The sequence below is a fragment of the Candidatus Zymogenus saltonus genome, assembly GCA_016929395.1.
Classification (GTDB): Bacteria; Desulfobacterota; Zymogenia; order Zymogenales; family Zymogenaceae; genus Zymogenus; species Zymogenus saltonus.
The window spans coordinates 1-57671 of sequence record JAFGIX010000022.1 but is presented as its reverse complement, the minus strand read 5'-3'; the positions used below and the strand labels follow the sequence as shown (position 1 = coordinate 57671).

At 48.8% G+C, this 57671-nt stretch carries 49 protein-coding genes (1 of these 49 running past the window's edge); 13 read left to right on the top strand and 36 right to left on the bottom strand.

The genetic code is table 11. The features are described from left to right. From JW984_04445 to JW984_04430, 4 genes are all read right to left on the bottom strand, one after another. Positions 1 to 2120, bottom strand: partial view of a WG repeat-containing protein gene (locus JW984_04445; protein MBN1572428.1) — the 5' portion only. It extends 2014 nt beyond the left edge of the window; only the first 2120 of its 4134 coding nucleotides appear in the window; it begins with the start codon at positions 2118 to 2120; the stop codon falls past the left edge of the window. A 126-nt stretch (positions 2121 to 2246) separates the two neighbouring features. After that, positions 2247 to 3245 (bottom strand): GTPase domain-containing protein, encoded by a 999-nt coding sequence (locus JW984_04440; protein ID MBN1572427.1) that lies wholly within the window; start codon positions 3243 to 3245, stop codon positions 2247 to 2249. A gap of 120 nt (positions 3246 to 3365) precedes the next feature. Continuing rightward, positions 3366 to 4247, bottom strand: coding sequence for a GTPase domain-containing protein (locus tag JW984_04435; protein ID MBN1572426.1), 882 nt, complete (start codon positions 4245 to 4247; stop codon positions 3366 to 3368). Between the two features lie 583 nt (positions 4248 to 4830). Beyond that, positions 4831 to 6009, bottom strand: a complete 1179-nt coding sequence (locus JW984_04430; GenBank protein MBN1572425.1) for a hypothetical protein — start codon at positions 6007 to 6009, stop codon at positions 4831 to 4833. A gap of 285 nt (positions 6010 to 6294) precedes the next feature. On the opposite strand from JW984_04430, the gene JW984_04425 reads away from it, so the two are divergent. Continuing rightward, entirely contained in the window at positions 6295 to 7734 is a 1440-nt protein-coding gene (locus JW984_04425) for a hypothetical protein (protein ID MBN1572424.1), read from the top strand. Positions 7735 to 7963: 229 nt separating this feature from the next. Here the strand turns inward: JW984_04425 and JW984_04420 are convergent, their stop codons facing one another. From JW984_04420 to JW984_04405, 4 genes are all read right to left on the bottom strand, one after another. Continuing rightward, positions 7964 to 8221 (bottom strand): sulfurtransferase TusA family protein, encoded by a 258-nt coding sequence (locus JW984_04420; protein MBN1572423.1) that lies wholly within the window; start codon positions 8219 to 8221, stop codon positions 7964 to 7966. Continuing rightward, the gene (locus JW984_04415; GenBank protein ID MBN1572422.1) at positions 8221 to 8703 is read right to left on the bottom strand and encodes a DsrE/DsrF/DrsH-like family protein; all 483 of its coding nucleotides are present in this window, start codon (positions 8701 to 8703) and stop codon (positions 8221 to 8223) included. The genes JW984_04420 and JW984_04415 overlap by 1 nt, the downstream gene beginning before the upstream one ends. 72 nt (positions 8704 to 8775) lie before the next feature. Then, positions 8776 to 9276: a Fe-S cluster assembly scaffold protein NifU gene (gene nifU, locus JW984_04410; protein MBN1572421.1), complete on the bottom strand. Its 501-nt coding sequence runs from the start codon at positions 9274 to 9276 to the stop codon at positions 8776 to 8778. Positions 9277 to 9299: 23 nt separating this feature from the next. Continuing rightward, complete coding sequence (locus tag JW984_04405) at positions 9300 to 10481, bottom strand: cysteine desulfurase (protein ID MBN1572420.1); 1182 nt, start codon at positions 10479 to 10481, stop codon at positions 9300 to 9302. Positions 10482 to 10662: 181 nt separating this feature from the next. Here JW984_04405 and JW984_04400 point away from each other — a divergent pair, with 181 nt between their 5' ends. The 5 genes from JW984_04400 (at position 10663) to JW984_04380 (ending at position 14866) form a co-directional block, all read left to right on the top strand. Beyond that, on the top strand, positions 10663 to 11799 hold the full coding sequence (locus JW984_04400) for a hypothetical protein (GenBank protein MBN1572419.1): 1137 nt from the start codon (positions 10663 to 10665) through the stop codon (positions 11797 to 11799). Between the two features lie 27 nt (positions 11800 to 11826). Further along, positions 11827 to 12654 (top strand): DUF169 domain-containing protein, encoded by an 828-nt coding sequence (locus JW984_04395; GenBank protein ID MBN1572418.1) that lies wholly within the window; start codon positions 11827 to 11829, stop codon positions 12652 to 12654. 175 nt (positions 12655 to 12829) lie between these two features. After that, positions 12830 to 13345, top strand: a complete 516-nt coding sequence (locus JW984_04390) for a hypothetical protein (GenBank protein ID MBN1572417.1) — start codon at positions 12830 to 12832, stop codon at positions 13343 to 13345. A gap of 10 nt (positions 13346 to 13355) precedes the next feature. After that, positions 13356 to 13910, top strand: coding sequence for a hypothetical protein (locus tag JW984_04385; protein MBN1572416.1), 555 nt, complete (start codon positions 13356 to 13358; stop codon positions 13908 to 13910). 218 nt (positions 13911 to 14128) lie between these two features. Continuing rightward, positions 14129 to 14866 carry a hypothetical protein gene (locus JW984_04380; GenBank protein MBN1572415.1) on the top strand — a complete coding sequence of 246 codons (738 nt, stop codon included), beginning with the start codon at positions 14129 to 14131 and terminating at the stop codon, positions 14864 to 14866. Between the two features lie 84 nt (positions 14867 to 14950). On the opposite strand, the gene JW984_04375 is transcribed toward JW984_04380, so the two are convergent. After that, positions 14951 to 15301 carry a GNAT family N-acetyltransferase gene (locus JW984_04375; protein MBN1572414.1) on the bottom strand — a complete coding sequence of 117 codons (351 nt, stop codon included), beginning with the start codon at positions 15299 to 15301 and terminating at the stop codon, positions 14951 to 14953. Positions 15302 to 15397: 96 nt separating this feature from the next. Next, positions 15398 to 16837 carry an aminotransferase class V-fold PLP-dependent enzyme gene (locus JW984_04370; protein MBN1572413.1) on the bottom strand — a complete coding sequence of 480 codons (1440 nt, stop codon included), beginning with the start codon at positions 16835 to 16837 and terminating at the stop codon, positions 15398 to 15400. Between the two features lie 224 nt (positions 16838 to 17061). On the opposite strand from JW984_04370, the gene JW984_04365 reads away from it, so the two are divergent. From JW984_04365 to JW984_04335, 7 genes are all read left to right on the top strand, one after another. Next, positions 17062 to 17712, top strand: coding sequence for an HAD-IA family hydrolase (locus JW984_04365; protein MBN1572412.1), 651 nt, complete (start codon positions 17062 to 17064; stop codon positions 17710 to 17712). 77 nt (positions 17713 to 17789) lie between these two features. Next, on the top strand, positions 17790 to 19172 hold the full coding sequence (locus tag JW984_04360; protein ID MBN1572411.1) for a hypothetical protein: 1383 nt from the start codon (positions 17790 to 17792) through the stop codon (positions 19170 to 19172). 153 nt (positions 19173 to 19325) lie between these two features. Continuing rightward, positions 19326 to 19463, top strand: a complete 138-nt coding sequence (locus JW984_04355; protein ID MBN1572410.1) for a hypothetical protein — start codon at positions 19326 to 19328, stop codon at positions 19461 to 19463. Between the two features lie 78 nt (positions 19464 to 19541). After that, complete coding sequence (locus JW984_04350) at positions 19542 to 20273, top strand: hypothetical protein (GenBank protein MBN1572409.1); 732 nt, start codon at positions 19542 to 19544, stop codon at positions 20271 to 20273. Positions 20274 to 20744: 471 nt separating this feature from the next. Next, a complete protein-coding gene (locus tag JW984_04345; GenBank protein ID MBN1572408.1) occupies positions 20745 to 21329 on the top strand; it encodes a molybdenum cofactor guanylyltransferase in 585 nt (194 codons plus the stop codon). Further along, the gene (gene mobB / locus JW984_04340) at positions 21308 to 21814 is read left to right on the top strand and encodes a molybdopterin-guanine dinucleotide biosynthesis protein B (protein ID MBN1572407.1); all 507 of its coding nucleotides are present in this window, start codon (positions 21308 to 21310) and stop codon (positions 21812 to 21814) included. Before JW984_04345 ends, mobB begins: the two co-directional genes overlap by 22 nt. 139 nt (positions 21815 to 21953) lie before the next feature. Beyond that, complete coding sequence (locus JW984_04335) at positions 21954 to 22772, top strand: amidohydrolase (GenBank protein MBN1572406.1); 819 nt, start codon at positions 21954 to 21956, stop codon at positions 22770 to 22772. A gap of 453 nt (positions 22773 to 23225) precedes the next feature. Here JW984_04335 and JW984_04330 read toward each other — a convergent pair whose 3' ends face one another. From JW984_04330 to JW984_04205, 26 genes are all read right to left on the bottom strand, one after another. Next, positions 23226 to 24608, bottom strand: coding sequence for a sigma-54-dependent Fis family transcriptional regulator (locus tag JW984_04330; GenBank protein ID MBN1572405.1), 1383 nt, complete (start codon positions 24606 to 24608; stop codon positions 23226 to 23228). 366 nt (positions 24609 to 24974) lie between these two features. Next, positions 24975 to 25631, bottom strand: coding sequence for a hypothetical protein (locus JW984_04325; protein MBN1572404.1), 657 nt, complete (start codon positions 25629 to 25631; stop codon positions 24975 to 24977). Between the two features lie 179 nt (positions 25632 to 25810). Then, entirely contained in the window at positions 25811 to 27196 is a 1386-nt protein-coding gene (locus JW984_04320) for an MFS transporter (GenBank protein MBN1572403.1), read from the bottom strand. Between the two features lie 177 nt (positions 27197 to 27373). Continuing rightward, a complete protein-coding gene (locus JW984_04315; GenBank protein MBN1572402.1) occupies positions 27374 to 28795 on the bottom strand; it encodes an MFS transporter in 1422 nt (473 codons plus the stop codon). A 74-nt stretch (positions 28796 to 28869) separates the two neighbouring features. After that, positions 28870 to 30276 (bottom strand): MFS transporter, encoded by a 1407-nt coding sequence (locus JW984_04310; protein MBN1572401.1) that lies wholly within the window; start codon positions 30274 to 30276, stop codon positions 28870 to 28872. Between the two features lie 107 nt (positions 30277 to 30383). Next, positions 30384 to 31037 (bottom strand): TetR/AcrR family transcriptional regulator, encoded by a 654-nt coding sequence (locus JW984_04305; GenBank protein MBN1572400.1) that lies wholly within the window; start codon positions 31035 to 31037, stop codon positions 30384 to 30386. 435 nt (positions 31038 to 31472) lie between these two features. Beyond that, on the bottom strand, positions 31473 to 32243 hold the full coding sequence (locus JW984_04300) for a ParA family protein (protein ID MBN1572399.1): 771 nt from the start codon (positions 32241 to 32243) through the stop codon (positions 31473 to 31475). Between the two features lie 49 nt (positions 32244 to 32292). Next, positions 32293 to 33408: a chemotaxis response regulator protein-glutamate methylesterase gene (locus JW984_04295; protein ID MBN1572398.1), complete on the bottom strand. Its 1116-nt coding sequence runs from the start codon at positions 33406 to 33408 to the stop codon at positions 32293 to 32295. A gap of 28 nt (positions 33409 to 33436) precedes the next feature. After that, positions 33437 to 37231: a chemotaxis protein CheW gene (locus JW984_04290; GenBank protein ID MBN1572397.1), complete on the bottom strand. Its 3795-nt coding sequence runs from the start codon at positions 37229 to 37231 to the stop codon at positions 33437 to 33439. Between the two features lie 170 nt (positions 37232 to 37401). Continuing rightward, on the bottom strand, positions 37402 to 38163 hold the full coding sequence (locus tag JW984_04285; protein ID MBN1572396.1) for a sulfite exporter TauE/SafE family protein: 762 nt from the start codon (positions 38161 to 38163) through the stop codon (positions 37402 to 37404). Between the two features lie 8 nt (positions 38164 to 38171). Then, on the bottom strand, positions 38172 to 38792 hold the full coding sequence (locus JW984_04280; GenBank protein MBN1572395.1) for a hypothetical protein: 621 nt from the start codon (positions 38790 to 38792) through the stop codon (positions 38172 to 38174). A 22-nt stretch (positions 38793 to 38814) separates the two neighbouring features. Further along, entirely contained in the window at positions 38815 to 39624 is an 810-nt protein-coding gene (locus tag JW984_04275; protein ID MBN1572394.1) for a sulfite exporter TauE/SafE family protein, read from the bottom strand. 40 nt (positions 39625 to 39664) lie between these two features. Continuing rightward, complete coding sequence (locus JW984_04270) at positions 39665 to 40480, bottom strand: HAMP domain-containing protein (protein ID MBN1572393.1); 816 nt, start codon at positions 40478 to 40480, stop codon at positions 39665 to 39667. A 101-nt stretch (positions 40481 to 40581) separates the two neighbouring features. After that, positions 40582 to 40956 (bottom strand): response regulator, encoded by a 375-nt coding sequence (locus tag JW984_04265; GenBank protein MBN1572392.1) that lies wholly within the window; start codon positions 40954 to 40956, stop codon positions 40582 to 40584. A gap of 455 nt (positions 40957 to 41411) precedes the next feature. Beyond that, positions 41412 to 43583 (bottom strand): HAMP domain-containing protein, encoded by a 2172-nt coding sequence (locus JW984_04260; GenBank protein ID MBN1572391.1) that lies wholly within the window; start codon positions 43581 to 43583, stop codon positions 41412 to 41414. A 306-nt stretch (positions 43584 to 43889) separates the two neighbouring features. Beyond that, positions 43890 to 44393 carry a chemotaxis protein CheW gene (locus tag JW984_04255; protein ID MBN1572390.1) on the bottom strand — a complete coding sequence of 168 codons (504 nt, stop codon included), beginning with the start codon at positions 44391 to 44393 and terminating at the stop codon, positions 43890 to 43892. Positions 44394 to 44445: 52 nt separating this feature from the next. Further along, the gene (locus tag JW984_04250) at positions 44446 to 45279 is read right to left on the bottom strand and encodes a protein-glutamate O-methyltransferase CheR (protein ID MBN1572389.1); all 834 of its coding nucleotides are present in this window, start codon (positions 45277 to 45279) and stop codon (positions 44446 to 44448) included. Beyond that, positions 45269 to 45652: a response regulator gene (locus JW984_04245; protein ID MBN1572388.1), complete on the bottom strand. Its 384-nt coding sequence runs from the start codon at positions 45650 to 45652 to the stop codon at positions 45269 to 45271. Before JW984_04245 ends, JW984_04250 begins: the two co-directional genes overlap by 11 nt. Before the next feature lie 19 nt (positions 45653 to 45671). Further along, positions 45672 to 47480: a chemotaxis-specific protein-glutamate methyltransferase CheB gene (gene cheB, locus JW984_04240; GenBank protein ID MBN1572387.1), complete on the bottom strand. Its 1809-nt coding sequence runs from the start codon at positions 47478 to 47480 to the stop codon at positions 45672 to 45674. Then, the gene (locus JW984_04235) at positions 47480 to 48532 is read right to left on the bottom strand and encodes a response regulator (protein MBN1572386.1); all 1053 of its coding nucleotides are present in this window, start codon (positions 48530 to 48532) and stop codon (positions 47480 to 47482) included. The genes cheB and JW984_04235 overlap by 1 nt, the downstream gene beginning before the upstream one ends. 13 nt (positions 48533 to 48545) lie before the next feature. Beyond that, positions 48546 to 48941 carry a response regulator gene (locus JW984_04230; GenBank protein MBN1572385.1) on the bottom strand — a complete coding sequence of 132 codons (396 nt, stop codon included), beginning with the start codon at positions 48939 to 48941 and terminating at the stop codon, positions 48546 to 48548. Positions 48942 to 49468: 527 nt separating this feature from the next. Next, on the bottom strand, positions 49469 to 50842 hold the full coding sequence (locus tag JW984_04225) for a sigma-54-dependent Fis family transcriptional regulator (protein MBN1572384.1): 1374 nt from the start codon (positions 50840 to 50842) through the stop codon (positions 49469 to 49471). 315 nt (positions 50843 to 51157) lie between these two features. Further along, positions 51158 to 52243, bottom strand: coding sequence for a hypothetical protein (locus JW984_04220; protein ID MBN1572383.1), 1086 nt, complete (start codon positions 52241 to 52243; stop codon positions 51158 to 51160). Between the two features lie 300 nt (positions 52244 to 52543). Continuing rightward, positions 52544 to 53923, bottom strand: coding sequence for an amino acid permease (locus JW984_04215; GenBank protein MBN1572382.1), 1380 nt, complete (start codon positions 53921 to 53923; stop codon positions 52544 to 52546). 215 nt (positions 53924 to 54138) lie between these two features. Beyond that, on the bottom strand, positions 54139 to 56034 hold the full coding sequence (gene aroF, locus JW984_04210; protein ID MBN1572381.1) for a 3-deoxy-7-phosphoheptulonate synthase: 1896 nt from the start codon (positions 56032 to 56034) through the stop codon (positions 54139 to 54141). 159 nt (positions 56035 to 56193) lie between these two features. Beyond that, a complete protein-coding gene (locus JW984_04205) occupies positions 56194 to 57489 on the bottom strand; it encodes an ATP-binding protein (protein MBN1572380.1) in 1296 nt (431 codons plus the stop codon). Between the last annotated feature and the right edge of the window lie 182 nt (positions 57490 to 57671).

The window sequence follows — 57671 nt, the reverse complement described above, 5'->3', positions numbered from 1 at the left end:
CCTTTATATTTCTTTAGATTCGATTCGTCAACAAATGCCTCGTCAATCATAAGCCCTATTTGCGAATCGGAAAGGGTCAATTCGCAATGACTCGGCATAATCTCTTCTAAAAATTCCAACTCTGAAACGTTCTTGACCACAAAATTTTTAATCTCTATCTTCGACTCAAAAGATTCGAGAACCTTCCTTACAAATCCGGTATCAATCTCCTCGCCGAGATAACCTTTGATATCGACCTTTTCGCCGTTCAGAATATCCGACAACAATATTAATGACTCATCCTTCATCCATCTGATGTCTGCCTTTTTTGCATTACAAAGCCAGAATTTGAATATATCGAACAACTCCCTTGAAATGACATTAGCAAAAGAGCCTTTACTATATCTTCTTTTTATTGTCATAAAAAGCCGTTGAGATACCTCGGGATCAATACTAATCTTTTCCCTTATTGCCGAAATTCCTACCTCTGAAAATACTCTTCTATGATCACCTCCCCTCAAATCTTCACGTTCAAAACCGGTAATAATGTAAGTATACGGCTGTCCGATCAGGGATTCTATCTTGTGTGAAATCTCATCTTTCTCCCTTTGGTCTATCTCCTCCCATCCAAGGAGCAAGATGCGACACATAGTTTTTGTGGGCAATTTGTTCAACTTGACCAATTGAGCCGCCAAACGCTTACTCTCTTTGATCAGATCGAGACTTGAAGCGGTATCAGAATATTTCCGATTTATTAATATTTCCAACTTGGTATGCAGTCCCCTTCTCCGGGACTCTTCAGCCATCAAGTAGCTGTCAAAAATGTTTGCTTTTCCAATCAGCAGATTTAGATTGTCTAAATTGTCTTTTGTGGCACAACGAATAAATTTTATCAGCTCATTATCGTCGGACTTTTCTCCCGATAACAATCTCTTTACAATTTTTTGATATTTCCCTTCGGGAAGCGAATTAAAAAATCTTTGAGTTTTTTTATCTACTATCTCTAAAAGGGAAAACCAGATAAGCTCGAGTTCCGCATCCTTTAGCCACTCCCTTAACCAGTTGGCCTTTCCGCCGGTCGAGATCAAATCGTACCAGGGGTTGTATTCTCTAACGGTGGCAAACAAGTCATCCAATACATTTACAATCCCGGTCACCCGTTCTTCCGGCACATTGATATCAGAAGATTTCCGAAATTCCTTAATTCTTTCCAACTTGGATACAACTCCGGATATCTGTTTGGAAACTTCCTTCCAGGACAAGCCAATGGGGATTGAGTCATAGCTTTCAAACTTGGGCAGCTTCTCCGCCACCGTGTCCACCAACTCACGATAGGTCGAACAACCAGAGCAGTTTTCCTCAATCCATCCGTAGTAGTACTCACCATCGGAAAAATCATGCTCTTCGGTGTCTTTTCGCTCTCCCTTAATAATCCTGGCCCCCTTTAATGCCCACATCCCCATCCCGATCGCAACGGATCCGTCCATATTGGTCAGTCCCGCCCCGAAAGGAATACGCCACACAAGGGTCAAGGGAAGCGCGCAGAGAACCAAGTTGACTGTCGAGAGGAAATTATCCACTTCCATTGCCCAATCCTGCACACTCAAAGATTGTCCGGACATCACGATCTTAAGTGGTTCGGATATCTCTTCAATCCATTCATCCGGAAGTCTTTTGTCCAAATGTTTATATGATGTCGTGACAGGCTTCAGGGCCATCTCCTTTTCAACCATCGGCTCCATCCAGGGGATATCGGTAGACATTACAACAGGGGGGTAGAGAACTCTCTTTGCATCTGTAATGATATAGTGCCTGTGATGATAGAGCCTGAAAGGTGGTTTGGCCGGGCCTCCATCTTCCGACCTCATTTGCATACGGCCGACGATAACATAAGCCTTATCGTCAATAATGTGGGGGCGACATACAATCCCTCCGCCCCTGTTCAGCCATGGATATTCGTGCCACTCGAAGACGTCACCGGAACCGAGTCCGACTCTGTCGTAACGACAATATCTTTCCAGCTCCTCAGGAAATCCCTCAGATTTTCCGATACAATCATGGTCCGGACCAAGGATTGGACCGTCCGGATATTTTACGAGCTTTCCAAAAACATATTGGTGCCACGATAATGATTCTGACATCAAAACACCTATGAAAACAGAAACGCCACCTTAGAAGCTACCTTTAGCTGTCAAAATTCTTATAGAATTTCAATAGTCTATAGACTATAGACTATATCGGTAGACTTGAGCGAGGTATTAAAATTTTTAACCCTTCGCCTTAACGGCCTTTAATCTAAATAGAAAACGATAAAAGACGCTGAACTTTCCCATAATCCATTCTTTGAATTGCTGAGAGTTTACACTATACTTTTTTACCCCTTTTACACCGCCCAATACCATGAATAAAAATGGCTCGACTACATGATAGGGCATCCAATTATTAATTACATCCTGGTCATTGTACTCTTTGCCCCATAGAAGCAGACGGTCATTATTTGAGTTATAATTGGCATAGCCCTTTGTTTTTAGAAATCCATAAACCGAGGACCAGCAAATCCCCAATTTAACTCCTTTGCAGTACATATCAAGACAATTCAATCCCGATTTCGGGATAAAATCCTTTCCATATTTCAGAGGACTTTCGTTCAATAAGGAGCCGTATGCCTTCTCTTCTCTATCGGCAAACAACTTATCCGACTTGTTCAGGCAGACAACGACCTTTTTAGGTTTGTTTTCGATCTTCCCCAGAATCCTTGGGAGATTGGCCCAAAAATCAAAGGCAGCGTCGTTGTCATTCGCATCGAGACAGGCGATAAATCCATCCGCATTATCTAAAGAATCCACCAGCTCTTTTGAAAAGCCTGAGGCCTTCGACCAATCATGATCATTCTTTGCTGTAGAGGGGAAAGACAATGTCCCGGGGAAATACAGGACACGAAAGCGGACCATCTTTTTACCCAAAAACCATTTAAGACGAGAGCCCCTTAATTCAAGATCAAAAATGTACTCGGTGATTTTATCTATATTTAATTTCGGAAGTTCTCCCTTTTTTATTGTTATTTTGTATTGATAACAGAGATTTTCCATATTACTATTCTGCGGGAAAAAACCTATATTTACTCCGGATTCATATTTATTCCAATTTAAGAAAGCTTGTTCTATAGACCCAAGGATTGCCATCTTGCCGGAATGGAGCGGTCCGATGATTCTAATCTCCTTGACTATTGGAACAATAGACTTCTTTTCAAAAACCTTATTATTCATAATAACTCCTTCTTATATCGTTATTTCTGAAAAAACTCCCACAAAAAACCATCTTCTCTTTTTATCAATTTCGGAATAGTATATCCACTATTTGCTTTTTTCTGCAATATAAAATTGATCTTAAAGGAATTTAATCCCTCTGCTTATTCCGGTGGCAACAAATAAAAAGGGCTCAACTATCTGATAGGGTGTCCAATTATCCATAACTTCTTGTTCCGTAAAACCCTCCCCCCAATATCGTAACTTGTCTTCCTTTTTGTTATAATTTGCGTTTCCATCGCTCTCGATAAAGCCGTAAGCAGAGGTCCAGCATATGCCTACCTTTGTTTCCTTACAATGCATATCTATAAACTTTAATCCTGTTTTACCCAAAAGCTCCGTACCCCTCTTTATGGGATCCTCACTTTCTATTTCTTCTAATGGATTGATATATCTTTCAGCAAAATATCTGTCTGCTTTTGTAAGGCAGATTACAAATCTATCAAACTTTTTCTTCCTTTTTCTTAAAATAGTAGGGAGTATGGCCCAGAAATCAAAGGCGCTTTTTTCATCAGTAGAATCTATGCATACTATAAAGCTGCTCGCTTTTTCCAAACGATTTATAAGATCATTTCTACGTTTCTCTATCTCATGTTTATCAAAATCAGATTTTTTTTCTAATGAAGGAATGAGATCTCCTCCAGGACCATCAGTAAAATTGAAACGTATCCCCTTCTTACCTAATAACCATCCTATACCGGTTCTTCTAAACTCTAAGTCAAAGAGATAATTTGAGAATCCTGCAGATCCAGTTCTGGGCAGATAACCATTTTCTATTACTTGCATCTCATACAATTCCAATAGTTCTTCCATCTCTGTATTGACGGGGAAAATACTTAAATTAGTACCGGTTTTCTTTTCATTCCAGTTTAGTATCGCCCGCTGAATAGACGCTATCATTGCGGTCTTGCCTGACTGTGAAGGTCCAATAATCAGTATCTCTTTCTTTTCTTTTTCTTCCATGTGTATATTCCTCTTTCTTTGAAAAAACCACTCTGAAATTTCAACGAAGATACATATTTATAATACAAAATTTAAAATTTTTCAAACAAAAAACATATCTCATTTTTTAATAGGCTATTTTTTAATGCTATAGTCTGCTTATAACCACTCCTTCATCTACAGCGATTATGACAATCTCTTGTATGGCGAGAATCCAAACGCAATCGGCGGACACGGCATCAATCGGCTCAGAGGTCCTGTCAATTAATTCCAACAAATCAACTGCAAACCGTTTCACGCTTGATTATCTAAGATATTTTGCAAAGCAAGTAATGCTTTCTTCGATCATTTTTAGCAAACAAGTTATTCGCCCGGCAAGTTCCCCCGTTTGCCTCTATAAAAAGCCCTCCCGAGGATATTCACTTTCGGTGCCGTCTTTTAAAACTACTAATAAACTTCACAATAGTGAAAGCAATAGAAAAAACTTTTTGAGGACATATCGACTCGGGTACCCACACTATATTATTTTTAATGAGAAAGTGTAACAAACTTCCCTGATACTTACAATAAAATTTTCATATCTACTCGTATAAACTATTTAAGTCTAAAAAAAATAGACTAAAAAACGACTAATAATATTCTCTAGGAAATATCCAAAAGCAGCACCGACCAACGTGCTAAAAATAATTGTTAATACCATAACCCATAAATCTATCATTTTTCTATAACCAACCAACTCTCTCAGGCCCATTGAAACAAAATGCATATAGGACTCAATTGGAATATCTTCTATATTCAGATAATTAGTTGAATCTCTCAAGAAATAACCTTGAAGCTCGTTCAAGCGATTCTTAAATTCCTGGACTTTTAGGTTATGCCCCCTTGCTGAAATGAGCCAGGATATAAGCAGTATAAAAAAGTTTTGAATTTCATCTGTAATCTTGGCAATTAATTTAGCCCTGTGCATCAATTTACTTTTTAAGGTTTTTATTAAATCAGTTCTAATGTTTAATATGTCTTTGCATTTTTCATTCAAAAAGTCTATACTCTTTCTACTAATCATAATTTTATTATTCGACAAAGAGTAGAACTCCCTTAAAACATCTTTTGTCTTTTTAAATATACCTTCAAAAAATATTTCCGGATTAGTTCTGCCTGAAACATATACAATGTCGCTATCTTTATTCATATTCTTTATTCTAATATTGGCATCTTTCTTTTTACTCGTTAATAATTCCGCAAGAAATAAATCATTTAACGGAGCGGGACTTACTTCCAAAACATCATAATCATCTTCGCCTTTAAACCCGCTATCAATACATTCCTTAAGTAGACTATGCGCCGTTTTCATTCCATACTCATTATCGTGCTTGTTTTCATCATTAACTTCCATGTAATACAAAACAAAATTGCCGTTATAGAGTAGTTTAAATTGCTTTCCGTTGCCTACAAAAAAACAACCAATTTTAATAGGATCACCTAAATTAAGAACTTGATACTCACTATTAAAACCAAATTTTACTATCTCATCGATTCCTGTATCTAAAGGATCATCAATTTTTGTAGTTAAATCTACATCGTCAATTTTTGTAATTTTGCCATTATAATCTACGTCTTTTACAAAATTTTTGCATTGCTTGAGAGATTTCTCTAATCTCTTTCCAGTTATTGTAGCTAATTCTATATTTTTTTCTATTTTTTCCGCTTTATCTTCGAGTATATATATTTTTTCACTCAGGTCAATTGGAACGGCGCCAAATGAAAATAGATACTTCTTTCCCATTTTTTTCTCCCGTTTTTTTGATTCTTTAATACTTTTTTTCAACGCTTTTTAACGTTTAAACAGCATGAAGAAAGTTCACTAATAAATCATATAATATTTAAATAACAAAATAAATCAAGAAAATAATAGTCGTTTTAAAAATAAATGCGCAATCAGTCATTTTTATATTGACATATTAAAAACAAAAAAATAGTATTAAGCAAAAACGAATTAATCATACAAAAAATGAAATTAATACAAAGTACTTTAGAATATTTTTTTTAACTGCTACCATGGTTATTTAGAATGAAAGTAAATATAAAAAATAAACTTAGTAACTTACGATTATGTTTGCTTAAATTAAAAGATAGAATAAAAAACAAACTTAGCAATCTACTATCATTGCTACTGGAAAATAAAAAAGTTATTATTTTTTTTGTTGCAATATGTTTTATAATTTCTATATATGTTCATTTTTTATTCTTTATATACGAACACTACAAAGATCCCATTTCTCTTATAAAGAAAATCACATCATTTACCTCAACAAAGACTATTTTTTTCCTGGAGCATATCAGCACATTAAGTATTATTTTTTTAATTACCGTTTTAATTATAATTTCGTGTTTTTTTTATGTACTATATATAATTAAATTAGATATTGAAAAAAGGACAAGAACCAGTAAAGGGAAAAAGATAAAGTGCATAATTTGTGGCGCCGAGTTAAGCAACAATAAAGCAGAATTTTGTGCTAATTGCAGAAAGAAATCATTTATTGAACAAATAGATTCAAGACTCAAAAAGGTACCAGAAAAAACTAAAAAAGTATATATTGTTTTTTTTGTATTAATACTTATACTAGTACTTTTTTTTACTAAAAGCAATCTCGATTATTTTGAAAGACAGAAAATTCGTTCTGAAATAAAAGAGTTTTTACAAGATATCTATTATAAAGAACATGAGTATTGTCGAAATAAAAATGAATTCTGTTCAAAAGCCAAGGAGATGGGCATTTTATCTATTCCGGAAAATACCAAATTCGCCATTACTCATGCAGACAAAAATAGTTTCGTAGCCCGAGCTTTTGTAAATATCGATAAAGAAAGAGATGAGTATGAAGATATATGGCAGATAACTGAAAAAACTGACGAGCCCGAACTCATAGCGGACGACATTAAAAATAGATGCGTCCGGGCTGAAAAAAAATCGGAAAGCAGTTCAAATTCAATTAAAAAAGAAAAATGTCCAGATTCGGACGGCATTGAGCATATCTTCAAATACGGAGTCGACTCCTTTGCCGACAGGGTCATTCATTATAGGATGGGATCTCCACAACCTGTATACCCCAACAGCAAAATACCGACCAATGCGATCGGATTGCCGAACTACAGGATCATGCTCTCAAACGATGAAGTCACCCTTGGATGCAGGGGCTCGATCACCCTCGAATTTTCAAGGGTGAGACTGATCGACGGAGACGGTTGCGACATATGTGTATTTGAAGTAGGGGACGACGTCGAAGCGACTTACCTTGAGATAAGCGAAGACGGCGAGCATTGGATTAATATCGGCAGGATACACGGAGGCATATTCTGCGTCGATATCGGTCAAGAAGAAAGAGTAAAATTCTATAATAGATTTCGTTATGTAAGATTGACGGATTTGGGAGATCAATGCAAATACGGAAATTATCCCGGCGCCGAAATTGACGCCGTGGGAATTATTAACGGCATCCTTGTGAAATAGACAACCCCATTGTTTCCAACCTGCAAGTTACATCGGCCACTTGGAGTCGTCCGAGAGAGCCAAGCCCCGAAGCTAATGTGACCGATTTCCCTATTATGGGATCAGGTCAGCCCGGCCTTTATTCACATTAAGCCGACTTCTTAATGTCAACCCTCCTTCTTTTAGTCGACCTGCCTTCCCCTTAAAATCAATCAGGTTCTTTTCATGTCGGCCCGCCCCTTCTTTTACGTCAGTCCGCCCTCTTCTTCACGAAGACCTTGAAGACGTCGTCCTCCTCCTTGAGGCCCAGATACTCGTTTCCGGTGGCGCTGCACCAGGCGACGATATCCTCCTTTATCCCCTCGTCGGTGGAGAGGGTCTCCAGTACCTCCCCCTCCTTCATTCCCTTAATCTTCTCCGATATCTTGATTATCGGAAGCGGGCAGAGCATCCCGTAACAGTCCAGTGTCTGGTCTTTCTTGAAATCCATATTAAAACCCCATCTCATCAAATAAAGAGGTTGATCTTGCTCTCCCTGGCCATTGCCAGGTAGGTGGCGACCCCCGCAAAGCGAGTTACTTCATCAATAATGTCTTCCTTGTCCACCCCCATAAACTCCATCGATGTGGTGCAGGCGATCATCGTAACACCAAGGGAGTGGGCGATCCCTATCATCTCCTTTACGCTTAACATCATCGACTTTTTCATCAGGATCTTCATCATCCACGTCCCGATCCCCCCCATGTGAAACTTCGAGAGCTTGAGCCTGCTTGCTCCGCCGCGGTTTACAATCCCGAAGGTCTTCTTTAAAAACTCCCTGGGGCTCTTAGCCGATCTCTCCTTTCTCACAACGTTGAGTCCCCAGAAGGTGAAGAAAATGGATACATCCATCCCCATGGCCGCCGCCCCGGTGGCGATGTTGAAGGCCGCCAGGACCTTGTCTATATCATCGCTGAAGACGATGATCGTCGCCTTGTCTTTGCCGCTCATCTTTCCCTCCAAAAACAAAATTCAGACAAAAACAGTGTCCACACTCCCGGCCCAAACTGTGTCGGAAATTATCTATTCGGAGGCTGGCCTGTTCTGACACATCTCCACGTGACTGTCCTTGCAGTCGAACTCCTCGCCGCAGTAGGGACAATGACAGTGGGCGGCGGAATCCGCCGGCTTTTCCGGCCTCTTCGCCTTAGGCTCAACCTTGACGTCCTTCCTGTAGTTCTCGATAGCCCTGTGGAGGGCGTCCGCGCCGAGATTCGAGCAATGGAGCTTGTTCTTGGGAAGACCACCCAGCTCCTCCGCAACGTCCTTGTTGGTTATCTTCATCGCCTCGTCCAGGGTCTTGCCCATGGCCATCTCGCTTATCATGCTCGACACGGCAATGGCGCTGCCGCAGCCGAAAGTCTGGAATTTTATATCCTCGAGCCTGTCGTCCTTGACCTTGATGTAAAACGTCATCATGTCTCCGCAGACCGGATTTCCCTCCTCGCCGATTCCGTCGGCATTATCCAAGACCCCCACGTTTCGGGGATTTCTGAAGTGATCCATAACCTTTTCTGAGTACATGGCTTATATACCTCCTTTTCCTGTTATTTTTTTCCTTCTTTCAAATATTTCGTATATAACGGGGACATCTTCCTCAGCCTCTCAATGATGGGAGGAAAAACCTCCAGGACGTAGTCCACATCCTCCATCGTGTTCATCATCCCGAAGCTGAAGACGATCGATCCCTGGGCCAGGGCGGTCTCCACCTTCATCGCCTCGAGGACGTGGGAGGCCTTCAAGGCCTTCGAGGTGCAGGCGGAGCCGCTGGCGACGCACACCCCCTCCATGCTGAGGCTCAAGAGCATCGCCTCCCCCTCGATGAACTCGACAACGAAACTCGCGTGTCCCGGAAGCCTCTTTTCAGGGTGTCCAGTGAGATAAATATGATCGATTTTAGAGGTGAGTCCCGATATAAGGGCATCCCTGAGCACGGTCAGGTGTTTTGCTCGATCCGCCATCTCATCCTTGGCAAGCCGGGCGGCAAGGCCCAGCCCCACGATCCCCGGGACGTTCTCCGTCCCAGGACGCCTGCCGTCCTCCTGTATCCCCCCGTCGATAAAGGGCACTATCCTCGTCCCCTTTTTCAGGTACAGGGCCGCCGCGCCCTTCGGCCCGTAGAACTGGCTGCCGGAGAGGGAGAGGGAGTCGACCCCGAGCTTATTCACATCCACGGGGATATTCCCCACGGCGGAGACGGCGTCTGTATGAAAAATTGCGCCCCGCTCTTTTGCCACTTTCGCGATCTCACCTATCGGCTCTATCGTCCCCACCTCGCTGTTCGCGTGCATAATGGACACCAATATCGTCTCATCAACCATCGCCTTTTTTACATCTTCGAGGCTCACGACGCCGTGCTTGTCCACCGGGACGTGGGTCACCGAGAAACCCTCTTTTACAAGGCTCTTTACAGAGTGGAGGACCGACTGGTGCTCGATCGCCGAGACCACGATGTGGCTCCCCTTCTTCTTCGCCGCGTGGGCGATACCCTTTATCGCGATGTTGTTCGACTCGGTGCCGTTAGCGGTGAAGTATATCTCGCCAGGATCGGCGGAGATGAGGTCTGCCATCACTTCCCTCGCCGCCTCGATGGCGCCCTTGGCCTCCTCGCCGTATACGTGGATGCTTTGGGGATTTCCGAAGTATCCCTTCAGATAGGGTATCATCCCATCGACGACTTTGTCGTCAACCGGGGTTCCTGCCGCATGATCAAGATATATTGTTTTCATCTTTTTTCTTCCATAATTCTTACTATTACATTAAATATATAATAACCAAGTGGTTTTGTCAAGTATTTTGTTGGGATTTTTTTCGCCCTTTCAAAGAAATTGAAAACCAACCAAAGGGCTGAATTTTCCTTGTTTGATTTCAAAGATAATGATATTGTGAAAAAAAAAGGGAGGAAAAGCTATGAAAAAGATATTAAAATGGTCTTTTAATATTGTCTGCCTTCTTATTATTGCGTTAATAGTCCTTATAACCCATTTCTCATTTCGGCCCAACCGCTCCGAAGTATCGGAACTCCTGGAGATAGAGACGTGGCCCGCCGTACACGACGGGCTCCACAACTCCAACACCGACATGATCTACCACGACGGCTCGTTTTACATGATCCACGCCGCCGCGCCCTACCACTTCGCCAGCGAGACGACGAGGCTCGTGCTAATGAAATCGAAGGACGCCAGGGAGTGGGAGAAAACCGCCGAGTTTCAGAATCCGGGCGAAGACATCAGAGACCCGAAGCTCGCAGCCATAGGAGAAAAACTCTTCATGTACGCCCTGAAGAACGTCGATTTTGCGGCGGAGCCCTACGGCACCGTGGTGACGACGAGCGCGGACGGCGTCGACTGGGAGCCTTTTCGCGATATCGAACCGAAGGGGTGGCTCTTCTGGCGGCCGAAGAGCAACGACGGCGGGAAGAGTTGGTACATCCCCGCCTACTGGAACGAGCACGGCAAATCGATCCTGTTGAGATCGACCGACGGCCTAAGATGGACCGAGGTCTCCCAGATATACGAGGGGGACTTTAACGACGAGACCGCCATCGAGTTTCTTAAGGACGGGAGGATGCTCGCCACGGCGAGGCTCGAGGTGGCCGGCTACTACTTCGGCGACAACCGGGGAAACACCCTAATCGCCGTCTCCGAGCCGCCGTACAAGGAGTGGACGGAGGAGCACAGCTTCGTGACCCGGCTCGACGGCCCGTACCTCTTCACCGTAAACGATCACGTCTACGCCGTCGGCCGTCTCCACACCGGCTGGAACATGCCTCTTACCGAGACGGGGAGCATCCTCGGCAAAAAGCGAACCTCCATCTTCCTTGTTACCGAGAAGGGGCTGATGTACCTCTCCGACCTCCCCAGCGCCGGGGACACATCGTATCCGGGGGTGGTCGTAAAGGACGGTTACGTCTACATCTGCTACTACACCAGCAACATCAAGCGGGACTATCCCTGGGTTATAGGGATGTTTACCCCCTCCGACATAATGATGGCAAAGATCAGCGTCAAAAGCCTCGAGGAGCTGGCGGATTCGAAGCTGAAGTAGATATTCAGCCAGAACGAAGGATACAAAATGAAAAACGATGACAGGCTCGCAGAATTTCTGTCTGCCCTGGGTCTCGACGAGGAGCCGATGGGGGTGATATGGACCGACGAGGAGCCGGAGGACTGCGTCTCCCCCAAACCGCAGACGCCTATAAGCCGCGAGGCGGAGGAGAAGGGGGAAATCGACTGGCAGTCGGTAATGGAAAATTTCGCCTGCGTCCTGGGGATCATCTGGCGGGCGAGGAAGAAAAACGCCGCCGCCTGCTTCGACGCCGAGCGGTTCGGGTGCCTTGGCGGGGCCTTCTACCTCGGGTTCATGAACCCCTACCTCCACATGCACCCCCCCTTCATCTCCACAGGGATCCCCGGCATCATTGAGGGGGAGCGCTACGCCGCCTCCCCGGAGGCGGCAAAGGCCTTCTTCGACGCCATGGACCCGCCAAAAGCCGCCGCCAGGTACTGCGTCGTAAAACGGATCGGCCAATTCAAGGAGGGGGAGGTTCCGGTCACCGTTGTCTTCTTCGCGCGCCCCGAGGCGATGAGCGGCCTTGCGGTCCTCACCGCCTTCATAACGGCCGACATCGATGCTGTGAGGTCGCCCTTCGGCCCCGGCTGCAGCGACGTGGTGACATGGCCGGCTAAATACCTGAAGGACAATAAAGAATTCGCCGTCCTCGGCGGCTTCGACCCGTCATGCAGGAAGTTCCTCAAGACCGACGAGATGACGTTCGCCGTCCCCTACTCCCTATACGAGAAGATGCTTAACAGGTGGGAGGAGTCGTTTCTCACCACCGAGACGTGGAAGAACCAGAAGAAGAAGATAGAGAGGAGTAAAAAGGCCTGGGGGGAGGAATAAAAAAGCTATTGAACAACTTGTCCTGACTGTGGTACTAATATCTTCAATATTAACAATTTTTTGTGTTATATTTTCCACTTGAATAGACTTGTCACTTTGTGTATACTTTCTTTATTAACTATACGACTCAATTAAAAGCCTTGATGATAAAAGTATAGAAAACAGGAAAGATAAAATGGGATGCTTTCTTGAATTATTGGGTGTTGTATTAATAGTTGTTTCTCCTTTTCTTTTATTTGTTGGTGGTATTGGTATTCTAACATTTATTTTAGGTGTAGCTTCCGTTGTAGGTGGACACTTTTACATTAAGAATGAACAGAAAAAAAAGAAACAAGTTAAGAGGCAATTTCAGGAATTTGAAAAAGCCGCAGAAGAAGAAAGACTTTCAAAAAAGCAATGTCCACAGTGTGGAGAAAGCATACCAAAAGAAGCTAAAATGTGCCGCTTTTGCAATTTCAGATACAGCACTATTTATCAACTTACTGTCTATAAGCCAGAAGATACAAAAAAAGCCCATTTTTTAATAAAAAAACTTTCTGAAATGAAAGGCATTCCATATTCAAGAATAAATTCTGACCTACAGGAGGGAATGACTGTTGAATATCCAGATAAAGAAAAAGCTGTTAAGAACAAAAGCTTGTTTGAACTTCATGGTTGTCGCGTTGAAATTGGAGAAGTATTGAAACCTTAATAAAAATTTCATGAAGGTAGGACTAGATGTGGATTTAGAAAATTTAAATTCGATAGCTAGTGTTACAAACGCTTTTCTTACAGCATTAGCCGCCTTATTTGCCACAATATCTACTTTTTTATGGAATTGGCACAAATTTAAAATACAGAAGAAACAATTGGAATTACATAAGAGACAATTAAATTTACAGGAATCTCAAATCGAATATTTAATAAAGGCAAGGGATAAAGATTTTAAAATGTCTTTTTCAATAAATACAGTAAAAATACAATATCATTCAACATTCCATAACGTATTTATAGAACTTATAAATTGTAACAACACTAAACCACTTGGAGTAAAAAAAATAGATTTATTTTTTAAAGATACTCCAACACCCAGAGAAATAGAACATAAAAAAGTATATATAGACCCTATGGATTTTGAGAAAGTTGAGCTTAGGTTGCATGATAAAGATACCAATCAATTTAAGCACAAAAATGTAATGTTGAGGATTACAGATACTGATGATGTAAGTATAGAAGCGAATTTTGTTTTCAATGAGGGTGTAGTATTCAAATCATAATAATGCAATTTTTCCCCTTTTTAAGGCATAAAGAGAATTTTTGTAAAAAGGTCATTAAAAGGTTTGACACGTAATAAATTACCTGATAGGTTATATTACCTAAATAATAAGGTATTTTTAACATCTTAAACACCATCCTAAAAAAAACCACATCTTAAGTTCAAATACAAAAAAAGTGTTGACCATCTTGAATATATAGAAAATAATTGGAGACACATATGAAAAAGCTTACTATTTTAACACTGTTTTTTTCGCTGCTCGTTTTCGCCGCAACGGCCGGATTCGGCGAAGAGGTGATGAAGACCGCCAACGCCGATCTGAACGGGGACGGGATCCCCGATAAAATCTCCTTTACACTAAATCGCGCAATGGGGGGATTCGCGCTCTTCGTAAACGAAACATCCGTAATCGGAAAATTTAAGGACGCCGATATCAACGGCTTTTTTGTCGTGGACGTTAAAAGGTATGACCCGTACAAAGAGATAGCGGTGATCTCCTACGGGGAGGGCTACGACTACGAATACCTCCTCTTCCGGTACGACGGCTCTACAATAAAGGAGATGGGCGGCTTCTCCGGCCTGCCTTCGTATTCCGGAAACGGGATCGTTATGGTGAATATCTGGATGGGCTTCTGGTCTATGAAGGAGAAATATCTTCTCGACGACTCTTCTGGCAGGCTGAACCACGTTTCCCAGGAACTCTACTACGTGGGTATTGAAGCGACCGTCAAGGAGAGCTTCCCGGTATACAAGACCCGCGGTGAAAAAAACGTCGTGGCCGAAACGCTCCCCACAAGCAAAATCCTGATCATTGCCTGCGACCCGTCGCCTAAATGCGAAGACGGCGGCGATTTCTTCTGCGACTGGTATCTGGTAAAAACAAACACCGGCCTCATCGGATGGGTCAGGCTCAAGACGCTTTCGGATAAGCTGGAATCCCTCCCCTGGGCGGGTTAGGTGGATTGATGCCTTAAACAATCAGGTTCAGGGAAGATGATGATCATCGGTTTTACGAAACCGGCATAACTGGATAACCGCTCACTAAATCGCCCTCTTCATCAAGACTGCCGTCTCCGGGCAGAGCAGGGAAAACTCCGTGCTTCCCCTGATTTCCCCGGGCGCCTCAGCCCTCGCAATTCGCTCGAAGCCTATCTTCTCGAAGAAACCTGGGGCTGTGGTCTTCAGGAGGTAAAGCTCCGATATTCCCCTCCCAACCGCCTCCTCGATAAGGAGATCGCAGAGGCCGGAGCCGTATCCCCTCCCCCTTGACTCCTCGACAACGACAACCGAGCGCAAGAGCCCGCATCCTCCGAAGGCCTCAATCCCGCCAATGCCGATAAACTCTTCGCCAGCATAGCCGAGGTACAGCACCCCCCAGCTTCTCGGGGACATCCTCGATGGGAAGGCCGTTTCCCCCAAGCAACGTCTTTATAGTATTGAGAGCCGACCCGTCGGCGAGCACGAGTCTGAGTCCCTCAATGTATTTCATCATTTCTCCTCCACGATCTCCACCCCGAACCTCTCGAGCCTCGCTATCGTCTCCTCGATGTCCTCAAAGGTCGTCCTCGGATTTATCGTGCACATCCTGAGGAACACCCTTCCCCTCAGTTTCGTTGAGCTTACCATCGCGAACCGGTCGTCTACCATCATGTCGACAATCTTATTGTTCACTTCGTCTACCTCCTCTTCGGACAAATCCTTCTGAACAAACCTGAAGGCCACGATGGCGAGACTCGCGGGCGCCGCCACCTGCCACCTGCCGGACTTTTTAAGAACCTCCTCTGCGTGCTCGGCAAGGGTAAACCCCCAGGAGATCGCCTCCCTGAACGCATCGAGGCCGAAGAGCTTGAGCGACATCCAGAGCTTCAGCGCCTTGAAGTTCCGGCTCATATGAATCCCTAGCTCGTAGAAGTTGACCTCGCCATGAAGCACCTCAGCGTCCTGCATATACTCCGGCCGAATCTGGAAGGTCTCCCTCAAGAGGTTCGCGTCCCTGACAAGGACGCACCCGATCCCGAACGGCTGGAAGAGCCACTTATGCGGATCGATGGAGAGGGAGTCCACTCGCTCAATCCCGCTAAGGATGGAGGCCCCCTTCTCCGTTATTACGGCAGACGCCCCGAATGCCCCGTCCGCGTGGAGCCACAATCCCTCCTCTTTGCAGAGCTCAGAAAGTTCGACCAAGGGATCTACCGCCCCGGTGTTCGTCGTCCCGGCGTTAGCGATTACCAGAAAGGGGAGCTTCCCCTCCTTCCTGTCCTCGGCTATGGCGTCCTTGAGGGCGTCGATTTTTATTTGAAACAGGTCGTCCGTTGCGATCTTTTTTATCCGATCGCGGCCAAACCCCAGAACCATCAACCCCTTCTCCACGGAGGAGTGGGTCTGGTCGGAAAAGTAAATGGCGCCCTTACCTATGTCGTTTCCAAGCTTTACCCGCCTCGCCACGGCGAGGCCCGTCAGGTTCGCCTCGGAGCCGCCGCTGACGAACATGCCCCCCGCCCCAGCGGGAAGCCTCAGGAGCTCGGCAAGCCACCGTATCGCCGCGAGCTCCACCGCCGCCGCCCCGGAGCTCTCGAACCACGTGCAGGTGATTATATTGAACCCGCTTGCCAGGGCGTCCGCCATGGTACCCACGAAGTTTCCCGGTCCCGGAATAAAGCCGAAAAACCTCGGGTGGTTCTCGAACATGTTATTTCCCATGATGTCTTTGACAACCGTATCGAGGACGACCTCGAAGTCTGAGCCCTCTTCGGGAACCGACTCCGAGATGATGTATTCCATGTCCGCCCTCTTGGCCGTACTTGACGCCGGCTTTTCGCCAAGGTCCGCCAATTGATCCACAAGGAGGTCTATCACCCTGTAGCCGATCCTTCGCATATCTTCCCTGGAAAAGGAGAGCGTCCTGTTTATATTTACCTCATCACTCATTTTATTATTTCCTTTATAAAATACCAGAGAATTCTATCACAAAGCTTTAGATTTATAAAGACAAAACTGTTTGAAGGCTTAAAAAGCGGAACCAAGACATAAACGGGTCGAGCGAAAAACCAAAATTTTAACTTTTTAATTTGTCTTTTTAAAGGCTTTACTATATTATTACACTCTGCGGTCAATACTGGTTTTTAACTAAAGGCAATAAAAAGAAAAAAGAAATGGAAAAGATCATTAGGGAAATCGACCTCTTTATATTCGACCTTGACGGAACGCTCGCGGACTCGAAGGACGACCTCAAGGCGACCATCAACCACACCCTGAAGTCATTCGGTATGAAGGCCCTTACCGATGCGGAGACAAGGGAGCTTGTGGGAAACGGGATAACAAATGTATTTAAGAACATGACCGGCAAAAGCGAGGAGGAGAAATACGAGACGATAAGGACCTACATCGAGTACCTCGAGAGTCACCTCCTGGACACTACCGTCCCCTTCCCCGGCGTCATCGAGACGCTCGCCGGCATCGAAAAGAGGAAGGCGGTGGTCACAAACAAGCTCGTCAGGATGGCCGAGAGGGTGGTAACCGCCTTGGGTATGGCCGACCATATAGACCTCATAGTCGGGTCAGACTCGACCCCCAAGATGAAGCCGGACCCCGCCCCCCTTTACCTGACCATCGAGAGCTTCAACGTCGCCCCGGAAAAGACCGTGATGGTCGGCGACACCGTGGACGACGTCCTCTCGGCAAAGGCGGCGGGCGTCATCTCCTGCGGGGTTTCCTACGGCTTCGGCCGGATGGAAGACCTCAAAGACGCGGGGGCCGACATCATCATAGACAGCTTCTCCGATCTCAAGTTTCATTTCAGGTAGTTTTCAGTGCTTGCGCTTGATTAAATCGACCCTAACGACATCAAAGGCCGAACCTCCTTAATCACTCTTTGACAAATATGGCAATATCAACAAATTTACCAAGAGCATCCGGATTTAAAGACACAAGGGCTCGGCCGCTGTTTCCTCTCCTCATAGCAAGCCTCGTCTTTCTGGGATCGAGCTGCGCCACAAACGACCTCAAGGATGTGACGGAGGGGGGCTGCCGGGGCGCTATATCGGAGACGACGCCCGCGGAGACCGCACCGGCTGAAACGGCGCCCACGGAACTCCACATCACTGAAGAGAAAAAGCCGGAGACAGAGTGGGGTGTAGAAAAAGAGGGGAAGGATATTGAAAGGATCGTCGGCTTTCAGGTGCTCCTCTTCTCCTCAAAGACGAAGGAGGGGCTCGTTGAGGAGATGTCAAAGATAAGGGAGGCGGGCGCCGACACGGTAATCGTCAGGGTCTTCCACAACAGGGGAGACCGCTTTTACCCCTTTGTCGAGCCGGGGGCCGACTCCGGCGTCTACTTCAGGACTAGGCACGCACCCGTGGTGGCCGATGCCCTGACGCCGATGATCACAGCAGCCAGAGCAAACGGGCTTTCGATCTACGCATGGATGACCACGAAATACGCGGTCTACGGGAGGAGCGAGAACAACCTCTACTCCTACGATTTTGAAAGCAAAAAGATAGTCCCCTCCTTAGGCGTGGACATCTTCGACGACCGCGAGGTCACAAGGCTCGTGAATATATACGAAGACCTTGCCCGATACGACATCGACGGGATTCTCTTTCAGGACGACCTTATACTCAGGCACGCCGAGGGGATGGGAGACGGCGCATCGAGGCTCTACGGGAATAAGATCAGGCCCGAGTCGTTATACGTATCGCCGTACCTCAACTCCGCCGGCACGAAATATTACGTCAGGGAGTACACAGACGAGTTCTGGAGATGGTCTTCCTTCAAGTCGAGGCGCCTTGCCCTCGTGGCGAAGAGGATAATGGCGGGGGCGAGGGGGATCAATCCCCGACTCAGGTTCGCCGTAAACCTCTCCTACGAATCCGCAATACGGCCGGACCTCGCCCTGGCGTGGTTCTCCCAGGACATCGGCGAGTTCAAGACTGACAAAAACGGCGAGGGTGTCGACTACTTCTTTATCATGGCGTACCACCGCCAGATGATGAGGGAAAAATCGTATAACGATCTCAAGCAGGTGGCGCCGCTGATAAACAACGTCTGCAACAACGCAGTCTTTATTGTGGGAAGGCCGGAGAGGCTCGTTATCAAGCTCCAGGTCACCGACTGGAAGACAGACGCCCCCATCGCGGAAGGGGAGCTTCTAAAGGTCGCCTCATACCTATGCCGAATTGACGAGATAAGCATCGCCTTCGTCCCATTCAGGATCGACGCGCCGCTGAAGGACGTAAAAAATGTGGTTCGGATGTCGGACAGATGAGGTATAATAGATTACTGAAACCCCCATGTCTGTATCGGCTGAATAGACAAAAATGAGAACGGATATATCAAATATAGAAGCAAATATAGAAGCAAATACAAAAGCAAACACAAAATGAAATACAAGAGCAAACCCAATAGAGGCAAGGCTAAGATGAAAAAGGGCATATTTACGAGTTTAACGGCCCTGACGCTGATCTTGATTGCTATCCTGTCGGTCAAGGCCCTGAGCAACACGGTCACGATCGTTTTCTCCTGCGACACCTACGGGGATGTCCTCCCCTGCGTCTGAGAAAACAAGCGGCTGGGCGGGTACGCCCGGCGGGCAACGCTGATAAACGGCGTAAAGAGCGGCTATCCGAACGTCATCGTGGTCGATGCGGGTAACTCCCTCTTTGAACGGATAAGGGTCTCGTCCTTGACCGAAGATCTGGACCTGACCTCGGCGAAGTACTCCGCCTTAGGGATGAGCGAGATAGGATACGACATCGTAAACGTGGGGCAAAACGACCTCGCCGGCGGCCTCGACTACCTGAAGGAGCTTACCGAATCGGCAAGCTTCACACCAATCAGCGCAAACCTCCTCTCCGTTGGGACGATGGAGCCGGTCTTCAAGGCAACGGTTGTAAAGGAGGTGGAGGGAAAACGGATCGGCTTTTTCGGCGTCATGGGAGGGACCGCCTCCGGAGCCCACGATGTTGATACCTTTATCATCACCGACCCTGAGAGGGCGGCCAAAAAGGCGGTTGAGGAGCTTCGCGGAAGCTGCGACCTCGTCGTGGCGCTGTTGGCGATGGAGAGGGTCGAAGCAAACCTCCTGGCCAAGAACGTCCCCGGAATCGACCTCGTAATCACCCTAAGCCGTCCCAACCCGATTCCGAGGCCGATCGAGGTGGGAAACACGACAATGGTTGCAGGAGACAAGCAAGGGAAAAGGATAGGGAGGGTGACGGTAACCTTCGGCGGATCGGGAAAGAAGACGTACACAGGCGAGATCCTCCCCGCGGGGCTGCTGGTCAAGAGGGATCCGAAGGTAAGCAAGGTAGAAAACGAGTACTACCACTGGCTCAAGGAGCACCATCCAGCCGCCGTCGGGGAATAATCCCCGCCCCGAAAGAACGAAGGCTTGAAGGGGATATTTATTGAACCAACTGAACAAGGGGTTCCTAAGAAACCAAGAGATTTGGATATTGAGAGTGATCGGTGCATTTCGGTGCGATTTTAATTGAACGGGGATTATTTTTAGGGCACGCAGCTTGAGCCCTCCAACTGCGATTTAACATTTTCTTAGTACATGTACAAGTTCTCCCTCATCCGATTAATACGCAACCGGAAGGCTAAACTGCCCTTGACAAAATCGGAGATTTGGGCTAAAGTGAATTTGTTCATGTTTATCTCCGATAAAAGTCCAATAATGGAATGTCTCGTTTTTGGATAAGCAATAGACGGAATAGGTAAAATTCTAAAACGGCGAGAAAAAACTTCAGAGAGGATTGAAAAACCTGATAAGACAGAAGGGGCGGTTCGGGCGAATGTTTCCGGCGCAATTCTTGCGGGGGGGAAGAGCAAACGGATGGGTGTGAATAAGGCCCTCCTCGTTCTTGACGGCGCCACGATAATCGAAAGGGTAATAAAGACTATTGAACAAATCCTCTCCGAAATCATCGTGGTTACCAACGATCTGGAGAGCTTCGCCCATCTCAAATCGGGCAATATCCCGATAAAAATGGTCAAGGATATTCACACAGGCGTGGGCGCTTTAGGCGGGCTTCATTCTGGTATTCATCACGCTGCCGAGGATCTGGTCTTCGTTTGCGCCTGCGATATGCCCTTTATAAACCCCAAGCTGGTCAAATTCATCATCGATGCCGCAAAAGGATGTGATGCGGCCGTTCCGGTTATCGGTAATAATTACGAGCCCCTCATGGCCGCCTATTCAAAGGGCTGCATCGAGGGCATAGAGAAACAGATAGGGCTGGGGGAAAAACAGATAAAATCCTTTTTCGGGGATGTGAGACTGAGGGAGATAGCGGAAGCCGATTTGAGGAAAATCGACAGGGACCTCCTCTCCCTTTTCAACATCAACAACCCCGAAGACCTGTCGGCGGCAAGACGGATTCTTGCGGAGAGAGCACCATGGGAAAAAACACCCCCATAATCAGCGTGGTTGGATACTCCAACAGCGGAAAGACCACCTATCTCGAAAGGCTGATCCCGGAGCTTTCGGCGAGGGGATACAAGGTATGTGCCGTAAAGCACGATGTTCACAACTTCGATATCGACATCCCCGGAAAGGACAGCTACAGGCTCAAGGCGGCTGGCGCCCACACGACCCTGATCTCGTCGCCCGAAAAGATCGCCATAATATCGGACGTAGAAAGGGAGATGAAGCTCACCGAGATCCGCGATCGACTGACCACCGAGATTGACATTATAGTAACGGAGGGATACAAGTCGGACATCCACCCGAAGATAGAGGTGTTCCGAAAGGGAATGAGAGATGATCTCCTCTGCAAGGGAGACGACACGCTCTTTGCCGTTGCTGCGGACACGGAAATCGATGCGGCCGTTCCGGTTATGCCCCTCGACGACGCCGGTGAGATGGCCGACCTGATAGTGGAGCGTTTTCTCAAAAATCCTTGATGACGGAACGGCTCCCGCTCGAGTTGAATGTGGAAAGGCGAACTCGAAAGAGGGGCGAGTCCCGCTCGGCACGGCCCAATCAAAATAGTTATATCGCTTAACCGTTGTAGTAGATAATAATCGAAAGGAGAGGAAAAAGATGATTATTGACACCCATTCCCAGCTGTGGACGAAAGAGGCCATTGAGAGCTTTCCGAAGGCAATGGCGGAGGGCTACAAGCAGATGTTCAAGGACATCGGGATGCCGAGCATCGAACAAACCTTGAAGGACATGGACGACGCAAAGGTGGACAAGGCCGTCATAGTGGCCATAGACGCCGAGACGACCCACAAATACAAGGTGTCCAACGAGCTTGTGGCAAAGACCGTATCCCAGTATCCGGACAGGCTCATCGGATTCGCCTCCGCCGACCCGAACAAGGGGAAAAAGGCGGTGAAGGATTTTGAAATGGGGATAAAAGAGCTGAAGCTCAAGGGGTTGAAGCTTTTGCCCCACCTAAACGAGCTCGACATCAACGACAAAAAGGTCTACCCCCTCTACGAGGCCGCCCAGGAGATGAACGTTCCGGTCCTCTTCCACACAGGGACGCAGTTTCACGCGGGGACGAAGATCAAGTACTGCCGTCCCCTCTTCGTGGACGAGGTTGCCGTCGATTTTCCGCGCCTCAAGCTTGTTATCGCCCACTTCGGCTACCCCTGGTGGGAAGAGGCCCTGGCGGTGGTCAGGAGAAACCCGTTCGTCTACTTCAACATAGCGGGCTGGGGACCGAAACACATCCCGAAGGGAGTTTTCCAGGCGGCGGATTCCTACCTGAGGGGAAAGGTCCTCTTCGGAAGCGACTACCCCCTCCTGACCCGCGCGAGGATATTAAAAGAGGTGGGGGAGCTTGGACTCAAGGACGAGACCTTTAAAGCCATGACGGAGACAAACCCGAAGACGCTCCTCGGCCTCGCATGAGGAAGCCGATTCAGGGGATGCCCCCGACATTTCCGCTGTGTGTCAGGATTGAGCCGACGTCGGATGAAAAGGGACGGGAAGCCAACTGAATGCTGCTTCAGTCGACCGGCCCGCCGGGAGCCGCGCCGACCGGGCCGTCACGCGAGAGTCTGTATCAAGACTGAGCCGGAGTAAGATGAAAATGGATGGGGAACACCCAAGATACGTTTTCTCTAACAACCTGTTGAATCCATGCCGATAAATCGAGGCCGTATCGGATAAAAGCGATTTGCGGGGCGCCCGAAAATCTATTCACTCGATGAAGCTGTCATGCGAAGCTGTGCGCCTAGACGGTGCCGGCAGAAGAAGACGGAAGAAAGGGCGCCCGAATCCACTTTTCACCGACCGGGCCGTAATTACAAGTTGAACATCCTAATAGCGTCGGCGGCAGAAAAAACGGACTGGAGGGAACAATTAACTATATTCGGGGATCTTCAGCTTCTCTATCTGATAGAGGAGGACATGTCTGGGGATATTCAGAAATCGGGCAGCCCTGGACTTGTTGCCATTGGCTTGTTTTAGGGCATTGACCAACATATCTCTCGCCACCTCGTCCAGGACATCCTGATATTGGATGCCGTTGTTGGGGTATGTATCCGGAAGACGGGGGTGAATCTTGTCTCGACTGAAGGTTGACAGGGCCAGATGCCTTGGGTAGATCTTATCCCCGTCCGAGACGATGACGGCCCGTTCGATGACGTTTTTCAGCTCCCTGATATTCCCAGGCCAGGGATATTCCATTAACCTCTCCAAGGCAGATTCCGAAAAACCCTTGATATTCTTCTTGAGGCTCTTCGAGTATTGATCGAGCAGCGCCGTGGCGAAGACCTCAATCTCCTCCTTCCTCTCCCTCAACGGGGGGAGCTTGATATGGAGTACCTTCAACCTGAAGTAGAGATCGTCCCTGAACTCCCCCCGCTTCATGGCCTCGTTGAGGTTTTTGTTCGTAGCGGCGATTACCCTTACGTCCATCGAGATGTCGGTCACGCCCCCCACCTTCTTGAAGGTCATTGTATCGAGAAACCGCAGCAATTTCGCCTGCAACATAGGTGACATTTCGCCTATTTCGTCCAGGAAGATGGTCCCGCCCCTTGAGAGCTCGATCTGCCCCTTCTTGGACGTCTTTGCGTCGGTAAATGCGCCCGGCTCGTACCCGAACAGCTCCGACTCCATGAGGTTTTCGGGGATGGCGGCGCAGTTGATCTCCACAAAGGGGGCGTCCCTCCTCTCGGATCGATAATGGATGAAGCGGGCGAGGTATTCCTTGCCGGTCCCGGAGTCCCCCTCGATCAAGACCGTGGAGCGGTCCGATTCGGCGGCGGAGAGCGCAAGACTGTTTATCTCCTTCATCATCCCCGAATTGCCGGCGATAAAATCGAATTTGTACTTTTTCCTGTCCACCTCCCTGATGCTCTCTAACTTCCTCAGCAGCTTCAGGTGTTTCAGGTTCTTCTCTACTGATATTAGGAGCTCGTCGTTCGATATAGGCTTTGTGAGGTAATCCGACGCCCCAAGCTTCATCGCCGAGATCGCGGATTCAATGCTCCCATAGCCGGTGAGGACAACCACCTGAATGTCATCTAATCCCTCGTTTATCTCCCTTAAAATTTCAAGCCCCGAAGTGTCCGGCAACTGAAGGTCAAGGATCATAAGGTCGGGCCTCAAATCCCTCAGCTTTTCCATCCCCTCCTGACCATTTAACGCCGAGAAGGCCTTGTATCCGGCATCGGACAAGATTCTCCGAAGCATAATGTTCAGGTCTTCGTTATCGTCAATTATGAGTATCTTTGTGTCCATGAAATTTAGTAAAAAGTGAAAGATATTCCCATTATAATGTAAATTTTTTCATTTTACAAGGGTTTTATCAAGAATAGTTATCCATAATTCATCCGCTTCTGGTAGCGCGTAGTGCCCTGAATCTCGACTTTGACAACAGTAATCCAAGCGATTTTTCACATTTCTTGAAGTTTTAAAAAATTTTCTCAGCCTTCGCCCGGGTCAAAGCGGGGCATATTAGACTATAAATGCCGTTTGATTTGGTTAATCTGAAGGGAATTTTCGGCGGATTGGTTCTATTCCAAAGCTGCAATCGTAAAGAAGAATATTGCCCCCCTCCCCGCAGGGGGGGAGGGGGACTGATCAATAAACATCAGCGGGGTTGGACTATATCCATCTCAGCACACCGGCAAATATCACTATCATCAGCGCATCGATGCAAAACAGCGTGCCGATAAAAATCTTCTGGGTCTTAGGCTTCCAGTCGTAGCAGAGAAACGCCCCGTAGAAAAACGGGATGTAGACGGTGATGAAGACTGGTAGAGCCCCCCACCAGGGGTATACCCAGTGGAACGCCGGCGTCCAGGCCAGAAATATCTCGATTATCGAGATGAGGGCGGCGTTGACCACCGCAAAGAAGAGCCTGTTCGGTATGCCCAGAATCTTCACCTTTGGGTCTTCCGGCAGTATTTTTGAAAAGACGAGACCGGTGACCGAAAATGCGAGGCTTATCTCGATGCACACGCCGATCAGGAGCAGAAACGACGTCCCCGTCGGGACGAGCCATAGGGCGTGCCCGGAGAAGTGCTGGATCAGCGAGTTCATTATCTCGAAGAACCAGTGGATCATGTAAAACGAGAGGCCCGCCGCGACACCCTTCCAGTTCTTCTTTGAGATCTCGTTGAAATATATGTAGAAGACAAACACCAGGATAGGCGCTATGTACCACTGGAACGGCTCGGGCTTTCTCAAAAGAGTATCCCAGGTCTGCTGGGTCAGCTCCGGTCGGTTCAGCACCGCAATCAGATCGGGAATATTGAACATCTTTCTTCCTCCTTTATAAGTTAAGGTTTAAATACTAATCGCTATCTCCTCAATCCCGCATAATCCCGCATAACTCGAACTGCCGCATCTTGTCTCCCGTCGAGTTGCCGGAAGCGGCCGTCGATCTCCTTCATGTCTATCTCCGCAAAATTTACTCCGTTATCCCATATCCCCTTTCTTTATGAGCCGCCCTCTTTGGCTATCACCTTCTTTATCTCCTCGAACTTCTTCTCCGTAAGGCCGTACCTGCTGAACGGGATGAAGCTTAAAAATATCATGGCGGCGGGAAATACGCAGAACACAAGCCTGACGCCAAGGGCGACGCTGTCCGGCTGATTGTATTCGAGGCTCTTGTCGTAATGAAAAGCCGCCAGCACCAGGCCCACTATCGGGGGCCCCACGGAATAGGCTATCTTCTGCCCCGAAGACCACATGCCGGAGAAGACCCCCTCCCTCCTCATCCCGGAGCGCATCTGGTCGTACTCTATCGTGTCGGGGAGCATCGAGAAGGGGAAGAGCTGAAAGCTGGAAAAGCCGATGCCTAAGATAAATATCTGAATATAGAAAAAAACGATGAGATCTGGTTTTGAAAAGAAGAGGGAGAGCTGCATGACCGTGAAGATGGCAAGCCCGATATAATAGGACCTTATCTTCCCGAACCTTTTTCCCACCGCATTCCAGACCGGTATAAAGAGGATTCCGGTCACGAGGAATATCGGGAATGCGATCCCCATCGACTCCTCCGTCTGCCCCATGACGTACTTTATAAAAAAGACGAACCCGGCCATCATGACCCCCACCGCCAGGGCTTGAAAGAAATAGCTCGACATCAGCATAAAAAACTGAAAGTTCTTAAAGGCGATCCTTATCTGCTCAAAGATGGGAGGTGTATCCTCCTTCGGCGGGAGCGCCGGGGCCCTCTTTGTGGAGTAGAAACATATGAGACACGAAATTATAATGAGGACGCTGAAAACTTCCGCCATGAAGACAAATCCCGTCTCCCCCCCGCCGCCGAGCTTGACCAGCGGCATTGCGGCCCCGCCGGCGATCAACGCCCCCACCGACGCCGAGGACATCCGAAAGGCGGTTATCGACATCCTCTCGTTGTAGTTGTCCGACATCTCGGCCACCATGCTTGAATAGGGGACGTTGATTACGGTAAAGGCGGTGCACCCCAGGGCGAACAACAGCGCCACGTGGATTGTGTTTGCCATCTCAGATGCATAGTGGGGGGCGATGAAGAGTATTAAAAAAGTGAGGCCGAACGGCACCGAGCCGTAAAGGAGGTAGGGCCTCCTCCTGCCGTGTTTCGACCTCGTGGCGTCGGAGATCGTCCCCATTATCGGATCGGACACGACGTCCCACAGCTTCGGGAAGAGGAGCGCCGTCCCCGCGAGGGCCGGGTCTATCCCCATCACCTCGACCATGAAGTAAAGGAGAAACATCCCCGTGGTGACGATAAAGAGGTTGCTCCCGATATCGCCCAGGCCGTAGCCCAGCTTAATCTTTAAGGGGAGCGCCCCCCTAATCACCCCGCCGTTATTGCTATTCGAATCGGATTTCATAGATCCCCCCTGAAAACATTTTTGTTTAAAAGAGTCCCCTCCTCGGCAGTAATCGACTATGGTATCCCGCTCCTTGCCGAAAATCTAAGAGGCATACGAAGCTTTATATCAAAAAGTCAGCTTTAGTCAACTACTATTTCCCCTCCCCCCCCCTTTTTGCCCCCCCCTTTTTACTAACTATTTTTGCCCCCTTTTTTTAATATCCGCCACCATCCGCTCGTGCATCTCGGCGTCTATCGGAAACCGTGATATCAAGGTTATCCCAACAATGCACAAAACCATTGGGATAAGTGTGAGAAGCGTCTTTATCCCGAGGAGCGCTCCCGGCGTCTGCGGCTGGTTCGCTATATACCCGGAGAATCTCAAGACGACCCCTATAACCAGGCCGCTTATGGCGCCGGAGAGCTTGAAGGCGAACTGGAAAAAGCCGTAGTGTATCCCCTCCCTCCTGATCCCTGTCTTCCACTCGGAGTACTCCACCGTATCGGGGATTATCGACCAGGGGGACAGAAAGGCCGTGGATATACCGAAGCCGACCAGAACAAGGAGGAGCATCGTCAGCCCGATGCTTATATCCCCGAAGAGGAATATGGGAATCGACATGGACGCCATGATACCGGTCCCCATATTGTAGGCGAACTTCTTACCCTTCCTGTGGGAGATGTAAATATAGACGGGGAGCATCAAGACGCCGACCCCCAAGATTATCATGAAGGCAACGGGGACCATCAGCTCGTTTCCGAGGTTGTACTTGAAGAAGTAGACCATTACCCCCGACATTATGTTTATGGAGGTCTGGTGCATGAGGACGCCGCAGGTCAATATCAGGAATGGCCTGTTTTTCAGTATGAGCCTGACGTTATCTTTAAAGGTGAGATTATCGCCCAAATTCGTTTCCGCGTTGGGGCGCTCCCTCACCGAGAAGAAGCTTACCAGGACGATCGAGGCCAGGACGACTCCGTAGAGGATTCCGACCGATCTAAAGCCGAGGACGTTTACCAATATCTCCGCTTTTTCGGAGGCGACATCGGCAAATCCGTAAAACCTCTCGAATAAAGCCCCCCCGAATCTCTTGACCAGGGGGATCGTTGCCCCGGCCCCCACCAGCGTCCCGACAACGGCAAAGGCCATCCTGTAGGCGGAGATGACCGTCCGCTCCCTGGAGTCGGAGGTCATGTTTGCGGTGAGCGCCCCGTAGGGGACGACCATCATCGTCATGGCCGTGCAGAAGAGGAAGAACATGGCGAGCCCGTAGGCTATTTGAAGCCCCTCAGAGGCGATGTTCGGTGTAGCAAATAGGAGGGCTATCGACACTCCGGCGGGAACGGCCCCGAAGAGGATGTAGGGCCTCTTGCTCCCCCAACGGCTCCTTGTGTGATCCGAGATGTAGCCCATCGCTGGGGAGACGAGGGAATCCCAAATCTTGGATGAAAACATTATCATGCCGGCTGCGGCGGCGGCTACCCCGAAGACGTCGGTGAAGTAGTACATCATATAGAACGCCGGCAGGTTGAACGCCATGCTCATGGCGAAATCCCCGGCGCCGTAGCCGAGCTTTACACCCACCGGCACAACGTCTCTCTTTGCCCCTTGCTCCATTCCGTTATCTCCTTGAAAAACAGGTCAGCACAATGATTGTCTCAATCAAGACAGCTCCGCATCCAAAAGAACCGCTACCTTTTCGCCTCAATCTCCTCTAATATCTTCCTGTGGACCCCGGCACTGATCGGAAACCTCGAGATGATGACAATCCCGAGGAGGATAAAACCGATGGGGACCAGCGTAAGCAGAGCCTTTATCCCCAAAAGAGCCTCCGGCGTCTGAGCTACGTTGGGCACAAATTCAACGAATTTCAGCGTCTGGCCCGCTATGAATGCGGCAATTGCCACCGGCAGCTTCTGCCCGAACAGGAACGCCCCGTATATGACCCCCTCCCTCCTGATGCCGGTCTTCCACTCGGAGTACTCGATGGTATCGGGAACCATAGACCAGGCGGAGAGCCAATTCGTGGCCATGCCGGCACCGGCCATGACAAAAAAGACAATGGTGAGAACAATGCTTTTGTCCCCAAAGAAGAAGATCAACACCAGTACCCCTGATAAACTGCCCATCCCCACATTATACGTAAATTTCTTGCTGGTCTTCTTCGAGAGCCAGACGAAAAAGGGCATGAACAAGATCGCCGTGACGAAGAGGCACAAGAAAGCAATGGGGACCATATCCTCCCTGTCGAGGTTGTATTTGAAGAAGTAGTTGACCACCGCCGCCATGATGAGGACCGCCGTGAGATTCAGGATAGTCCCCGATATCAGGATCAAAAAGGGATTATTCGTGAAGATGACCTTGAGGTTGTCTATGACCGACTCCTTTTCGGCCTCCACCTTTTTCGCGGCCCCTCCCCGCTCCTTGACAGAAAAGAACGTGGCGAGGACGACAACGACGATCAATACCATGTAGACAAGTCCCATCATGCGAAAGCCGAAGATCGAGTCAACGACTTCCTGCCCGTCTTTCACGACCCCCGTAGAGCCGAAGAGACCCACCAATATCTTGGTTGCGGCCGCCGCAAAGAGCGCCCCGATTATGGCGAACACCATCCGGTAGCCGGTCAAAACCGACCGCTCGTGGGAGTCCTGCGTGAGGTCGGCGGTCAGGGCGCCGTATGGGACGTTGACGATTGTAATGGCGGTGCAGAAGAGTATAAAAACAGCCGTAATGTAGATGACCTTGTACTTTTCGATCTTTGCCGGATCATCGATACCGAGAAGCTGTGCAAAATCAGGGGAGTAGAAAATCAAGAAAAACATGACGCCGAGGGGGATGGCCCCGAAAAGGAGGTAAGGTCTCTTGCTCCCCCAGCGGGACTTCGTGTGGTCGGTGATATACCCCATCATCGGGTCGCTCACCGCATCCCAAACCTTTGATACCATTATTACTATTCCCGCAACGCCGGCGGCTACGCCGTAGACATCCGTCAAATAGAAAAGGAAAAAAAGGGCCGCCGTCTGATATGCGAGGTTGAAGGAATAATCCCCGATTCCATAGCCGAGTTTTGCCCCGAGGGAGAGTCTCTCTTTCATCTTTTAACTCCTTAAATATTAATCCATATTGAAAGCCGAAGATTTGATCCAAACGCTTTCTTTAATATCACCAAAAACACTATTTTCAGCCACCCAATACAATTTGCCTAATCCTTCCCGCGCCGGGCGAAGCCGTAGAAGGCGGTCTCGAGGGCGGTCTTTATCAGCTCCTCGATGTCAAGCTCAATCACCCGGACGTTGTCCCTCTCGGAGAGGATTATCAGGCCGTCCAGCATCCCCCAGAGTACGTTGGTCACCTCCCAGGTGTCCACCGGGTAAAAATCGCCCGAATCAACCCCCTCCTTTATCACCCCCTCGATCTCCCTCAAAAGGATGAGCGTCTTGTCGTCGATCCGCCTCCCGATCTCGCTCTCCCGCTCCCTAAGCTCGTCCTGCCCCCCGAGGGATATGACGGCGATTAGATCGAAGTACTCCCTGCACTCCCTGTAAAAACGGAAGTAGGCTTTTACCGCGGCCGTCACCTTCGAGATCGGCGACATGGAGGGATTAGCGACGGCCTTTTTTATCATACCCGTCAATATATCGATTCCCTCATCCTGAAATACCTTGTAGACCTCGCTCTTGCTCTTGAAGTAAATGTAGAACGTGCCCGTGCTCACCCCGGCCCTCTCGGTTATCATATCCACGGTCGTATTGCCGTATCCGCGCTCGACGAATAGCGATTTTGCGGAATCGATGAGGAGCCGCCTCTTCCGCTCCTTGTCCATCTTGTTTCTCGCCCTTAAAGGTATTCTGTTCATCCCCCTTCCCCCAATCATCCCCCCGGCCGAATGTTAAATGAACGGGGTTCACCAATTATACGGGCGGCATGCCCTTTGTCAAGGACTATTTTTCAAGAGATATTTCTCATAGAAAATAATGAGAGGAGACGAAAAAAAAACGGGCGCTTTCGCCCGTTTCTCTATATTACTTCCATGTTTTTGGATGATCCGTCTGAATGGGTCGGCTCAATTCGATGTTTCTTGGAAGGTCTGTCTGGATGGATTGTCCCACTTCTTTGTCTTATGGAAGGTCTATTTGAATGGTTTGGCCCACTTATATCTTTTTTTTGGGGATTTATCTTAACGTATCCCCCCCGTTGAATTATCCAACCCTACTGGCAACAGCCAGGTTCCGGATACAGCCGTCGGCCCCCACCTTTTGGATCAAGCCCGATCCCCCATGCATATCGGCCGTTATCCCTTCGTCTTTTCTATTACCTCCCTTGTGAGGTCGAGGTGGGCCTTCGCCCCGGGGCACACGACATCGAAGAGCACGACCGGCTTGCCCAGCTTCGGCACCTCGGAGAGGCGGACGTTTCTCGGGATCTTCGTATTGAATACTTTTCCCTTGAGGTCATCCTGAAGGCTCTTGACAACCTCGACGGACGCCGCCGTTCTCGAATCGACCATGGTCAGCAGGAACCCGAGAAGCTTCAGGTTCGGATTGTATTTTCGTCCCACCACCCTCGCCGCCCTGATGAGCCTCCCGATGGTCTTCAGGGCGAAGTATTCGCTCTGAACCGGAACCAAAAGGTAGTCCGCCGCGGCCATTCCCGCCACCGTTACGGCGCCGAGAGACGGGGGGCAATCCACCAAGACATATTCGTAGTCGTCTTTGATCTTGTCTATGATCCTCTTTATCGACAGGATATCCTGGGTTATCGTGGTCAGGTATCTTGTCTCTTCCTCGTTTGACCATATATTGGCCGGGATAAAATTGAGAAATTCTATCTCGGTGCCGTGTATTATCTTGGCGGGCTCCGTCGAGTTGACTACGGCGTCATAGACCCCGCCCCTCAGGTTTTCCTTGTTTCGCCCGAAGCTCAACCAGAGCCCACACTGGGGATCGATCCCGACAACGAGGGTCTTCCTCTCGAAAACTCCCAACGACGCCCCCAGGTTTACCGCGGTCGTCGTCTTGCCGACCCCCCCCTTCTGGCTCGCTATTGTTATTACTTTACTCATGGCCTTGCCGACAGCATTACTGATAGATAGCACCCCAAAGCATTAAGGATCAATTTGAATCATTGTTTATAACGTTCTCGATCATTCCCGGTATCTGGTACAGGGACATTACACTGTCCACCACTCCCGCGTTTATCGCGAATTTAGGCATTCCGAAGACCAAAGACGACCTCTCGTCTTGGGCGATGGTCCTGCCCCCCATTATCTTTATCGCCTTAAGCCCCTTGTATCCGTCCCTCCCCATCCCTGTAAGTATAACTCCGAGGGTCTTCTTGCCGAAGGTCGCCGCGGCGGAGTAGAACAGGGTGTCTATCGAGGGAGTCGGTGAGTTGTCTTCAACCTCCTTCGCCTCCAGCTCGATCTGGGGTGCCATAAAAACCCTGGATATCCTTACATCGTGCTCCCCCGGGATTACGAGAACCCTCCCCTCCTCGATTATATCGCCGTTTCTCGCCTCGTCAACGCTGAGCGACGTTATCCTGTTCAGCCTGTCGGCGAAAAAGCGCGTAAAAAACCGAGGCATGTGCTGTGCCACTACTATCCCCGCCGGTAACTTCCTCTTCATCTTGGACAGGATATACTCGATAGCCTTGGGCCCCCCCGTGGAGGCCCCGATTACCACGACCTTGTTTTCAGAGAGCCTGTTAAGCTCTTCCTTCGTATATCCTTCGATCGATTTGCTCTTGACATTCTTGTCGACATCCAGATCTGCTCTTGCGGCACTTATTTCATTGGAAAGGGTAAGGTTGGAATCAAAATTTACCTTTGCCGCAGTTCGGATCTTTGACGACAGCTCATCCTTCAAGAACTGGAAGTTCAGAAGCATCGATCCCTTCTGGGGTTTTGTAATAAAGTCAACCGCGCCGGCATCAAGGGAGCGAAGCGTGATGTTTGCTCCCTCCTTTGTCAATCCGCTGAGCATGATAACCGGCGCCCTATGCTCCTTTACAAGAATCCTGAGGGCTGAAAGACCGTCCATCTTCGGCATAATCACGTCCATCGTAACGACGTCGGGTCTATATTCTTTGTATTTGGCAATAGCCTCCTGACCATCGCTCGCAACGGCCACAACCTCTATGTCGTCCACCTCCTGCATTGCCTGGATTACGGCGCGTCTGATCACCGCGGAATCGTCTACGACCAAAACTCTGATCTTGTCTGCCATGGCTCAAATAGATCACATAAAAACTACATTAAGCCGGGGAAGTCGTATCATTGCCCCTCCGGCTGCTGTTTCTCCTCTTCAGGCGCTCCTGCATCTGCCTTCTCCTGATACTCTTCTCCTTATCTATGGCGAGGTTTACAAGCTCTATCACGTCAAGGATAAGCGAGATCTTGCCGTCCCCCATAATCGAAGCTCCTGAGACACCCTTGGTGTCTGAGAGGTACTCTTCGAGAGACTTGATAACGATATTTTCCTCTCCCACAAGCCTGTCGACGATAAGTCCCACCTCTCGACCCTCCGCCGAAAGGACCACTACAAAGACCTGCTTTTCTCCAACAAAACCCTCGCCTTCAAGGTCGTAGTTCATCTTGAAAACATCCTTCAGACTCAAGAGGGGAAGTACCTTGTCCCTTATCCTCAACACCTGATGGCCCTCTATGGTGTCTATCTCGCCCAGATTTACCCTTACGGTCTCCGTTACCGCCGACAGGGGGATTGAATAATTTTTCCCCGATATGTCCACTATAAGGGCCTGAATAATGGCAAGGGTCAACGGCAGCTTTATTAGAAACTTGGTGCCGACATTCATTTCGGTTACAACGTCCACCGTACCGTTCAACTTGTCTATGTTCTTCTTGACTATATCGAGCCCCACACCTCGTCCAGAGACGTTGCTTATCCTCTTCGCCATGGATATTCCGGGCTTAAACAGGTAGTTCAGGGCTTCCCGCTCCGAGACCCTGATCCTCTCCGCCTCCGTTATCTCCCCGTTTACGACCATACGGTCCTTGATTGCCTCCTGGTCGATGCCGCTTCCGTCATCGGTCACCTCGATGATCACCTGGTTTCCCTGGTGATAGGCGGAAATTGCGAGGGTCCCCATCTCTGGCTTCCCATTCTTCCTCCTCTCGGCAACGGACTCTATTCCGTGGTCGATGGCGTTTCTGATTATATGAATAAGGGGGTCTCCTATCTCTTCTATCACCGATTTATCGAGCTCCGTCTCCCTGCCGGTTATGGCCAGCTTGACCCTCTTGTCCATCTTGTCGGCAAGGTCCCTGACAAGCCTCGGGAACCTGCTGAAGAGCTGGTTTATCCCGACCATCCTGACGCGCATAACGCCCTCTTGAAGCTCATTTGCCACCCTTCCCAGCTCCATGGTCGAGGATTCCATGTTCAATGAAAGCTGTCTTAATAGGGCTATCTCCGATTTGTCCAGCTTTTTCAATTCCAGAATATCTCTGTATGCCTCTTTGAAGGTCAAAAGAAGCTGAGAGAAGCTCGCCCTGTTTACCACCAATTCCCCGACGAGGTTCATTATATTATCGACCCGATCGGTCTCCACCCTGAGGGTCTGCTTGGAATATGCGAAGTCAGTTCCGGGGGGTTCGCCTTCGTCCCCGGGAGGCATCATGCCGCCGGTTCCATCAGGCGGTGTCGCACCGCCCGGCGGGCCGGTCGGCTGAGCTCCCGACGGGCCGGTCGGCTGAGCTCCCGGCTGGCCGGTCGGCACGGCTCTTCTGTCGAGAGGCGCTGCCGCCGGCTCCCTCCTTACAACCGGCTCCGGTTTGGGAGGGAGCTTCTCGATGACATCTTTCCTCTTGACCTCCACATCCTCCAATCGAGCGGCCGGCTCCTTTTTCAGGTACAACGTCTTTATCTCCATCTTCTCCGTGGAAATCTCTTTTATGATATCGCTCACTTCCTCCACTTCTTCCTTGAGTTTATTAAAGCTTACCACAAGATCGCCGTAAAGCTGGGACCCACTCTTATCCTCGATGACGTTCTTGTCTATGAGGCCCAGCTGATTGTCAAGGTTGTCGATAATGTTATCGTATCCCATGAATTTTGCGGAAGACTTGAGACTTTCCAATGCCTTTTGATAAATCTCGACGGTCTCCTCGATGTTCTTGCCCTCCCTGAAATTCGTAAGACACGTCGATAAAGTGTCTATGTATTGGTCGGCGGCTGAGAGGAATATCTGGACAAGCTCCTTATCCTCCTCCGATAACTCCTCGTAATCCACATCTCCCGCCTCTTCGCCTCCGGATATAATCTTTGATTTTCTTAAGCCCTCCCTCAACTCCAAGAGCCCCTTGACGAGGAGGCTCACGTCATCGACTGTAAATTCATCTCTGTTATCGAGATACTTTGTGGTAAGCCTGTTGACCTCGTCGAGCCGTTTAGAGATGTTTTCATATTCCATATACTTGGCTGACCTCTTAAGCTTCCACGTAACATCGATTATCTCCCTCAATGTATTCTCATCCGCCTCCATCTTCCTTATGCTTCCGAGATCTATCTCCAGAAGTGAAAAGAGGTCGACCGTTGCCGTCAGAAAAATGTCCACCAACTCGACGTCATAGCCTTCCTTAAAGTCCTCTTTCACCTCTTCCCTTAACTTGAGCGATACATCGTCCGATACCCCAGGCTTGGGCGGCTCGGTCTTAAACGGTTTCGGCTCGACCCTAGCGGGTTTCGGCTCTTCCTTGGCCGGTCTCGGCTCAACCCTAGCGGGCTTCGGCTCTTCCTTTACAACATCTCCCCTCTCCCGGAAATAGGCCCTTATATTTCTGGCGAGATTGAGGTTTATCCCCTTGATCGCCTCCAGCTCCTCCACCCGGATCTCGGACAGAGCCTTAAGGCTCTTTATGCCGGCCTCATAGATATCCTTTGCCTTCGATCCCCCCACCCCAGGGATAATCGTAAACTCCCTTACCGCTTCTTCAAGGGTGAGCACTCTTGAAAAGATTTCCGACGTCTTAGACTTCTTCGGCTCAATAACCTCGGAAAAGCCCTCACCCTTGACAAATCCCCTTATCTGATCCAACGCATTGTAAAAATAAAGGACCTCGGTATCGCTCACCCTCTCGCCCTCATCCAGCATAAGCTGAACCGTCCTGATTATTCCCGACAGTATTGTGTTTAGCTCGTCAAATCCGAAATATTCTATGGACGTACTGAAGCTGTTGACAAGCTTCAGGAAGTTATCCAATTCATCGAGGGTCTTTGTATCCTCGAGCTTCTTTACCGACCTCTCAAGCTCCGTGAGGTGCTCTTCCAACACCACCTCTATCTCGTCATCGAAGAAATCTGTTTGCGTCGATTCCTTCTCATCGAACCTCTCCCCTGCAACGCCGGACTCCCCCTCGAAGTCTATATCCTCAAGCCCATCATATATATCCACCTCCTCCCCTTTCTCCTTTTCCCTCGCAAAAATGTCGTCAACATCTTCCAGCCCCTCGTAAATATCCAACTCCTCTTTCTCCCTCTTTTCTCTCTCAAAAATACCGTCCACATCTTCCAGCCCCTCGTAGATATCCTCCCCTTCCTCTTTCTCCTCGTATTCCTTAAAGGCCTCGTCCAGTTCTTCGAGCCCCTCGTAGATGTCGACATCTTTGTCATTTACCTCGTCAAGCTCGAGCACCTCGTCATCCTCACCCACTCCCTCAAGAACACTCTCGACCCTGGCCTGAATCGCAGAAATATCGGTCATCTCCTCCCCTGACTGAGAGAGGTCCTTAAGTATCGACCTGACTGTATCCATCCCCAGAAAGAGTACGTCCAGGACCTCCTTAGTAAGCCTCATATCCCCTCCCCTCAGCTTCTCCAATATCCCCTCCAGGGAGTGAAGGAAACCGCCGGTCTTGGAAAGTCCCAGGTAATCCGCCGAGCCCTTTATGCTGTGGACCGCCCTGAAAACCTGATTAAGTACCTCTCGATTTTCAGGCTCATCTATAAGTCTGTTAAGGTTCACCTCGAAATCGGAAAGATGCTCGTTGCCCTCTATAATAAATTCCTTTAAAAGTTCTTCGTCAATCATGGTTTCACCTATATTTTATTAAATATTTTTATTCCAATCCTGCTTAACTCAAAACGCCCCACTTTAAACCCTTTTCGCCCGTTCTAATGCCCTCTTGTCTCCATCGATACCACCATAACGTCCCCTTTACACCATCCTGTTCCCACTAATCCCAACTATATTATAATATCTCAAACACCGGTATATATCATATGAATCCCTATGAAGAGCAAAATAAATATAAAGAGCTCTCTCAAGTGGGCGTCATTTATCCTCTCCGAGATATTCGATCCTAAAAACCCACCTAAAAGCACCCCGCCCGCCGCCCACAATAGAACCGGCCAAGATGCGCTCCCCTCAAAGAGGAGGTGGGAAAACGCCCCGAACGCAACAACTACAAACATAATCGCAAGGGCCGTCCCTATTGCGACCTCCATAGACAGCTTCAACTTCTTTACCATCACCGGAACTATAAAATCCCCCACTCCAACGGAGAGCATGCCGCTCAAGACCGAGGTCACAAGGGGTACCACTCCGTATCTGAGCGCTGTTTTGATCTCGGCCCTCTTTTTCACCTCCTCCCCGTACCAGTCGTCGCCGGAGATGAAAAGGACGGCAACGCCTATCGCCACAAGTCCAAGGGAAACCGTAAGTACCTTTTCTCCCACTCTCTCCCCGAGGAACGACCCCAGAACCACCATCGGAAGGGCGAAGGCCGTGTAAAGTAGGGCAAGCCTTATGTCCACCCTTCCCGACCTCAAGTATTGATACGCGCCCCCGAGCATCCCCACCATCTGAATGAAGAGGGCGGTGGTTATCGCCTTTTCCGGGGAAAATTTATAAACCACCATCAGAAACGGGGACCACAAGATTCCTCCCCCAATTCCGGTCAGCGTAACCATCATCGCGATCAACACGCCCGCGAAAAACGACAGAAAATAAAAATCCTCCATCTTCGCCGTCACCGTTTCCGCTCTGGCCCAACGGTAAAGAGCTTAAAGTCCTTCATCATATCGTTGAGCTGCAGGATATCTCCCTTCATGACCTCGATCATTATTTTCGCATTTTTCAGGTCTTCCTTATAGATCGCCTCCTCAATGTCTTCGATCGATTCCACTCCGCAATTTGCGAACAGCCTCACATGGGCCACGACCTCCCCGAAGTCGCTCACAAGGTCGTTTATAAACTCGCTCATCCTCCCTATCTCATCGGTCATGTAGACAGGCATCGGCTCCTTCATGTCTCCGGCGGCGATCTTCGACGACACGGTGAACATCCTCTTTAGGGGGATATTTATCTTCTTGACGAACAGCATGAAAACCACGCCCGTAACCAAAACCTGAATCGCAAGCAAAAGCATTACCTTGTTCCTCACGTGAACGAGGGGAGCGACCGCCGCGGTCTCCGTGATCTCGCCCCTGTTGAGCCTCTGGAAGTTCTCTACCAGCTCCCCCTTCAAATCGCCGCTGTTTATCTCCACGAAGAACTCCACCCCGAGGATCAGCATTGTAAAGACGATGATCAATATATATATCGTCATCCTCCTCGAAATCGAGGAGGCTCCCTTTTTTGAAACTGCCATTATCGAACACTATTTAAGAACACTACTTAAAAAGACCTAAAATTTTCGGGATGTTATCGTAAACCATCTTCGATCCTGTCAAGAATACGAATACCGAGAATATAACCTTTAGGACCGAGACCGGGGTAATCCTGTTTACGATTGGCCCCAGCTGTCCGCCTATCAGAACGCCCGTCATGGTGAAGACGGCCACGTCCCACCGGATCTGTCCCTCCCAGATATTTATCGACGTGGCAACCCACCCCACCAGCCCCTCTACCACAATGGTCGTGGCGATCGCTCTGTGGACGTTGATTTTGTAGATCCTTTCCAGAAGGGGGAAAATGGTCTCCGCCGTACCAACAGAGCTCAATCCGCTTGATATGCCGCCGATAAAGGGAACCCAGCTGAAGGGATACATCTCCTCCACGTTAAGTCCCTCCCTGTCTCCATATTTCCTCTCAATCATCGATACAAATGTCCACGCGGCACATCCTACAACGAGCAATCCAAAAAAAACCTTCAAAATCGCCTCGTTTATCACCATAGCCAGATGGAGACCGATGACTACTCCCGGAATGGAGAGAAGAACCATCGGAAAGGCCATCCCGTACTCGATCTGCCTCTGTCTCACATACCCGATCATCGCCGAGGTCATTCCACAAAGCTCCGTTACCATGCTGGTTCCTATGCTCTGGGGTATCGTCATATCAAGGACGTAGACGAAGATGGGCAGAAATATTATTCCGCCGCCGAATCCGCTCCCCGTAGCCAGGGCCGCCACGCAGATGGCAACCGGAAACATAAATAAATTGCCGGATGCCGAGGCCCAGAAATCTAAAATGTATTCCATTATGAAAAAAACGCCTTAAAAAAGTATTTGATATCGCGAGTTACAGCTTGTCCAGGTCGATATGGTAGAAGCTGAAGGATTCCACCAGTGATTTCAACTCGCTTATATCTTTGTATAAAACATTTAGCTGCTTCTGAATATCGTCGCTTATCTTCTTCTCCTTCAACACCTCCACCTTGTTGTGAATAATATCCGTGGCGTCGGAGGCGGAAAGGCTGATCTTCCCAACCATTAGGAGTACCTCCTGAAAATCCGCGGTGATATCGTTTATGATGGAGCCAAGCTGCCCTATCTCGTCCTTGGAGTATACGGGGACCGTCCTTCCCAGGTTCCCCTTCGATACCTCTTTTGCCGTCTTGACCATTTCGTCCAGGGGATCGGCGACGTCCTTTATAAAGAAATACAAGGTGAGAAACACAGCAAAGGCAACAATGGCAAGGATGATTACCATTCTAATCTGAAGCCTATGCAAGGACTTGAAGGCCTGGTCGTAGTCTATCGCCGATACCGCATCCCTGACCTCCCCCTCAGGCGCCTCCGTTATTACACCGCTTTTCAGTTCATCCTTAAGCTTCGTCTCTCCCGCCTCCCAAATCAACTCCAGGCTTATGGAGAGGGAAACAAAGACAATCAACAGGAAGTATATCAAGAGCTTCTTCTTCAGGTTTGTAAAGATGGCGTATTTTTTCCTCTCTTTGATGCTTTTCCTTCTCTCTTCTTTCCTCCTTTCGTATTTCCTGATCGCATCGCCAAGCTGGATCGAGCGCCAGCTGTACTGTCTCCTTTCTATCTTTCGCTTTTTTTCCTTTCTCCGATTTACACCATCCCACTGAAAATCGCCCTTTTTTGTCCCCATAGATAATCTTCCTAAAAAAACTGATTGAACCGAGAACCATTTACGAACAACACCACAACCTCGTTCAGCCGCCCATTGATCTTAAAAATCAGAGACGTGGGTCAATCCTTCAATATTCCAAGAATCGAGGCCTTCAGCTCCTCCGGTTTGAAGGGTTTCAGTATCACCGCCTTAATACCCATTTTCTTTGCCGCCTCCTCGAGGAAGTGTTTTTCCGCCTCCTGACGCAGGGTCAAAAGCACCAGGTTTGCATCCGGAAACTCCTTGAGAATGACCTCGGCGGCGGTAAAACCGTCGGTGTTTCGCATAGTTACGTCCATTGTGACCAGGTCCGGCCTAAGCTCCCTATAAAGGGCTATCGCCTCGTCACCATCTTTGGCCTCACCGGCTACGGTCAATTCATCCCCTTCGAGGGCCTCTTTTATGCGATTTCGCATAAACGTGGAATCGTCTACCACCAACACTGTTCTGGCCATGCATGAACTCCTTGAAATTTTTATCCTCTTTTAAACTCCCCTCTAAAAAACACTATAACGGTTCGGCCCCCTCTGATTCGGTACGCCCCATCACAGAACTTGAAAAACCATCCGCCTCAACCGCAATTTACTCCCCATCGCGATCCCGCCCCATCATATCAATTATTCAACCCAAGATCCCCATAAAGCCGTATCCGCTAACGGAGACAGCACCATTGACAGCTCCCCCTCCTCCCCAACTAGTCGCCCCGCCGGTCCCCTCTTGCTTATTATCATCCAAGCCCCTTTGCATCTTGCCTTTGCATCTCCACCCCGAGCCATACAACAACGGCCGGCGGGAAGTTTAGATTGGGTGCGTGCAAGAGATTCCCCCATCTCCGCCGTTGTGCCTCAAGGCAATGGGAGATACAGCGCCCAAAAATGGGGGTTCCTTTAACCACCTGTCCTTATTTGTCCTACTCCACGAGCCCTCTGAACTTAAACTGGGCCATGAGCTGGGCGTTGGCGCCGGAAAGCTCGGTGATTGTCAACTGGCCATCCCTGACTATACCGGCACCCTCGGCCACAGTCTCCGTCTCCTTAACGCCCTCTATAATGGATGTATTGATCTCCGCGGAGCCTTCCACAATCCCCTGAATCGTATCTTCAATGGTCCGGGCTCTTCGTGCCTGCTCGGTGGTAACTTCCACGATCTCCTGGGCGAGGGACGCAAGCTCGTCCATCGACCTGAGAACCTCTTCGATGCTCTTGAGCTGCTGGCTCATGGCTTCGGAGACCGCCTCGTTGATCTCGTTTGCGGTCTTACCGCCCGCCACACCGACCTCGAGGTCCTCCGTGGCCCGCCTTGCCGCCTCCACGTTGCCCCTTGCGGTACCGGCCGCCTGCTCGGCGTTTTCACGGATTGTCTCGAATTCCTTGGCAATCTCGCCGGCCAGTTTAGTTCCCTCATCGACAGCCTTGTTTGCCGTCTTGATGAGCTCCGTGATCTCTTTCGTGGCCTCACCGCTTCGCTCGGCGAGCTTTCTTACCTCGTCGGCGACGACCGCAAAACCCTTGCCATGCTCCCCTGCCCTGGCGGCCTCGATCGCGGCGTTTAGAGCGAGGAGGTTCGTCTGCTCGGCGATGTCGTCGATAACCTCGACGATCTCAAACACCTGGTTTGTAGATTCGGCTATCGAGTTTATACCCTCTTCCGTTCTGCGGACGGCTTCACGGCCCTCCTCGGCGAGTTCCAGCGTACCGGCGGCCCTCTCCGCCGTACGGGCGGCGTTCTCGGCAACATTACGCGCAAGCCCCAAGGCCTCCGTTAGCCTTTCGAGCGACTCTTGACCGGTCGCCCGGACCCTTTCCGCTTCGTTTGAGAGTTCTTTCGCCGATGTTGCCATCTCGTTGATGGCCGAAGAAGTCTGGGCGGCGTTTGTGGCCTGAGCCTGCGCCCTGTCCTGAACACCTACAGCACCCCGGGCCATTTCCGTTATGATGTTAAGGGCGTTTCTTGAACTCTCCACCTCCGTCTCAGTAATGGAGGATATCTCCTCCATCCTTCTCCTGAGTCCCGCCATGATCTCCGCATTCCTCGCGGCAACAGGCCCCGCTTCCTCAGAAAGGCCCCGAACCGTTCCGGCCCCCTTGGCCACCCTCGCCACGATATTTTCGAGACGCTCGACAAAAGCGTTATACCCCTCAATAAGATCGCCTATCTCGTCCTTTGTTGTAACCTCAAGCCTCGTCGTCAGGTCGGCGGTATCGGTGGCCCTTCTAATCTCTTCGGTCGCCCTCACAATGGGTCTTGTAATAACAGCGGAGATAAGAAAGATGAAAATCCAAATACCAATGAAAAGCAGTATTCCGGCAACAATGTAGTAGTTCCTCGTGGCTTTAAGTATTGCCAATGCCTCATTAACATCCTGTTCCACCATAACAATAAGGCCGAGGTCCGAGAGATAGACGCCCGCCCCGAAGACATCCACGCCCCTGTAACTTTTCCACTCCCCGTTTACAGGGTCATTGTGTCCCGTAGATTCCTTCAAGACTTTTGCGTAGCCCTCGGTATCGGTCAGGTTGAGCTCTGAGATGGCGCTCTCCTTCACAAGCCCCTCTTTTTTCAAGTCATCTACAAATAGAGACTCCGTAGCCATCAGCCCTGTCTTCACATCGACTATATAGGCCTCGCCGGTCTCTCCAATACGGGCGTGTATAAAAAGATTTTCGTCAAGGTACTTCCACGAGACGTATTCCACGAGAACACCAACGACCCTTCCGTTCCTCTTGACCGGCTTGGACACGGCGATCCTCGGGCCCAGGGTCTCCGTGCTGACGTAAGGCTGGATCCAGAACTCCACCTCTCCCTTCAGCGGCTCCGTTACGTACTTTCGCCTTGTAAAGCTCTCTCCCATCAAGTCCGGCGACGATGATGCTACGAGGATTCCGTCTCTGTCAAAAAAACGGAAATCGTCAACAACGTCTTTCCTGACCTCCTTGAACTTTCTTAAATATGCGCTGTATTCCTCCCAGGTGCCGATCCCCGCAAGGGCGTTATCTAATGAATCGATTTTCTCCGCCGTTTCCAGGTCCTTCTCCCTTTCATAGAAGAAGATTGTAACGGCGCTGTCAGCTGAATCGAGCAATACTGATAGTTCTTCTTGTACGAGTTTTTCGATGTCAGAAGCACTTCTCAAATAACTCGGGATAGCAAAACTAAGAATGCCCGCTGTAGCCAGTATAGAAAACCAAAACAACAATTTTGTTCTGATCGTAAATCGCATTTTATCCTCCTGATATTTTTATTTCTTAAACTCTTTTATTCCAAAAACTTCTCAAATAACTATAACAATAAGATTTTTTATCCAGACCTTGCGGCGCCTTCCATTACTTCCCCTCCCTTGGTCGGGACGCCATATCACTAAAACACTCCCGGTATCCCGCAACTCACGCTATTCCAGATGACCGATCTCATCCCTCTCCGTCTCCGTGAGTATCTTGGAGAAATCGAGCAGTATGATCAGTCTGTCTCCCCCATCCTCCACCCTGCTGACTCCCAGTATGTATTCACTATCCACTCCTACCGTGATCATGTCAGGCGCGGCCTGTATGGAATCTTTTGGGAGCGTAATAACCTTCGAGACGCTGTCAAGAATAAAGCCGGTTGTCCTTTCCTGCATCTCGATAATCATAATCCTGGTCGACTTGTCCTGCGGGGAGGCGGGTAGATAGAGCCTCTTTCTAAGGTCGACCACGGGGACCACCTTCCCCCTGAGGTTGATAACCCCCTCTACGTAAGATAGCGTGTTGGGAACCTCCGTGATGGGAGCGGGCCTTATTATCTCCTTGACAAGGAGTATGTCCACGCCGAACTCCTCATCCGCAAGGAAAAAGGTCACGATCTGAGAATCGCCGCCCCTACCTATCGAGAGATCGCTCCTTTCGGCTTCTGCCATTATAATCACCTCCTAAATAGATGAAAATATTACAATCCAAAATAATATAATATCAGACTTTCTCATAAATGAAACTGCCTTCTATCTTCCTTGCCGCAAAGAGGTCGGAGTGCCTGGTCACCGACTCCGTCGAGGCCACGAAGAGGAATCCCCCCTTGCGCAAGACCTTGGCGAATCCATCGATAACCGCCCTGGCCCTGTCCTGAGAAAAATACATCAACACGTTTCTGCAAAAGATAATGTCAAAGAAAAAACCCCGCTTTTTTATCCACGATTCGGTGTCGTTGAGGTTAAGGGGCAAAAACTCGATCATCTTCTTCAATTCATCGGAAACCTCGAAAGTCCCGTTTCTTCTGGTCGTGTACTTTTCGATATAAATCTCCGGAAGGTGTCTTACCGACCACTCGTCGTATACCCCCCTCCTTGCCGCGGCAAGGGATAACCTGTTGATGTCGGTGGCCATGATCCTGACCTGAGTCGATTCAGCGTCGGGGTTCTCCTCGATCTTCTCCTTCAGCATCATCGCGATCGTAAAGGGCTCCTCACCGGTGGAGCATCCGGCGCTCCAGATGTGGATAAACCTGTCGGCGTTGGACTTACTGTCAATGAGACCCGGGAACACCTGGTTTTTTAAGGCCTTCAGTTTATCCTCTTCCCTGTAAAAATAGGTCTCGTTGATATTGAGCCTCTCCAGGAGGTTGATGAGCTCGATCTCCTTGTACCTGTGTTTCAGGGCGAGGTAGTAGTTGAAGATGTCGGCCATTTGAAGCTCCTCTATTCTCTCGGCGATTTTCTTCTCGAAGACCTTTTCCTGCCCGTTGGAAAATTCGAGGCCCAGCGTATCTTTCATGTAATCTGTCACTAATTTGAAACCATCAACGTTCAAGGCTTTCCCCCAAGAGCATCTTCATATTCGTCACAAGTTTCTTAGGCTCCGTAGGCTTTGCGAGATATATGTTCGCCCCGGCATGGAGTCCCTTTTCCCGGTGCATCCTGATCTCCTCCTCCACGGTGATGATTATGATCGGCACTGAATTATATCCGTCAATGCCCCTTACCCGCTTTATGAATTCATATCCGTCCATGACCGGCATAAAGACATCCGTAATAATTCCGCTGTATTTATTTTCCCTTGCCTTGTCCAGGGCATCCGCACCATTTTCCGCCGAATCGACCTTGTATCCCTCCGCCTCAAATATTACTCTCAAGGAATCCCTTATAACTTTTGAATCGTCGACAACCAATATATTATAACTCATATTTACTCCCGACGCACGATTATATATTTTTTAATGCCGCGGCAATCTCGTGGGCAAGTCTGACATCCGATACCACTTTATCGGCGAGGCCGGAGTCAATCACCTTTTTGGACATATCGGGAGACAGACATGTCTCGGGCATTTGGGCGAAGACCTTTCCTCCGACGTTTTTCACCTCCGCCGCGCCCTCCAAGCCATCCGTTCCTTCCCCCGTCAGGATCACGCCGAGAGTCTTGTCGCCGAAGGACTCGGTAAGTGAGATCAAAAGCATGTTGAACGAGTTGGGATGATCGAAGTCAAATGGTCGGTCGTGAATCTTAAGCCTTGCCCCTTCGCTCCCCCCCTCAACGGTGATATAATCGCTGTCGGACGAAATGTAACACACTCCGCTCTTTATTATATCACCGTCCTCGGCGGACTTCACTACAATCGGTGAAAACTGACTCAGGTACTTCGAGAACGGCTCGACGACCTCCTTCGGCATATACTGCACGACTATGATCGCGGCATTAAAATCGTCCGGAATCGAGGGGAGAATCTTGAGCAGAGCGCCGTACCCCCCCAGGGCCGCCCCCATGGCCACTATATACTTGGTGTTCTCCAGGGAGTCAACACTTGCCTCTTGGCGTTTGTTCTGTTTTAACCGGATATGTTGAATACTGCTGGTTTTGACCCCGGCGGCCCTCTTGACCTTTTCTATCATAATCTTCTTTTGGTCGTCAAGGTTAAGATCCTGACGGGAGCTCGGCTTGGAGATGAAGTCGATGGCGCCGAACCTCAAGGAATCGAAGGTTGTACTCGCCCCTTCCTGGGTATAGGCGGAGAGCATCACCACGGGTGTGGGCTTCATGATCATGATGTGCTTCAAGGCCGTAAGGCCGTCCATCCCGGGCATGTTGACATCGAGGGTTATGACATCCGGATTATGCTCATTTACCTTTAAAAGAGCTTCCTCTCCGTCGGCGGCCGTATCTATAACTTCTATATTTAAGTCCTTCGACAAAATGTCGGATATCCCCTTTGAGATTATCTTCGAGTCGTCTACGACCAACACCCTGATGGTACCGTTATCCTTTTTGGCCTCTGTATCCTTTTGGTGATCGACGGAGACCTCCTCCTTGAGGACAAAGTCCCCCCTCTTCTTCTCATCGATATAGATGAAGGTCTCAAGGAGCAGAGACTCCCACTTTTTGTGGATGGAGGTCTTCGGAGCGGAGACGTTCCTTTCTGTTGAAAAGGTCCCCCCGGGGAAATTCAGGATAGCCATGAGCGCATCTTCACCCTCGAACCTGTCCGTCGATGCGTGAACCACGTCTCCATTTTCAAAGTAAATCGCTCCCTGATCGGTGCCCGTATTTATCCTTACGACGTTTTTAAGCCTCGCAATGCAGTTCAGCTGAATTATATCGGCAATCTGTATTCCATCCATGGCCCCGGCGAAACCCTTGCCCGCGTGCTCAAAGGCGCTGCTCACAAATCTTAGGAGCTCCTCATTCTGGAAAGGCTTCTCTATAAAGCCGACCGATCCCTTCTCGAACGCCTCCTTATGGAGCTCGGGCGTGGAATATCCGGTCATCATTATCACCTTGATCGAGGGGAGCCTCCTCTTAGCCTCAATAAGGAGATCAAAACCGCTCAATCCCGGCATATATATATCCGTTATCAGAAGGTCGATCTCGTGTTCCCTTATAATCTCCAGCGCATCCTCGCCGGAAATGGCGCTTAAGACTTTACCTTCCGTCAACAGCTCTTTCAGATACTTGGTAATTACTAAGAGAAGGTTTTCGTCATCGTCAACAACAAGGATTAACTTCTTACCGTCTTCCATTATTCTCTTTCACCTCGCTCGATCTTGCCGATCAGTTCGATTATCAAAGACACGGTATCCTCGCTGATTTGAACACTTTTAGCATTTGCCCCCTTTAACGCCCCCATTTGTGATTCCGGAAAAATATAGCTGTTGCCGTTCTCCATGAGCGTCTCGCCGCCCATATCGTTGATTTTCATAAGGCCCTTAACGCCGTCATCCTCCGCTCCGGCAAATAGGAAGCCGATGGTCCCCGAGCGCATTACTTCGGCAGCGGATACCATCATTTTGTCAATCGAATTTCCCTCGGAGGAATTGACTCTCAAGACCACATCCCCTGACCTGTTTCTCTCGAAGGTCACGGCCTTATCCAAAGAACTTATATAGGCGGTGGAGGCATCTAGCCACACGCCGTCCTCCGCTTTCCTGATCCTTATCGGAGACACGCTGTCGAACTTCTCCACGAAAGACTCGAGGATCACCGGTGAAATATCCTGCGTTACGACAATAGGGAGCGGGAAATCCTCCGGCAGTTTGGAGATAAACCTGATCAGATTGTTCGGCCCTCCGAGAGAGGTCCCTATGACAAGGATACCCTTCTTCGACCAAGCTCCCCGTTTCCCCTTCTTTTCAAAAGCTCTTATCCTCGCCCTTCTTACCTTTTCAATATCCACGGCCGAGGCGATTTTAATCTTTCTTATAAGGTCCTCCTTCTGAAGCTCCATATCCCTCGAGACGGAACCGGACGGCTTAGGAAGAAAATCGACAACGCCGAGCCTCAGAGACTCAAAGGTAATCTGACCCTGATGGGTGAGGGCGCTCACCACCACTACGGGCGTTGGATACTTAATCATTATATGCTTTAACGCCGTAATGCCGTCCATCTCAGGCATATCTATATCGAGGGTCACCACGTCCGGCCTCAGCTCCCTTATCGCGTCAATCCCCTCCCTGCCCGTCTTTCCGTACCCGACAACCTCTATATCCGGATCCGCTTCAAGAATCCTCGTAAGGGCCCTTCTCATAAAATCGGCATCATCGACAATCAAGACCCTTATCTTTTTGTCCGACATGAAAATAATCTTCCTATGTTTCCATTGCCTCCACTATCATCTTCGCAAGGCTCTCAATCAAAAACGGCTTTTCGAGATAACCGAAGAGACCCTCCTTTTCGAGAAGCTTCTTCTCTTTCGAATTGATGTGATTGGAAAGTAGAATCGTTCTTACATCGGGAAAGAGCTTCTTTATCTCAAGGAATAAGTTTACACCCCCCATCCCCGGGAGAACCGTATCGGCTATTATAATATCATACATATGTTCTTCTGTCATCTTCAGGGCGCTCTCTCCACTGTCGGCAATATTCACCTCTACCGCAGGAAACGCCCCCTCAATATCACTTTTCAGGAAATCAGCGTAGGTCGATTCATCATTCACGATTAATATTGCTTTTCCTTTGTCAGCCATTTTTTTACCGACAGCCATCCTTATACACTAATTTCTACAAGAGATAGAATCCCCTTTTTTTGTGCGTTCACGGTTTGAGAAGATGAATCACGTATTCCAAAGATGCCAATCTTTTAATAAAAAGTGCAATAATACATATTGATATAATAAATACGCAATTTTTATGCCTAAATAGCGAAAGAATCCCCTCTCAACCGGAGAGGAGAATCTAATTTTGGCAATTTTTTCAATAACTTATAAGCCTTATAGAAAAACTCGGATTTACCCCCTATTTGACAAAAAACAGTTAATGCAAAATATTTTGCACACATAAATATCCACATCCCATCTTTTCCTCTTTTCCTTAATAATTTCAATAAGATCAGCAATCTGTGGGATAATCTAATGGTGTGTATAATATTTTACAAAAAAAATACCTATAAAATATCCTCCCATTGAAACTTATAATGCTCTTTCTCCCCATCTCAATTACCATATTTTATGATCTATTTAAAGAATTCCCTATATCATAAATAAGAAACAACAAAAATCGCCCCACTCCTTTTCTACCTCAATCCCAGCTTCTTCATCTGATAGAGAAGCACCTGTCGGGGAATCTTCAGAAGACGCGAGGCCCGGGATTTGTTCCCGCCCGTTTGCTTCAAGGCCTTCAAGATCATCTCGGAAGACACCTTGTCTATTGTCTCATTGAAATCTATTCCGTCTTCAGGTATAACCGCCGGTATAATGTAATCATCTGAAGATTTTTTGACGGATTCAATAGCCAGATGCCTTGCGCTTATCTGCGGACCGTCGGAGACGATTACGGCGCGCTCGAGGACATTCCTCAATTCCCTGATGTTGCCGTTCCATGAATAACCGATGATCTTCTCCATGGCCTCTTCGGAAATCCCGCTGACCCTCTTTTTGAGCTTTTTTGAAAACTCCTCCAAAAAGGCCGCCACAAAAAGCTCTATATCTTCTTTCCGCTCCCTCAATGTCGGAAGCACCAGGTGCATCACCTTGAGCCTGTAGTAAAGGTCTTTTCTGAACTCGTTTTTCGTTACGGCAAGGGCGAGGTCCTTGTTCGTGGCAGCGATGACCCTGACATCCAGCTTTATATCCATCGTTCCCCCTACCCTCTTATAGGTCATGGTGTCCAGAAACCTCAAGAGCTTTGCCTGAAGCTGAACGGACATCTCCCCGATCTCGTCCAAAAAGACTGTCCCCCCGGAGGCCAGCTCCACCTGCCCCTTCTTCCTCACCCTGGCATCGGTAAAGGCGCCGGGCTCATAACCAAAAAGCTCCGTCTCTATAAGGTTTTCGGGTATCGCCGCACAGTTTATCTCCACAAAGGGCTCGTCACGGCGTCTCGAACGGTAGTGGATGAACCTTGCGAGATATTCCTTTCCCGTCCCGGACTCCCCTTCAATCAGGACCGTGGCGGTGTCCGACCCCGCAACAAACAGCGCCAAACGGTAAATCTCCCACATCTTCTGAGAGCGACCCACCAGATAATTGAACTTGTACTTCTTCCTGTCAACCTCCTTCAGATACTCTATCTCCCTCAAGAGCTCGAGGTGCTTGAGATTCTTCTTGATGGCAATGAGAAGCTCGTCCTCTATTATCGGCTTTATAAGGTAATCACCCGCTCCGAGCTTCATGGAGTCGATGGCCGTCTCGATAGTACCGTGGGCGGTCATCATCACGACCTGCGGACGCTCGTACATCTCGTTGACTTCCCTCAATAAATCCATTCCGCTCATATCAGGCAGCATCAGATCCAACAAAACCAGATCGGGATTTACGCTGTTTATTAGCTTTAATCCCTCCGAACCGGTGAAGGCGCTGTATACAATATAGCCGCTTCCCTCCAACGATTGCGTAAGGAATCCGCTGAAACCCCTGTCATCCTCAACGATGAGAATTGTTGTATCCATCGACACGATATATATTTTAATATAAAATTACACTAAACTATTTTTCAATATAATATAATAGAACACAATGATGCAAAGTTATGTATAATATTATACAAAAATAGGGTAAAAATACCAGAAAAAAATGCAAAATTTTTATACAATTTTCATTTTTTCCGATTGAAGCGCTGATTTCAGGCGAATAACGGGCGGATTTACAGCGTCATCCTAAAAATCAAGGGAAGGGGGATTGTCCCAACCCCCTTTTTAGGTCATCGTCCTTTGAAGGTGAGATATAACGATCGGTCGACCCTTCCAGCAACAGAGCGATACGGCTCAATCAATATATGAGCCGTATTTATGGAGGGCCTTTACCATGGCGATGTAGTTTTCGGGCTTGACGCCCGGGTGGATCGTGTTTGACGAGGCCAGGATATATCCGCCGTTGGGGGCGGCGATCTCGATGGTTTGCTTCACCTCCTCCTCGACATCCTCGATCGTTCCTGTAACGAGGGTCTCGATACAGTCGATGTTCCCCATGAGGCAGACCCTGTCGCCGATCCTCTCCTTCGCCTCGGCTATGTCCATACACTGGGGCTGGAACGGGTGGATGCCGTCGAAGCCGGATTCGAGCCAGTAGTCGATGAGCTTCCAGACGTTCCCGTCGGAGTGCTTGAAGATCATGGCGCCACTATCGTGGGTCAACTTGACTATCTCGTTATAGAGGGGATGAATGTATCTCTCGAAGAGCTCCGGCGCCATGAAGGCCCCGCTGTCGTAGGCGAGGTCCCCGTCCAGCGAGATGATGTCGGCGCCCATCTTTATCGCGAGCCCGATCTCCTCCTTTATGTAGTCGGCGCTTAAGCGCATCAGCGTATTGACAAGATCCGGGTCTCTCCTGAAGGCTATTAGGAGCTTATCCATCCCGCCCAGCAGGTTCCAGCTCAGCCGGAAGGGACACCTTATGCTCATGATGACCGCCCGCTCCCCCCCGAACCTCTGGGCGCAGTAGCTGAGGGACAGGATGTCGGTCTCCTTCGGCCTCGGCACCTTGTACCCCTTGAGGTCGCCCGGGGTCTTTATCGGGCCGTCGACCACTAAGGCCTCGCCGCTGGGGTCGAGCTTATAGGTCACGTCCCAATCGTCCACATACCTCAAGTCATCTATGAACTTCACCTCGGAAAAGAGCCTGACCACAACTCCATCAACGTCGAGCTCCTCTATAAAGAGGATAAGCGCCTCCATGAGCTTTATCTTGTCCTCGATACTCATCTTCTGGAAATAGCCTATAGCGGGAAGGTCGTCGGTGAAGTGCCTGGCGATCCCTATTATCGAAGACTCGTTGTAGGCAAGCTCGAAGTGGGGAACCCTGTCGGGAACCTTGACGGCAAGGGCGGTCTTCGCCCTTTCCAATCCGTTCATTGTCTATCCTTTCCCGAAATATTTAAAAATGACCCGTAAAACTTCTCTCAACAAACCTTTAAGGCCGTTAACTGTAAAACCCTCCCCCCCGACAAATATGGTGGGCGGCCCGCTTAGAAACAGCGGGGGAGGGGGGAATCCCCTCTCCCCGCATCGTTACCCAAGACAAGAAACGCCTCCGGTCGGCCCCCTCCTCATTCTCATCCGTTACAAAAAAACCGACAGACCGCCGCCGACAATTTCCTGCCCCGTTACGGAACCGAATATCAACCACAGAAAGGGGTAAAGAAAACAGGGCCGTTACTTAAACATCGGCCGTCCCGGCATCTTTATCCCGCGCTTTTTCAAAACCATCTTCCTACCGTAGTAGTAGAGGGCGGAAATCGCCATAAAGACGAAGAACATGATAACGGTCAAATGAAGCTTTATGCTTATCATCAACATGCAGAGGAGGAGAAAAATAGCCGTGTTCAGAATTACCGCCGTCCAGCTTACCGCCGCCACCAGCCTCTTCGATATCTTGAATCGGGATTTTTCGTATATGGCATTCATTTTGAAGGGGACTATCGCCCCCGCCAAACATACCACAGTAATCGGGAAGATCAGCCCGAAGTTTGTCATGGCCCCGAAGATGGTTACGGGTTTTTGCCCGATACTTGCAAGGATCAAGAGGGATGCGGCACATACGATAAAGATAAACGTCAGGCCCCAGTACGGAGTGCCCGATTTCTCCCCCACCTTTCCCATGAAGTCGGGAAATATCTTCTCGCCGGAGATCACCACGAACCCCCTGGAGATGACGGTGAAGATTATATTGATGGTGGTGGCGCACGCCACAAGCGCCCCGCCTATGATGAAAAAATCCACCAATCCCGGACTCATGAAATTCCCCGCAACGGTGGTGAGCGTCCCCTTGGCCTTCAGCGCGTCCCACCTTTCGGCGCCCACGGTAACGATGTGGATCAACAGATATATTCCAACCACTATTCCCATCCCTGTTACGAGGGCCCTCTTGTACCTCCTGGAGCCGTCTATCACCTCGCCGCCCAAATCCACGGCAAAGAGCCCCCCAGCGCAAAAGGTAAAGAGCATCCCGGTTGCGGCTATGAATTTCCCCACGCCGTTTGGAAACATGGGCGTGAAGTTCTCGACCCTAACGTGGGGAACACCGAGCACCACGTAAAGGATTAGGGCCGCCATCATCACGATAAAAAGGATGGTCTGTAGCTGTGCTGTGAACTTTATCCCAAGCAGGTTCACCACATAAAAAACGGCCAAGACAATAACCCCCACGACGGCCGGATTTATATCGGCGGCAAAGAGATCGTCAAAGTACTGCCCGAAGGTCATCGCGAAGAGGGGCTGCGCCCCCACCAGCATACAGAGGAGAAGGGTAAACATTGCGATAAAAGCAAGCTGGGGATTTAAAAGCTGACAGTAGCGGTATGTGGCGCTGGTCGTAGGGTAAGCAGTTGAAAACATCGAATAGGGGACAAGCGCCAGGAGCGACGGGATCGACGCCATTATCATGGCTATAGGAAGCGAAGGGCCGGTGATGTCCGCCGCCACGATGGTGAGGGAAAAGAGCGCCCCGCCGATGTTCATCCCGACGAAAACCGCCACCAGTCCCAGAAAGCTTATCTCCTTTTTCAGCCTCGCTTCCGATTCGTGTATCTCCATAATATTTCTCCTGTTAATCTAAACTATTATCAAATATGAGACGTCATACCAATTATGCCGTCAAAAAATACCCTAAAGAATTACAAATGTCAAACCTTTATAGCGATCCAACCAAAAGCTCTTTTAACGGAACTACCCATCGACGGATACGGCCCATTAAAACATTGAACACGTTATGATGACCAACGACCACTCCATCAATTTCCGCCCCAAATCTACGTCAAAACGGAGCCGGTCCTGTAGCTCCCCAGGACCTTCACAAAGTCGGTGTTTTCTTCAAGCCCCTTTATGACCTTCTTGTAGCGCTTGTCCTTGTCGCCCATCTCGATGTCCACGTAGAACATGAAGTCCCAGTCGGTGTCGAGCGCCTTTCTCGATTCGAGCTTGACCATGTTGATCTCCTCTTCGGCGAAGACCTTGAGCGTCTTGAAGAGCGCCCCCGGCCTGTCGCTTACCGCAAAGATCATCGAGGTCTTGTCCGCCGGCCCCTCGACAAAACCGCCGGCCGATATGATAACGAACCTCGTGAAGTTCTTAGGGCTGGTCTCTATCCCCTCCTTCAGAATGGACAGCCCCGAGATGATCGCCGCCTCCTCGCCGGCAATAACCGCATCCGTCTTGTCCCCCGACTTTTTCAGGCGGGCTATCCCGGCGGCGGAATCCCTGACCGCGATGAGGTCCCACTTCGGGTTTTCGTCCAGGAACTCCTTGCACCTCTCGAACACCTGGGGCACACCGTAGACGCGCCTGATCTCCTTCAGGTCGACCCCCTTGTTTCCGATCAGGTTGTGGACTATGCGCAGCGTCAGCTCGCCCACTATCTTGAGGTCGTGCTCCAACAAGAGATCGTAGTTCTCGTGGATGCTCCCAGAGAGGGAGTTTTCAAGGGGAATCAACCCGAGATAGGCCTCCCCTCCCGCCACGGCATCGAAGAGTTCCTCGAAGCTGTCAACGCTTTTCTGCTTTACATCCGACCCGAAGAACTGGATGCACGCTTTGTGGCTTGCAGAGCCGGGGACGCCCCTGTATACGACCTTCTTCTCTCCCCTTCCCTCTTTTACGGGCGCCCGCATGATCTTCGCCTTTTCGATGTAGTCGTAGTCGAGCTGCTTTCCGACCACAGGCGCAATCACGTGAAGGTCGCGCATCAGCTTCTCGAACTGCTCCGGGTAGAGACTCTGGGGACCGTCGGAGAGGGCCTTTTCCGGCTCCGTGTGAACCTCGACCATTATCCCGTCCGCCCCCGATGCGATGGCGGCCCTCGCCATTGGGCTCACCTTCTCCCGGATGCCGGTGGCGTGGCTCGGATCGACTATTATGGGGAGGTGCGTCAGTTTCTTAATCACCGGTATGGCGGTGAGGTCGAGGGTGTTTCTTGTGTAGGTCTCAAACGTCCTGATCCCCCGCTCGCAGAGGATGACCTTGTCGTTTCCCTCCGATAGAATATACTCGGCCGCCATCATCCACTCCTCGATGGTCGCAGATATCCCCCGCTTCAAAAGAACCGGCTTTCCGATCCTGCCGATAGACTTCAAGAGCTCGAAGCTCTGCATGTTCCTGGCGCCCACCTGAACGACGTCCACGTACTTCATCATCAGGTCCGCCTGACTCGGAGAGGTCATCTCGGTCACTATCCCGAGGCCGGTCTCCTCCCTCACCTCGGCCAGTATCTTGAGCCCCTCCTCCTCCAGCCCCTGAAACGAGTAGGGGGAGGTCCTGGGCTTGAAGGCGCCCCCCCGAAAGAGGACCGCCCCGCTCTTCTTGACGACCCGGGCTATTTCCAGGGTTCTCTTCCTCTCCTCCACGGCGCACGGCCCGGCGATGACGACGAGCCTGTCCCCCCCGACGGCCACGTCGTTGACCATGATTATCGACGGCTCCGGGTGGAGCTCCCTGCTGACGAGCTTGTACGGCTTCGAGATAGGGATGACCTTGGCGACCCCCTCCAGCGTCTCGAAGTACCTGAGGTCTTTCTTGACCTTCCCGACGACGCCCAAAATGGTGTCCTCGACGCCGACGATCTCCCTTATCATGCAGTCGTCCTTTTTGAGGGCCTTGATCAGCCCCTCCTTTTGTTTCGGTGTGATTTCTTTCTTTAGAACGAGGATCACGATTTGCCTCCTGACGTTGACTTACCAAACCGCACTTTACACGAAGGAGGGGGAAATGTCAATTGATTGCTAGGATAGAGGGATTGAATAATTTAGATCTGTTAGAAGAAGTAGTTCGTTACCAAACTTATAATTGTGTTCTAAAAATATGTGCTTGTTCTATCTTTCATGTAATCTTTTTTGCCAATGTTCTATTGTATCATCAGGTATTTCCCAATTGAAATATAAAAAGATATCTTTTACTAATCTTTTTACTAAATCTTCATAATTGGTTTTTAAGTCAAATAGTTTGATATTTATATCACTTTGTATTGATGTCTCTTCTGTTTTATAAAAGCCTGATATTTGTCTACTACTATGATCTGAAACTAAAGAACGATCCTTTATACCGTATAATGATATTTCGATAAATAAGTCATCTTCATTAAGACAAATTTTATCGAAATATCTTTTTATAAAAAGCAGAAATTCCATAATAGAGTAAATTGTATCTATGAAGTTTATATCCGTAATTTTATCTTCATCAATATCTTTCCAAAAGTATCCTTTCCAATAAAATAAACCGCTTTTGAATGCACTATAACCTTCAACATGATCTTCAAAGTTAATATATGATCGTCTACCTTTTTTAAAAAAAGAAGCACTATTTCTATTAGTATATGGAAAATACCAGCCACGTAACCTTACTTCAGAGCTTTCTACTAAATTTCTTATTTCCTCTTTATTTAATATCCTATCAGGTATATAAATGTTCGGATATGAAATAACATTCCAATATCCGTATTTTTTGTATCTATCGCCGAACTTATCATCAAAAAAATTGTTTACTTCCTCAATTTCTGCTTTGTAATTTTTCAAAGATTCGTCAGTTGGTTTCATTGGTTTCCCAGATATTAAAAGCTTAATACTATTTAGTAATTCTTCACCTTTTTTAACCGTAGCCCTTCTTAATAAATCTCTCATGTCCTCAACTGATTTAATAGATTCTGTCGTTCCTTTATCTGTCCTAATAAATACCTGACCTTCTTTTAAAATATGTTCTTTAGGATTATCTGTTGAATGGGCGTCCTTTTTACAAATTATTGGCTCCACTTCAAATTCGGGTATATCTATTACAACAACATTCTTTCCATCAATTACCATTTTATAGACTTGACATGCAAATTTTGGCTCTGCATATTTTTGAAGAAAATTGTTAACTTCTGTCTGATCAAAGGATTCATAATCTTCTTGCGATAATCCTACAAAGTTGTAATCACTATCTCTAACGCCAAAGATAATTTTCCCGCCATCTTGAGTATTAGCCATAGCAAGAATGTCTTTTACTATATTTAGCATTCCATCTTTATTATTCTTAACCCATTTGAACCTCTCTTTGTAATCGAGGTTTTTAGGCTCTGTTCTCCGCTCGATAAGGTCTCTAATGTCTTTTTCTGTTAGCTTTGAAATGTCCATTTTCTTTCTTCAAATATTTTTACTATTATTCAATCAAAAAATAGTATAAATTGTCAAGATAATAAACCATACTAAACAACCTGTAAATTTATTTATATGTAAAAGTCAAGCACCTTCCGTACAGTATGTCCTCTCGGGGCCGCCGATTTAGGCGGCTTCCTTTGGTATCTCGTTTCTTTTCT

Excerpts from the sequence above, each read along its gene's own strand:
- JW984_04220 (MBN1572383.1), bottom strand. The coding sequence starts at position 52,243 with ATGAACGGATTGGAAAGGGCGAAGACCGCCCTTGCCGTCAAGGTTCCC.
- JW984_04390 (MBN1572417.1), top strand. The coding sequence starts at position 12,830 with ATGGGATGCTTTCTTGAATTATTGGGTGTTGTATTAATAGTTGTTTCT.
- JW984_04295 (MBN1572398.1), bottom strand. The coding sequence starts at position 33,408 with ATGGCAGACAAGATCAGAGTTTTGGTCGTAGACGATTCCGCGGTGATC.
- JW984_04435 (MBN1572426.1), bottom strand. The coding sequence starts at position 4,247 with ATGGAAGAAAAAGAAAAGAAAGAGATACTGATTATTGGACCTTCACAG.
- JW984_04310 (MBN1572401.1), bottom strand. The coding sequence starts at position 30,276 with ATGAAAGAGAGACTCTCCCTCGGGGCAAAACTCGGCTATGGAATCGGG.
- JW984_04300 (MBN1572399.1), bottom strand. The coding sequence starts at position 32,243 with ATGAGTAAAGTAATAACAATAGCGAGCCAGAAGGGGGGGGTCGGCAAG.
- JW984_04315 (MBN1572402.1), bottom strand. The coding sequence starts at position 28,795 with ATGGAGCAAGGGGCAAAGAGAGACGTTGTGCCGGTGGGTGTAAAGCTC.
- JW984_04225 (MBN1572384.1), bottom strand. The coding sequence starts at position 50,842 with ATGGATACAACAATTCTCATCGTTGAGGATGACAGGGGTTTCAGCGGA.
- JW984_04290 (MBN1572397.1), bottom strand. The coding sequence starts at position 37,231 with ATGATTGACGAAGAACTTTTAAAGGAATTTATTATAGAGGGCAACGAG.
- JW984_04275 (MBN1572394.1), bottom strand. The coding sequence starts at position 39,624 with ATGGAATACATTTTAGATTTCTGGGCCTCGGCATCCGGCAATTTATTT.
- JW984_04365 (MBN1572412.1), top strand. The coding sequence starts at position 17,062 with ATGGAAAAGATCATTAGGGAAATCGACCTCTTTATATTCGACCTTGAC.
- JW984_04320 (MBN1572403.1), bottom strand. The coding sequence starts at position 27,196 with ATGAAATCCGATTCGAATAGCAATAACGGCGGGGTGATTAGGGGGGCG.
- JW984_04335 (MBN1572406.1), top strand. The coding sequence starts at position 21,954 with ATGATTATTGACACCCATTCCCAGCTGTGGACGAAAGAGGCCATTGAG.
- JW984_04305 (MBN1572400.1), bottom strand. The coding sequence starts at position 31,037 with ATGAACAGAATACCTTTAAGGGCGAGAAACAAGATGGACAAGGAGCGG.
- JW984_04405 (MBN1572420.1), bottom strand. The coding sequence starts at position 10,481 with ATGAAAACAATATATCTTGATCATGCGGCAGGAACCCCGGTTGACGAC.
- JW984_04345 (MBN1572408.1), top strand. The coding sequence starts at position 20,745 with ATGGGTGTGAATAAGGCCCTCCTCGTTCTTGACGGCGCCACGATAATC.
- JW984_04375 (MBN1572414.1), bottom strand. The coding sequence starts at position 15,301 with ATGTCCCCGAGAAGCTGGGGGGTGCTGTACCTCGGCTATGCTGGCGAA.
- JW984_04280 (MBN1572395.1), bottom strand. The coding sequence starts at position 38,792 with ATGGCAGTTTCAAAAAAGGGAGCCTCCTCGATTTCGAGGAGGATGACG.
- JW984_04360 (MBN1572411.1), top strand. The coding sequence starts at position 17,790 with ATGGCAATATCAACAAATTTACCAAGAGCATCCGGATTTAAAGACACA.
- JW984_04285 (MBN1572396.1), bottom strand. The coding sequence starts at position 38,163 with ATGGAGGATTTTTATTTTCTGTCGTTTTTCGCGGGCGTGTTGATCGCG.
- JW984_04395 (MBN1572418.1), top strand. The coding sequence starts at position 11,827 with ATGAAAAACGATGACAGGCTCGCAGAATTTCTGTCTGCCCTGGGTCTC.
- JW984_04355 (MBN1572410.1), top strand. The coding sequence starts at position 19,326 with ATGAAAAAGGGCATATTTACGAGTTTAACGGCCCTGACGCTGATCTTG.
- JW984_04420 (MBN1572423.1), bottom strand. The coding sequence starts at position 8,221 with ATGAGATGGGGTTTTAATATGGATTTCAAGAAAGACCAGACACTGGAC.
- JW984_04425 (MBN1572424.1), top strand. The coding sequence starts at position 6,295 with ATGAAAGTAAATATAAAAAATAAACTTAGTAACTTACGATTATGTTTG.
- JW984_04385 (MBN1572416.1), top strand. The coding sequence starts at position 13,356 with ATGAAGGTAGGACTAGATGTGGATTTAGAAAATTTAAATTCGATAGCT.
- JW984_04205 (MBN1572380.1), bottom strand. The coding sequence starts at position 57,489 with ATGGACATTTCAAAGCTAACAGAAAAAGACATTAGAGACCTTATCGAG.
- JW984_04415 (MBN1572422.1), bottom strand. The coding sequence starts at position 8,703 with ATGAGCGGCAAAGACAAGGCGACGATCATCGTCTTCAGCGATGATATA.
- nifU (MBN1572421.1), bottom strand. The coding sequence starts at position 9,276 with ATGTACTCAGAAAAGGTTATGGATCACTTCAGAAATCCCCGAAACGTG.
- cheB (MBN1572387.1), bottom strand. The coding sequence starts at position 47,480 with ATGGAAGACGGTAAGAAGTTAATCCTTGTTGTTGACGATGACGAAAAC.
- JW984_04440 (MBN1572427.1), bottom strand. The coding sequence starts at position 3,245 with ATGAATAATAAGGTTTTTGAAAAGAAGTCTATTGTTCCAATAGTCAAG.
- JW984_04370 (MBN1572413.1), bottom strand. The coding sequence starts at position 16,837 with ATGAGTGATGAGGTAAATATAAACAGGACGCTCTCCTTTTCCAGGGAA.
- JW984_04325 (MBN1572404.1), bottom strand. The coding sequence starts at position 25,631 with ATGTTCAATATTCCCGATCTGATTGCGGTGCTGAACCGACCGGAGCTG.
- JW984_04230 (MBN1572385.1), bottom strand. The coding sequence starts at position 48,941 with ATGGCTGTCGGTAAAAAAATGGCTGACAAAGGAAAAGCAATATTAATC.
- JW984_04215 (MBN1572382.1), bottom strand. The coding sequence starts at position 53,923 with ATGGAGATACACGAATCGGAAGCGAGGCTGAAAAAGGAGATAAGCTTT.
- JW984_04235 (MBN1572386.1), bottom strand. The coding sequence starts at position 48,532 with ATGTCGGACAAAAAGATAAGGGTCTTGATTGTCGATGATGCCGATTTT.
- JW984_04255 (MBN1572390.1), bottom strand. The coding sequence starts at position 44,393 with ATGGCAGAAGCCGAAAGGAGCGATCTCTCGATAGGTAGGGGCGGCGAT.
- JW984_04400 (MBN1572419.1), top strand. The coding sequence starts at position 10,663 with ATGAAAAAGATATTAAAATGGTCTTTTAATATTGTCTGCCTTCTTATT.
- JW984_04380 (MBN1572415.1), top strand. The coding sequence starts at position 14,129 with ATGAAAAAGCTTACTATTTTAACACTGTTTTTTTCGCTGCTCGTTTTC.
- mobB (MBN1572407.1), top strand. The coding sequence starts at position 21,308 with ATGGGAAAAAACACCCCCATAATCAGCGTGGTTGGATACTCCAACAGC.
- JW984_04270 (MBN1572393.1), bottom strand. The coding sequence starts at position 40,480 with ATGGGGACAAAAAAGGGCGATTTTCAGTGGGATGGTGTAAATCGGAGA.
- JW984_04430 (MBN1572425.1), bottom strand. The coding sequence starts at position 6,009 with ATGGGAAAGAAGTATCTATTTTCATTTGGCGCCGTTCCAATTGACCTG.
- JW984_04245 (MBN1572388.1), bottom strand. The coding sequence starts at position 45,652 with ATGAGTTATAATATATTGGTTGTCGACGATTCAAAAGTTATAAGGGAT.
- JW984_04330 (MBN1572405.1), bottom strand. The coding sequence starts at position 24,608 with ATGGACACAAAGATACTCATAATTGACGATAACGAAGACCTGAACATT.
- JW984_04265 (MBN1572392.1), bottom strand. The coding sequence starts at position 40,956 with ATGGCCAGAACAGTGTTGGTGGTAGACGATTCCACGTTTATGCGAAAT.